We start from the raw sequence: 55,059 nt of genomic DNA on the forward strand, positions 1-55,059 counted from the left end.
TGCACGATACGGCGATCTTCCACACCCGGATGCGTGCTTTGGGGGAAACGCTTCTGGCCCGGCTGCGCCCCGACATCGTGCTTTCGCCGCTGCTGTGTGACGAACATGACATCATCGACGTGGCGCGGCGGCTCGACCGGCTCGGCTACCGGGGGGCGTTGCGGGCGCTGTCGCCGCCGTTGCCGCATGCCGACATGGTTCTGTGCGAGGTGCGGCAGCTCTGCGGGCGGCGGGACTTCGACATCATCGAAGTCCTGTCCTGATCTCAAAGGGCGCGCAGCCCGGCGGCGAACCGTGCGGCATTGGCGCGGTAATGCGCGGCGGAGCGCAACAGTTTCTCGCGCGCGGCATCGTCCAGTTGCCGCACCACCTTGCCCGGCGCCCCCATCACCAGCGATCCGTCCGGGATCTCCTTGCCCTCGGTGATCAGCGCCCCCGCACCGATCAGGCATCCCGCGCCGATCCGCGCCCCGTTCAGCACCACCGCCCCCATCCCGATCAGCGTACCCGCGCCGATGATGCAGCCATGCAGCATCGCCTTGTGGCCGATCGTGCAATCCGGGCCGATCACCAGCGGATAGCCCATGTCGGTATGGCACACGACGTTTTCCTGTACGTTGGAGCCGCGCCCGACCCGGATTTCTTCGTTGTCGCCGCGCAGGGTGCAGCCGAACCAGACCGAGGCGTCGTCCTCCAGCACCACCTTGCCGATCAGGTTCGCATCCGGCGCGACCCAGGCCCCCGCCCCGATGACCGGCGCGATTCCGTCGAGTTCATAGATCATCTGGCTTCAAACTCCTCGTTCAGCCCGCGCACGAAGTCCGTCAGGCCCGGCTGGCGGTCGGCGCGGGCGCGCTCGGCCGTCAGGATCGTGCGCAACTCCGCCTCGGCCTGATCCACGTCGTGGTTGACCACGACATAATCATATTCGGCCCAATGGCTGATCTCGTCACGCGATTTCGCCATCCGCTTCGCGATGACCTCCTCGCTGTCCTGCCCCCGGCCCCGCAACCGCCCCTCCAGTGCGGCAATGGACGGCGGCAGGATGAAGATCGACACCACATCCTTGCCAAGCGCGGAACGCCGGATCTGCTGCCCGCCCTGCCAATCCACGTCGAACAGCGTGTCGCGGCCCTCGGCCATCGCGGCCTCGACCGGGCGGCGCGGCGTGCCGTAGAAATTGCCGAAGACCTCGGCATGTTCGAGCATCTCGCCCTCCGCGACCATCGCGCGGAACGTCTCGGGCGCCGCGAAATAATAGTCCTGCCCATCGACCTCGCCCGGGCGCGGCGCCCGCGTGGTGGCCGAAACGGAGAACCGCAGCGTCGGATCCCAGCTCATCAACCGCTTCGACAGCGTGGACTTCCCCGCCCCCGAAGGCGACGACAGAATGATCAGCAATCCCCGGCGACGAATGGTCATGGCCTACTCCACATTCTGGACCTGCTCGCGCATCTGGTCGATGGCGTGCTTGAGGTCAAGCCCGATCGCGGTCAACGTCGGCGAAGCGGACTTCGCGCACAGGGTATTGGCTTCGCGCACGAATTCCTGCGTCAGGAAATCGAGCTTGCGCCCGACCGGCCCCGTACCGGCCAGCAGCGCCCGGGCCGTGGTCACATGGGCGCGCAGCCGGTCGATCTCCTCGGTCACGTCGGACTTCACCGCCAGCAGCGCCAGCTCCTGCGCCACCCGCTGCGGATCGGCCCCCGGCGCCGAGGACGCGACGCGCGCGAGCGCCGCAAGCAGCGCCGCCTCCGTTTCCGGGCGGCAAGCCTGCGCCGCGCGGGCCGCAGAATCAGTTAACCCGGCGATCCGATCGACCTGCGCCCGGATCACCTGACCGATTTCGGCACCCTCCCGTGAGCGCATTGTTGCGAAGTCGTGTAACAATTCCTCCAGGTCCGAAAACAGTCCGGCACGCAGGGAATCACTCTCCGCCGGCTCGGAAACGCGCGGAACGACCACGCCCTGAAGCGCCAGGACCTCCGCCGCGGTGGTCGGCGCGAGCGTCACACCGGCCCCTCGGGCGGCCCCTTCGATCTGTCCCAGAACCGCCAGCGCCGCCGCAAGACCCGGCTCCGAAACCTGCAATCCAGCCCCCGGATCATTCCGTGTAAGCCGCAGGGAAAGCGTGATATTTCCGCGAGACGCCACCCGGGCCACGGCGGCGCGCGCGGCGGCTTCCAGACCCTCGATCTCGGGCAGGCGCAGCCGCAGGTCGAAGCCCTTGCCGTTAACCGAACGGATCTCCCAGATCCATGCCTGCCCCGCGGCTTCACCCTGACGTGAAGAAAAACCTGTCATGGAAACAATTGTGATGTGGTAAGGTGTGGGGGCTTTAACCATTCGTGCAATTAATTCTCTGTTAGGGACGAGTTCGGGGTATTAAAACTCCACTAAGGATTATTCGCCCATCGGGTCAAGTTTGCCGGAACCCCGGCGAGTGATGGGCATTGGTAAAGAGTTGAGGCCGGACATCAGATCCGGACGCGGTGGACAGCATGGATCACGACGAAGAACGCAAGGACAAGATTGTCAGCATGGAGACCCGGGCGGGGCTGGGCCTGCGGGTGGCAGCCGAACTGAGAGCCTATTGGGACGGCGTGCGCGGAAACCGGCTGGTGCCGCCGCGCTCGGAAATCAATCCGCGCGGGATCGAACGCGCGCTCGAATTCTCCTTCGTGCTGGAACGCGTCGCGCCCGGCATGGGGCGCTTCCGGCTGGCGGGCATGCACCTGAACGATCTGATGGGGATGGAAGTGCGGGGCATGCCGCTGACGGCGTTCTTCACCACGACCGCCCGCAAGGCCGTTGCGGATGCAAGCGAGGCCGCATTCCGCGAACCGGCGATCGTCGAGGCGGAACTGGTGTCGGAGGCCGGAGCCGGTCGGCCGGTGCTGAGTGCGCGGCTGCTGCTGCTGCCGCTGCGCTCCGACCTCGGTGACGTGACCCGTGCGCTCGGCTGTCTGGTCGCCGAAGGCCCGGTGTGCCGCGTGCCGCGCCGGTTCGAGATCAAGGCCATCCGCATCCATCCGCTTACCCATGATACGGTGCATCTCGCGGATAGCGATCACGGCTTCGCCATGGCGCCCCGTCCGCAATATGCGGGCTTCGCCGAGGAAAAGGCCACGTTCGAGGGCGCGCACAGCCCCGAAGAACGGCGCGCGCTGTTCCGGGTCATCTCTGGCAAGTAAGCTGGTAGGCGCGGGCGGTTGCTCCACGACAATGCCCCGGCGCCCTCCGCAAGCGGGGGCACGGGCCTCAGCATTTCGGTGGCCGCCGCCATCCCTTCGCCCCCGACGGACAATGAGAGCCGGGCTGTTCGGGCAGTGCGCGGGGTGAGCCGCTCGCCATGCAATACCCCAGACTGCGGCAACGAATGGCCGGACACCGACGACTGACGGATCAGAACCCCCGAGGGTGCCGCCCCCCGGAGCGATGCGTCAGGACTTCGGCTCTTCGTAGACGCCCTGCTCCTTGAGCGCGTCGATCACTTCCTTGGGCATATAGTTCTCGTCATGCTTGGCGAGAATTTCGGTCGCGACGAAGGTGCCTTCCTCCATCCGGCCCGTGCCGACCATCCCCTGCCCTTCCTTGAACAGGTCGGGCAGCACCCCGGTGAAGCGCACCGGGATCGAGGCGTTGCCGTCGGTGACATTGAAGGTCACCGTCTCGCCCGCGCCGCGCACCAGCGTTCCGGCCTCGACGAGACCGCCGAGCCGGAACACCTCCCCCACCGCGGGCGGGGTGTCGACAAGCTGCGTCGGAGAGCGGAAGAGGTTGATGCCGTCGCGCATGGCATAGCCGATCATCGCCGTCGACACCGCCAAAGCCACCGCCGCCACGGCGATGATCTGGATCCGGCGCTTCTTCTTCAGGCTCTTCATCGCCTCTCCTTACGGGAAGACCGGGGCCAGCATCAGCCCCGCCGTCTCCGCGTTTCCAAGCATCAGGTTGGCGTTCTGAATCGCCTGCCCCGAAGATCCCTTGCACAGGTTGTCGAGCGCCACCATCACCACCGCCCGCCCGGGCAGCCGGTCGCCGATGACGCCCACATGGACATAATTGGAGCCGCCGATCGAGCGCGTCGAGGGGAGTGCGCCAAAAGGTAGCACTTCGAGGAAGACCTCCTCCGCATAGCGCCGGGCCAGCGCCGCGTGAATCGCCTCAGGCTCGCCGCGCACATAAACGGTGGCGAGGATGCCGCGGTTGAAGGGCATCAGATGGGGCGTGAACTGCACCCGCACCGGGCGCCCCGCGGCCTTCGAGAATTCCTGGTCGAATTCGCCCAGATGGCGATGCTTGCCCCCCGCCGAATAGGGCATCGTGCCGCCCGACAGCTCCGCATGCAGCAGATTTTCCTTCAGGCTGCGCCCGGCGCCCGACACCCCCGCCTTCAGGTCGATGACGATTTCGTCAAGGTCGATCACCCCCGCCTCGATCAGCGGACGGATTGCATATTGCCCGGCGGCGGCATTGCAGCCCGTGCCCGCGCAAAGCCGTGCGGCGCGGATTTCGTCGCGGTAGAATTCGGTCAGCCCGTAGACGGCTTCCTGTTGCAGATCGACCGCCGAATGCGGCTTGCCATACCATTTTTCATATTCCGCCGGATCGCGCAGACGGAAATCGGCGGAAAGGTCCACCACCTTCAGGTCACGCGGCAGCGCGGCGATCACCGCCTGCGACGTCGCATGCGGCAGCGCGCAGAAGGCCAGATCGACCTTCGAGAAATCAATCTCCTCGATCTTCACCAGATCGGGCAGGTTCAGGTGCCGCAGATGCGGGAAGACCTCGCCCATGCTCATCCCGGCCTTGCGGTCGCCCGACAGCGCGGTGATGCGCATCGTCGGATGGGTGGCGATGATCCGGGCAAGCTCCGCTCCGGTATAGCCCGAAGCCCCGAGGACGGCGATATTCTGGGTCATGGCCCCATCCCTGCTGCGAATGTGAAACGTCCGGGCACCAAGGCCCGGACGCTATTTCGCGCGGGATCGCGCAGGAAGCAAGCCCTTCGGCAGAAACCCGGGCTCAGGCAGCCTTGCGCCGACGCCACAGGGCCGCCGCGCCCGCCGCCGAAGCCAGCAGCAACCCGCCCGCCGGAAGCGGCACAGCAGGCACCTCCGCCGGCGTTCCGGCGAAGCCCGCGATGTTGTAGTTGGAAACGCCGATGCCGCCGGTTCCGATCAGCGAAAGGTAAAGCGTGCCGCCCAGAGAGGGATCGACTGCGATGCTGTAGGACTGATGCGTCGGCTCCCAGTTGCCCCCGGCCAGGGTTCCGGTGCCCACGACACCATTCGCGACCGACTTGTGCACATTGTAGCCGAGCGGGTTGCCCCACTGGTCCTTCTCGGCCGTGTTGCTCTGCCACGCGCTCACGAAGGGCGAATAGCTGTAGAGAATGCTGAAGGAGCTGTTGTTGCCGAAAGCGGTGTTTGCAATGGTGAAGTCGAAAGTCACCGTGCTCGCCGTGCTGCCCAGCGTGAGAGCGAGGAAATCGAGATCGCCCGACCGGAGGCTGCCCGATACCGTATCATATCCGGCGCCGACCGTCGTCGGGCTGGCCGCCGTGGCCGAATATTCCGATGTTTCCGCGAATGTAGCGGCCTGCGCCAGCGGAGCAAAACCGGCAATGCCGGCCAGGACGAGAGAGACGAATGATTTCATGATCACACCAAAAGAACCCGAACGCCGGAACGACATGCCGGAGCGCGAAGCGGATCTATTCCCACCGCGACTGCATTTCAAGCCGGGAAACGATCACAATATGAATGAGTTACCCAACGTTATGCGGCGTCGAACCTGACCGGGTGGCGGAGGAACTGCGTCGCATGGACCGAAACAGAACCCGGATCGCCGGTGGTGAGGAATTTCGACACCCGACCCGCGCCGATCATGTCCGGATGGCGGCGCAGGTAGTCGTCCAGACTGGAGGCCACCAGATTCGCTTGGCTGTAGACCTTGACCCCCGGGCCGAGCGCCTGCTGGAAGGCGTCCTGCATGAACGGGTAATGCGTGCAGCCGAGAATCGCCGCCTCGGGCTGCGGCATCCGGCGTTTCAGCGCCTCGACATGGGATTTCACCAGCGCCTCGGCCAGGATCTCGTCCCCCGCCTCGATCGCATCGACGACACCGCCGCAGGGCTGCGCCTCGACATCCACCCCGATCGCGCGGAAGGCCAGCTCGCGCTGAAACGCCCGGCTCGCCACCGTCGCGGGGGTGGCGAAGAGCGCGACATGCTTCACCTCGACCTCGCGCGGCGGCGAATTGTCGCCCCATTTGCGTTCGGTCAGCGCCTCGATCATCGGCACGAAGACGCCCAGCACGCGTTTGTCCTTCGGCAGCCAGGTTTCCTGCATCCGCTTCAGCGCGGCGGCGGAGGCGGTGTTGCAGGCGAGAATCACCAGATCGCAGCCCTCGGCCCAAAGCCGCTCCACCCCCGCGCAGGTCAGCGCGAAGATGTCGTCGGCGGTGCGCACGCCATAGGGCGCATGGGCATTGTCGCCGTAATAGACGAAGGCGACCTCCGGCAGGCGCCGGGATACGGCCTCAAGCACCGTCAGGCCGCCAAGCCCGCTGTCGAAGACACCCACCGCCATGATCAGAGCCCGAGTTTCGTCGCGAAAGCCGAGCGGTAGAGCGCGGAGAGGTCCGCGAGCGGCGCGGAGTCGGAACCGAACGCCACGCGGCTGCCGCCGAACCGGCCGACCCGGGTCACCGGAACATCGGTATCGAGCGCCGCCGCCTCAAGCGCCGCAGCCCCGGCTTCGTCGCAGACGACGAGGTAACGTGCCTGATCCTCGCCGAACAGCGCGCCGATCTCGGCCGTGTCCAGCGTCACGCCCACACCCGCGCCCTCGGCCAGCTCGAACGCCGCCAGCGCCAGCCCGCCATCGGCCAGATCCGCCGCCGCCTTCACCGCCTTGCGGTTCGCGCGCAGGAAGTCCCCGTTGCGGCGCTCGGCCTCCAGATCGACCGGGGGCGCATCGCCCTCTTCGATCCCGAACGCCTCATAGGCCAGCGCGGATTGCCCCAGATGGCCGAAGCTCTCGCCGATGACCAGCGCGATATCGCCCTCCGCCGCGACCCCGGCGATCAGATCGTCCAGCGAAGACAGCAGCCCCACCGCCCCGATCGTCGGCGTCGGCAGGATCCCCGAGCCATCGGTTTCGTTATACAGCGACACGTTCCCCGACACGATTGGGAAGTCGAGCGCGCGGCAGGCGGCGTCGATCCCTTTGATCGCGCCCACCAATTGCCCCATGATCTCGGGCTTTTCGGGATTGCCGAAGTTCAGGTTGTCGGTCGTGGCGAGCGGCAACGCCCCCACCGCGGTCAGGTTGCGATAGGCCTCAGCCACCGCCTGCTTGCCACCCTCATAGGGGTTCGCCCGCACATAGCGCGGCGTCACGTCCGAGGTGAAGGCGATGGCCTTGCCGGTGCCATGCACCCGCACCACGCCCGCGCCCAGACCGGGGCGGCGCACGGTGTCGCCCATCACCTGCGTGTCATATTGCTCGAACACCCAGTTCTTTGCCGCATAGTTCGGCGAACCGATCAGCGCGCGCAGCGCCGCCATCGGCGCGATGGCGGGCAGACCGGCCAGCGGCTGCGCCGCCGGGGTCTCCACCCAAGGCCGATCATATTCCGGCGCCGAAGACGACAGTTTCGACAGCGGCAGATCCGCCTTCACCTCGCCCCGATGCAGGATCAGGAACCGGTCCTCGGCAATCGTCTCGCCGACCACGGCGAAATCCAGATCCCATTTCTCAAAGATCGCCCGCGCCTCGTCCTGCTTTTCGGGATGCAGCACCATCAGCATCCGTTCCTGCGATTCCGACAGCATCATCTCATAGGCGGTCATCGCGGCTTCGCGCTGCGGCACCTGATCGAGGACCAGCTTGATCCCCAGCCCGCCCTTGTCGCCCATTTCCACGGCGGAACAGGTCAGGCCCGCCGCCCCCATGTCCTGGATCGAGATCACCGCATCGGTCTGCATCAGTTCGAGGCAGGCTTCCATCAGGCATTTCTCGGTGAAGGGGTCGCCGACCTGAACGGTGGGGCGCTTTTCCTCGATCGTATCGTCGAATTCGGCCGAGGCCATGGTGGCCCCGCCCACCCCGTCGCGCCCCGTCTTCGCGCCGACATAGACCACCGGCATCCCCACGCCCGAGGCGGCGCAGTAGAAGATCCGGTCGGTATCGGCCAGGCCCGCCGCGAAGGCATTGACCAGGCAGTTGCCGTTGTAGCTCGGATGGAAACGCACCTCGCCGCCCACATTCGGCACGCCGAAACAGTTGCCGTAATGGCCGATCCCCTCGACCACGCCCTGCACCAGCCGCGCGGTCTTCGGATGCGCGGGCACGCCGAAGCTCAGGCTGTCCATCGCCGCGATCGGACGCGCGCCCATGGTGAAGACGTCGCGCAGGATGCCGCCCACGCCCGTCGCCGCGCCCTGATGCGGTTCAATGTAAGACGGGTGGTTGTGGCTCTCCATCTTGAAAATCACCGCCTGCCCGTCGCCGATGTCGACGACGCCCGCATTCTCGCCCGGCCCGCAGATCACCTGCGGCCCGGTGGTATGCAGCGTGCGCAGCCATTTCTTCGACGATTTGTAGGAACAATGCTCGTTCCACATCGCCGAGAAGATGCCGAGTTCGGTGAAGGTCGGCTCACGACCGATGATCTCCAGGATCCGCTGGTATTCGTCGGGCTTCAGACCGTGGCTGGCGATGAGGTCGGGGGTGATCTGCGGCTCGGTCATCGGCTCCTCCGGAGGGCGGCTACGGCCTTTCCCATAAGCCATCGGATGCTGCGGGAAAAGGGGCTGCGGCGCAAAAGGCGCCCCGGCATCACTCCCCGGCGTCATTCCACGGGGACGATCCGTTCGCCGCGCGCCTGCCGAAGGGAAAGCTCCTCCGCCTCCGCGCGGTCGATGGCGCGAAACCGGATGCGGTCGCCCGGGCGGAACAGGAAGGGCTCCGGCGCATCGGGCACGAAGCTGTGCGCGGGCGTCCAGCCGATATAGCGCCACCCCGACGGCCCGGCGACGGAATTGACGCTGGCCTGCGCCCCGCCGATGCCAAGGGCACCCGCCGGGACCATCTGGCGCGGCGCGGCCAGGCGTGGCGTGTGCAGCCGTTCGGGCAGCCCGCCCAGATAGGCGAAGCCCGGCGCGAAACCGATCATGTAGACGCGGTATTCCGCCCCCTGATGCAGCGCGACGATCTCTTCGGGCGTCATGGATTTCATCCGCGCCAGATCCTCCAGATCCTGCCCCACCGCGCCACCATACAGCGCCGGCACCGTCAGCAGCCGCCCCTGCGCCCCGGCGGCGCCAAGCCGCGCATGGATCCGCCGGACCGTCTCGGCCAGGGCCACGCCCCGGATCTGCTCCGGATCATACAGGATCAGCAGCGAGCGATAGGCCGGCACCACCTCGCGCAGGCCCCGGACCGGATGTTCCGTCAAAACCTGCGCCAGCGCGGCGATCCGGGCGTTGACCTCGGGCAGGATCTCTTCCCCCAGCTGAAACACCAGGGCGCTGTCGCCTGCGGGCAGAATGGTGGGCGTGATCTGTTCCATCGGCGCGCAGGTTCGTGGCAGGGCCGCGCGATGTCAACCTGCGCCCCTTGCCGCCCGGACGGCAGGGGGATAATCTCGCCCCGGAAAAACCACGAGACATCCATGCTCATCGGCATCTTGCAAACCGGCCAATCCCCCGAAACGCTGCGGGAGACGAACGGTGACTACCCCGACATGTTCCAGCGCATTCTGGCAAACCGCGGCCTGACCTTCCGCACCTATGACGTCGCCGGGATGGATTTCCCGAAGGACATCCACGACTGCGACGGCTGGCTGATCACCGGCTCCCGCTTCGGTGCCTATGAGGACCACCCCTTCATCCCGCCGCTCGAAGAGTTCATCCGCCGCGCGATCGGGGCGAAGGTGCCGGTGGTGGGGATCTGCTTCGGCCATCAGATCATCGCGCAGGCGATGGGCGGCAAGGTCGAGAAATTCCCCGGCGGCTGGGCCATCGGCGCGCAGGATTATACGTTCGACGGGCAGAGGGTGACCCTGAACGCCTGGCATCAGGATCAGGTGACGCAGCGGCCCGAGGGCGCCGAGGCCATCGCCTGCAACGATTTCTGCGAGAATGCGGCGCTGATCTATGGCGACACGGCCTTCACCGTGCAGGCGCATCCGGAATTCGACGATACCTTCATCAAGGGCATGCTGGACCAGCGCGCGCCGGGCGTGGTGCCCGATGCGCTGATCGAACGGGCCGTGCAGCGGGTGGCGGATCCGAAATCCTCCGATCTGCTCGCCGACCGCATCGCCCGATTTTTCCTCAAACCCCGAGGCTGACATGTCCGACTGGAAAAACCTGATCCCGCAGGCGGCGCAGGATTACATCGCCGGGCGGCGGCTGGACGAGGTGGAGTGCATCGTCGCCGACATCGCGGGCGTCGCCCGGGGCAAGGCGATGCCCGCATCGAAATTCGCGCATCAGGACCGGTTCTTCCTGCCGAATTCGATCTTCATGCAGACGATCACCGGCGAGTGGATCGACAACCCGATGGGCGCCTTTACCGAGCCCGACATGATCCTGACGCCGGACTGGTCCACCACCGCCGCCGCGCCCTGGACGGCGGATGTGACGCTGATGGTGGTGCATGACGCGAAGGACCAGCAGGGCAACCCGATCCCGATCGCGCCGCGCAACGTGCTCAAGCGGATCCTCGCGCTGTATGAGGCGGAGGGCTGGCGCCCGATCGTCGCGCCGGAGATGGAATTCTTCCTCGTCGCGCGCAACCTGGACCCGAACCAGCCGATCATCCCGCCGATGGGGCGCTCGGGCCGCCGCGCGGCGGGCAATCAGGCCTATTCGATGTCCGCCGTGGACGAATACGGCAAGGTGATCGACGACATCTATGACTTCGCCGAGGCGCAGGGGTTCGAGATCGACGGCATCTTGCAGGAAGGCGGCGCCGGTCAGGTGGAAATCAACCTCGCCCATGGCGACCCGGTGCATCTGGCGGATCAGATCTTCTACTTCAAACGGCTGATCCGCGAAGCTGCGCTGCGCCACGACTGTTTCGCCACCTTCATGGCGAAACCGATCGAGGGGGAACCCGGTTCCGCCATGCACATCCACCAGTCGGTGGTCGATGTGCGCAGCGGCAAGAACATCTTCTCGGATGCCGATGGCGCGGAGACGCCCGCCTTCCTGCATGCCATCGCCGGGCTGCAAAAGCACCTTCCGGCGGTGACCGCGCTGCTCGCGCCCTATGTGAACAGCTATCGCCGCTACGTCCCGGATTTCGCCGCGCCGATCAACCTGGAATGGGGGCGCGACAACCGGACGACGGGCCTGCGGGTGCCGATCTCGGGCCCCGATGCGCGGCGGATCGAAAACCGGCTGGCGGGGATGGACTGCAACCCCTATCTGGGGCTCGCGGCCTCGCTCGCCTGCGTCTATCTGGGGCTGAAGGCGCAGGAGATGCCGCGCCCGGAATGCCTCGGCGACGCCTATATGGGCGACAGCGACCTGCCCTTCAATCTGGGCGATGCGCTCGATCTGTTCTCGGACTCGGCGCCGGTGCGCGACGTTCTGGGACCGGAGTTCTGCATCGTCTACGAGGCCGTAAAGCGCAACGAATACAAGGAGTTCCTTCAGGTCATCAGCCCGTGGGAGCGTGAACATCTGCTGCTGAACGTATGAACCTGCTGTTTGCCAACGACCGGCTGGGGGAATATCCGGACAGTCTTTATGCCGCGATCCGATCCCCCACGCCCGACCGCCCCGCGCTGAAGGGCGCGCATCGGGCCGATGTCTGCGTGATCGGCGCGGGCTATACGGGGCTCTCCGCCGCGCTGCATCTCGCACAGGCGGGGCGCAGCGTGATCGTGGTCGAGGCGCATCGCGTAGGGTTCGGCGCCTCTGGGCGCAATGGCGGGCAGATCGGTTCCGGCCAGCGGCTGGAGGTGACGGAGCTGGAGCATATGGCGGGCCGCGCCGCCGCGCGCCGCCTGTGGGACATGGCGGAGGAAGCAAAGGCGCTGACCTATGCGCTGGCCGAACAGGCGGGCGTGCCCACCCTTCGCGGCATCGCCCATTGCGCGCTGCGCCCGGCAGAGGTCGCCCATGCCCATGAAATGGCCGCACATCTGGCCGCGCATTACGGTTACGACCAGATCACTCCGCTCGACCGGGCCGGGTTGCAGGCGCTGATTCCCTCGCCGCTGTATCTCGGCGGGGATATCGACCGTGGCGCGGGCCATGTGAACCCGCTGGAACTGTGCCTCGGGCTGGGGCGGCTGGCCGAGGATGCGGGGGCGCGGATCTTTGAACGTTCCCCGGTGACGCATATCGAGCATGGCGCGGCGGGGGCGCATAGCTGGATCGCCACCGAAACCGGCCATGTCGAGGCGGAGCATGTGATCCTGGCCGCGAACGGCTATCTGGACCATCTGGAACCTTCGGTCGCCGCGCGGGTGCTGCCGCTGAACAATTACATCGCCGCGACCGAACCGCTGGGCAAGCGCATCCGCGAGGTTCTGGCCGAACCCATCGCCGCGCATGACACGAAATTCGTCGTCAACTACTGGCGCCCGCATGGCGACCGGCTGGTCTTTGGCGGCGGCGAGACGGTCAGCTACCGCTTCCCGCGCGACATTGCCGCGCTGGTGCGCAGGCCGCTGGAACAGGTCTATCCGCAGTTGAAGGGCGTGCGGCTGACCCACGCCTGGGGCGGCACGCTGGCGATCACGATGAACCGGATGCCCTGCTTCCGCCGCCCCGCGCCGAACTGCCTCTCGGCCTCGGGCTATTCCGGACACGGGGTGGCGATGGCGACGCTCGCGGGCAAGCTGATGGCGCAGGCCGTCACCGCGACGGGGGACGGATTCGACGTGATGGCCGCCCTGCCCTGCCATATCTTCCCGGGCGGCAGTCACCTGCGCTTTCCGCTGCTGGCGGTCGGCATGGCGTGGTATGGGCTGCGCGACCGGATCGGGCTTTAGGGCATCAACCGGCGGTATTCGATCTTCGGGCAATGGTCCATCACCACCCGCTTTCCGGCCGCGCGCGCGGTTTCCGCCGCAGCTTCGTTGATCACGCCAAGCTGCATCCAGATCACCCGCAGATCCGGCAGATGCGCCAGCGCCTCCGCCACGACCCCCGGCACCGCCTCCGGCGCACGGAAAATATCGACCATATCGACCCGGACATCCCCGGGGATCGCGGCAAGGTCGGGATAGACCACCTCCCCCAGAAGGCTCTGCCCGGCAAGGCCGGGGTTCACGGGAATGACCCGATACCCGCGTTCTTGCAGGAAATGCGCCACCTCATACGAGGGGCGGTCCGGCTTCGCGGAGATCCCCACCACGGCGATGATCTTGGTCTCTTGCAGAATCTGGCGAATTTCGGCATCAGTCACGGCACCCTCCCCGGTTACGGGAATTAGCGCAGAAAAATGCGCCCGAGCCAAGAGGCCGGGCGCACAGTGGCGGAACGAGGGACAGTGAACTGAAGCGCAACGGTTCCAAGGTTGCGCCTCTGTATTAGTATCTAGAACCGTAAAAGATGAATTAAAGGGCAGCGCAGGAAAAATCGCGCCTTTGTGAGTTTCAGCGATTGACAGCCGCGTAAAGCGACACCGCCGCCGCATTCGACACATTGAGCGAGCCGAACGCCCCCGCGAAGGGAATCCGCACCAGCATGTCGCAGGTCTCGCGGGTCTTCTCCCGCAGGCCCGGCCCTTCGGCGCCCAGCACGAGCCCCACCGGACGCGGCCCGACCTGCGCGAGCCCCTCGGCCAGGGTCATTTCGGCTTCGCCCGCCAGCCCCAGCAGCAGATAGCCCATCTCGCGCAGATCGCGCATCGCCTCGGCCAGATTCGTCACCCGCAGATAGGGTTGCCGTTCCAGCGCACCCGAAGCGGTCTTGGCCAGCGCGCCGGTTTCGGGCGCCGAATGCCGGGCGGGAGCGATCACCGCCCGCGCGCCGAACACCTCTGCCGAACGCAGCACCGCGCCGACGTTATGCGGATCCGTCACCCGGTCCAGCAGCACGACCAGCGGCGCCCCGGCCCCCGTCAGCGCCACATCATCAAGCCGCCCCCAGTCCAGCGGCTTCACCTCAAGCGCCGCGCCCTGATGCACGGAATCGGCCGAAAGCGGCACCAGCGTGTCGAACCTGCGCGGCTCGGCAATCTCGGGCTCCAGCCCCCCCGCCGCAATCGCCTCACCCAGCTTGTCCGCCGCGTTTTTCGTCAACACCAGCCGCAGCTTCTGCCGCGCGGGATTCATCAGCGCGTCCCGGACGGCATGCAGCCCGAACAGCCAGACGGTCTCCGCCGCGGCGGCCCGCTTCGCGCGTTCCTTGTCGATGACCCAGCTCGGCTTTTTCATGGTGTTCCCCTTCGCTTGCCCCTGACTGCCCTGTGCAACCGGCTTTGGCAAGAGGAGTCAAAATCCCGCTTGACGCCCCCCGCCCCCCCGGCTATTCAGCCCGCGTCGGGTGACGAGCTGCAAGGTGCGGCAGCGGACTGTAACTCCGCCGGGGAGACCCATGCCTGGTTCGATTCCAGGGTCACCCACCACGACAACGCGGGAAATCCATTTTCCGGACCGATTGGATGGCCTGCGCACCTCCGGATCGGATCTCTGTCGGACAGCGCGGATCACATCCATATTGCACTCCTGAGGCGGTTCCATATATCCAAGGCAGCCGTCGGTTGTATTTGGATGGGAAAGGCCGTCGCAGTTCCGGCGCCGATTTCACATATACTGGGCAGGAGAAGAACGATGCGATTGATCCCCGTGCTGACCGTGGCCGCCATGCTGGGCGGGTGCAGCGATCCCGGCTTTCGCGGCGTGCCGAGCGTACGGACGGCCGAAGCGTCCGAGGTCGGGGCCTGCCGCTATGTCACCGACATCCGGATGAGGCCCGGCGTTTACGGTCCGGTCCTGGGCGATCAGGGCGTGAAATATGCGCGCAACAAGGTGCTGGAAAGCGCACAGAAAAGCGGCGCCAACACCGTCGTCTTCGATCCGGTCGAACCCGGCGCGGCGGTTTACCTGCTGACGGCGAAGGCCTACTCCTGCTGAGCGCGCATGGCTGCCATGCAGATCACCCTATGGATAAGTCAACGGTTCTGACGCATCATCCGGGGATGGGAGGAAACAACGCCTGACTGCAACCCTCAGGAGGTTTCCATGACTTTCGCCACGACGACGACTGACAAGCGCCTGCCCTTCGTTGCCCAGGTCTCCGGCGCCCTGCTGCGCAAGATGGACAGCGAACCGCAACTGGCCGAAATCGACCGCCTCTCCGCCCTCAGCGACGACGAACTGGCCGGGATGGGCCTGCGCCGCGGCGGAATCGCCGGAAAGGTGCTGGGCAATCGCTTCTGTTACTGACCCCTTGCGCCCCGGCCGGTCCCGCCCGATATTCGACGGGCAATCGGCTGGGGGAACGGAATGACCGGGATCAATACGCCTGTGATGACGCAGCAACTGATGGAAGTGCGGGGCGATATCGTGCTGGCGGCGCTCTGTATCGGGCAGTTTCATGCCCCCTGCCAGATCGACGGCAATCGGCTTCTGGTTCTGGCGGAGGCGCCGCTGCGGCAGGTTCTCCAGACGCTCGGGCTTGAACTGAACGATACGGACGAACCCTTCACCCCGGTGCCCTGCTTTGCGCCGGAGGCAGGGGCGCACGGCGCCGCGCGGCGGGCGGTGCAGACCCATGCCTTGCTCGACACCGATGATTACGTTCCGACAGAGACGGATCGCCGTGGCTCGAACGCCTGAGGCCCGGGGATTGGGGCGGGCCCCGCGGCGCTTCGCCCTTCAGATGATCTTCACCTGCGTGCCAACCGGGCACAGATCGTAAAGCTCGGCGATCTTTTCGTTGAAGGTGCCGATGCAGCCCGAGGAACTCCTGCGCCCGATCTTGCGGGTGTCGTGGGTGCCGTGGATGATATAGGCGGGCCAGCTCAGATACATCGCATGGGTGCCGAGCGGATTGTCCGGGCCCGGCGGCATCGGGTGCAGGCTCGGATCCCGTTCGATCATCGACGGCGTTGGCGTCCAGCTCGGCCCGATCTTCTTGCGCACGATCTCGGTATAGCCGCGTCGGGTCAGTTCCTCGTTCATCGGCACGGAGGTCGGATAAATCCGGTAATCCGCCCCATCGACGGCCCAGTAATGCAGCGCCTTCGACTGCGTGTCCGCGATCAGCGTCACCCGGTCCAGCCTGTCGAAATGATCCTGCCACAGGATCTCCCGGAAGGAGGAGACGTTGCGCCGCCCCGCCTCGGCGACAAGCGCCTGCTGCTGCGCCATCGGAACGTCCTGCGTCGCGGCACGGGCGAGCGCCGGGGTGAGCAGGGCCGCGGCCCCGGTCGCAACGGCGGCACGGCGGGTCAGGCGGATCGTCATGGGCTGTTCCTTTTGCGTGGTCTTGAATGTGACTTTCCGGGAATGCCGCGCTTCGGGCAAGTCATGCGCCGTCACGATCGCGCGATCGGAATCGAAAGGCCCCCGCCGAGGCAGGGGCCGGAAATGCCACGGGCGATTGCCTCACCTCGGGCCGATCATCATCACCATCTGCCGACCTTCGAGTTTCGGCATGCTTCTCGACCTTGCCCGCCTCGCCGACATCGGACGCCACGCGGTTCAGAAGCTCGATGCCCAGTTGCTGGTGCGCCATCTCCCGGCCACGGAACCGCAAGGTGACCTTCACCTTGTCGCCCTCGCTCAGGAATTTCATCACCGACCGCATCTTGACGTCGTAGTCATGCGTATCGGTGCCCGGGCGGAACTTGATTTCCTTGATCTCGATGATCTTCTGCTTCTTGCGCGCCTCGGCCTCGCGCTTCTGCTGCTCGTATTTGAACTTGCCGTAGTCCATGATCTTGCACACTGGCGGCTCCGCCGTGGGCGAGATTTCTACCAGGTCCAGACCGGCTTCCTCGGCCATCGCAAGGGCGCGCGACGGCGAGATGACCCCGACATTTTCACCGTCCGCCCCGATCAGGCGGATTTCGGGCGCGCGGATCCGTTCGTTGATCCGGGGGCCGGTGTCGCGTTGCGGCGGGGCGTTGTGTGGTCTGCGGGCTATGGCTGTGATCCTTGAATGGCCAATACGAGTGGCGCGCAAAATAAGGTCGTGACCGCGCGGTTTCAACTGGATTCGCGGAACCGGGGCGGCAGTTTCTGTCGTTTTTTCGGAGAATCGGGTCTTCGCGGGGTGGTGACGCGGCAAATACAGCTGAGCGGATCGACGCACCACGATCGGGCGGCCTCATGTATCGAAGGCCGCGACGCCGTTCAGGATCCCCGCAAGCCGCTCGAAACTCGCCTTCACATCCTGCTCTTCATCCGCCCCGATGAAGGCATCCAGCGCGGGCCAGACCCGGATCGCGGCATCGACCACCTGATCCGACCCCGCCGCGTAAAGCCCGGCCTGGATCATCATCTCCGCCTTGTCATAGGCGCCAAGGAGCTTGCGCGCCCGGCCGATCAACTGGTTCTCTCCCGGCGTCGCCGCATCGGGAAGCGAGCGCGAAACCGAGCGCAGCAGGTCGATCGCGGGATACCGCCCCCGCTCGGCAATGGCGCGGTCGAGGATCACATGCCCGTCGAGCGTGCCGCGCAGGATATCCGCGACAGGCTCCTCCATATCCGACCCCGCCACCAGCACCGAGAAGATCGCCGTGATGTCGCCGCCACCCTCCACGCCCGGGCCGGAGCGTTCCGCGAGCGACATGATCTGATGCGACACCGAAGGGGGGAAACCGCGCAGGCTGGGCGCCTCGCCGGCGGCGAGCGCGATTTCCCGGTGCGCTTCGGCAAAGCGGGTCACGCTGTCCGCAAGGAACAGGACATGCAGGCCACGGTCGCGGAAATGCTCGGCCACCGACATTGCCGCCCAGGCGCAACGGCGGCGGATGAGCGGTGACTGATCCGATGTCGCCGCAACGATTACGGACCGTTCCATACCCTCCGGCCCCAGAACTTTCTCCACGAATTCACGCACTTCGCGCCCGCGTTCGCCGACCATCGCGATCACCACCACATCGGCGCTGACACCCTTCGCGAATTTCGACAGCAGGGAGGATTTGCCGACGCCCGACCCCGCGAACAGGCCGATCCGCTGCCCCCGGACCAGCGGCAACAGCGTGTTGAAGACGCACATGCCCGTTTCCAGCCGCCCGCCCAGCCGACGCCGCCGCGCCGCGGGGGGCGGCGTCTGCCGCAGCTGGCGTTCGGTCCCGCCGCGCAGGATCGGCCGCCCGTCGAGGGCCCGGCCAAAGGGATCGACGATCCGCCCGACCCAGGAATCATCCGGCGCAATCCCCGATTGGCCGAGCAGATCAACCCTGTCGCCGATCGCCAGCCCATCCGGTTCGCAATCGCACAGCAGGCGCACCTCCGCCCCGCCAAGCGCGATCACCTCGGCCCCGATGCACCGCCCCGACTGCGCCATAATGGAAACGCGATCGCCCAGCGTCGCCCGCCGGGCAAGCCCGCTGACGATGACGGCGCCGCCCGATACCTCCGCGACCCGGCCCACCGGATGCACCGCCTCGATCTGCTCGATCTCGGCCTGAAGCAGACCGAACCCTTCGACAGCCATTCTGGCCTCCTTCTGTTCTCGAAAGGTTTTCTAAATGATTCGCTCTTAATCCAAGGTTGATCGCTCGGAGGAGAAGCCCCGATGTTTGAAAAACTCGATATCTTGCGCACGGCCCAGGCAATGGCGGTCCATGCGACGCAGCGCCAGAACCTGATCGCCCAGAATGTCGCGAATGCCGACACCCCGGGCTATCGCAGCCGCGACCTGACCTCCTTTGAAGACGCCTATGCCGAAGCGTCGGGGGAAGGGATGCGCGCGACCCGCGCGGGGCATCTCGGCGCCGGATCCGCCTCCTTTGTGGAAGAGGTCGAGGATGACGGATCGGCGATGTCCCCGGATGGGAATTCTGTCTCGATCGAAGACGAAATGGTGAAATCCGTCGGGGTGCAGCGCCAGCACAATCTGGCGATGACAATCTACAAAACGTCGCTCGGCATCCTGCGCAGCAGCATCGGAGGAGCGTGACCATGAGTGATTTCGGCAATGCACTCGCCATTTCGGCCTCCGGCATGAAGGCGCAGGCACAGCGGTTGCGCCATGTGTCGGAGAATATCTCCAACGCCGACACGCCCGGCTATCGCCGCAAGCTGACCTCGTTCGAGGAGACCAGCGCGGACCTGGGGGCGGACCCGGTGCCGGGTGGCGTTCAGGTGGGCGACGTGAGCCTGGACGAAGGCGACCTGCCAAGGATTTTTGCCCCGGGCCATCCGATGGCGGATGGGGCGGGGTATTACGATGGCTCCAACGTCGACCTGATCGTCGAGCTTGCGGACGCCCGCGAGGCGCAGCGCAGCTACGAAGCCAATCTGAAGATGTTCGATCAGTCCCGCCAGATGTCATCCTCCGTGCTCGAACTTTTGAAACGTTAATCCTCCCAAGTCTTTAAGGGGTCCAGAATGGATATCAGATCGTCTCTTGCCTCCCTTGGCTACAGCCATGCCCGGAACGTCGCCGCACCGGATCCGGAGGCGTCTTCTTCGTCTTACCTGGCGTCCGCTGTCGAGAATTTTCAGGATACGGTGCGCGGCGGGGAAGAGGCCGCCAAGGGCGCCATGCTGGGCACCGTCGACCCGCATGCCCTGGTCGAGGCGCTGGCGAATACCGAACTCGCGGTCGAAACGGCCGTTGCCGTACGCAACAAGGTCGTCGAAGCCTATCAGCAGATCCTGCAAATGCCGGTCTGAAGTCATGAACGACCTGATCTTCTTCGACTCGATGCGCCAGGCGCTCTGGATCGCGGTGATGATCTCGGCCCCCATGCTCGGCGTTGCGCTGATCGCGGGGGTGACGATCGGCCTGTTCCAGGCGCTGACCTCGATCCAGGAGATGACGCTGACCTTCGTGCCGAAGGTGGTCGCGATGCTGGTCGTCTTCTGGGTGTCGATGTCCTTCATGTCGGAGACGCTGGTCGATTTCTTTCAGAGGCGGATCATTCCGCTGATCGCCGGAGGTTGAACCATGGATAACGCGATCTATGCCGGCCTGGCCCGGCAATCCGGGCTGATGCAGGAAATGCAGAGCATCGCCAACAACATGGCGAATGCCTCGACGACGGGTTTCCGGCGCGAAGGCGTGGTGTTTTCGGAATATGTCGACGGGCTGGAGGGCGAGGCGCCCTCGCTGTCGATGGCCTATGCGCATGGCCGCAGCATCGACCTGCAACAGGGCGGGCTGACCTCGACCGGGGGCAGCTTCGATTTCGCGATCGAAGGCAAGGGTTTCTTCATGATCCAGACGCCCGAGGGCAATCAACTGACCCGCGCGGGCAGTTTCATTCCCTCGGCGGAGGGTGAACTTTTGACGCCGGACGGATATCCGGTCCTCGACCAGGGCGGTTCGCCGGTGATGATCCCGCTGGGTCAGGGTCCGGTGTTCATGGCGCAGGACGGAACGCTGTCCGTGAACGGCGCACCGGTGGCCCAGCTCGGCGTGTTCCTTCCGGCGGAGGGCGATGACCTGACCCATGCCGCCGGAACACGCTTCAAGACGGAAAATCCACCGGAACCTGCGGAGGATTATGTGATGCTTCAAGGCAGGCTTGAGGAATCCAACGTGGATCCGGTCAAGGAAATCACCCGGATGATCGTGGTCCAGCGCGCCTATGAAATGGGCCAGACCTTCCTCGACCGTGAGGATCAACGCATCCGTGGTGTCATTTCCACGCTCAGCCGATAGGAGACAATCATGCGCGCACTTCAGATCGCCGCCACCGGGATGAGCGCCCAGCAAACCCGCGTCGAAGTCATTTCAAACAACCTCGCGAACATGTCGACGACCGGCTACAACGCCCGGCGCGCGGAATTCGCCGACCTGTTTTATCAGCAGCAAACCCGTCCCGGCACGCTGTCCTCAAGCGACGGCACGATGATCCCTGCCGGTGTGCAGCTTGGGCTCGGCGTCCGGCCGGCCGCGGTCAGCGTCCAGTTGTCACAGGGCACGCTCTCGCGCACCGGCGGCGATCTGGATCTGGCAATCGACGGATATGGCTATCTGGAAGTCACGATGCCCTCCGGGGTTTCGGGCTATACCCGTGACGGTGGGCTGAAGCGGTCCGCCGATGGCGAGATCGTCACCTCCGACGGCTATACGGTTGTGCCGGGCATCACCATTCCCACGGATGCAAGTTCGGTCGCCATCAACAATGATGGCGAAGTCTATGCCTATTTCACCAACCAAGTTCAGCCACAGCTTCTGGGTCAGCTCACCCTGGCCGGTTTCACCAACGAAAAGGGGCTTCAGGCCATCGGTTCGAACCTGTTCATCGAAACAGAAGCCTCCGGGCCGCCGCAGGTTTCGACACCCGGCGCGGACGGGCTTGGCACCGTGCGTCAGGGCTATCTGGAAGAAAGCTCCGTCGATGCCGTGCGCGAAATCACCGAACTGATCAAGGCCCAACGCGGCTATGAGATGAATGCCAAGGTCATCACCGCGGCCGATGAAATGCTTGGCGCGACGGTGCAGATCAGATGACGTTCCGCCCCGCCGTTTTCGCTCTGATGCTGCTGCTTCCGGGCTCCGTTTCGGCGGAAACGGTGGTGGCGGCGCGTGTGCTCCGCGCGCAGACCATCATCGCTGCCGAGGATCTGAAGCTCGAACCTTCCACCGTGTCCGGCGCGCTGGACAACCCGCAGGACGCCATCGGTTTTGAAACCCGTGTAGCGATCTATGCCGGCCAGCCAATCCGTCCCGACAACATCGGCCCTCCGGCCATCGTCGACCGCAACCAGAAGGTCACCCTGATCTTCCGCAAGGGCGGGTTGTCCATTTTCGCCGAAGGCCGGGCCCTCAGCCGCGGAGGGATCGGCGACACGATCCGCGTCATGAATTCCGCCTCGAAGACGACCGTTCTCGCAACGCTCGCTCCGGATGGGGCCGCCTATGTTCAATCCCAATGAGACCCGCCCCCATGCGCACCCCCATCACCCTGCTTCTGATCGCCGCCGCGCTCTGTGGCTGCCAAAGGCTGAGCCAGGTCGGCAAAACCCCCGCCTTTACCCCGATCGAAAACAGCAACGAATTCTTTGCCATGAATTCAACCCCGATGCCCGTGGAGGCTGAACGCCACGCTCCGGTGCATCAGGCCTCCCTGTGGTCCGGCACGCGCGGCTCGCTCCTCGGCGACAAGCGGGCGGCGAGCCGTGGGGATATCCTGACCGTGGTCATCGAGATCAACGACAAGGCGGAAATCTCGAATACGTCGGACCGCAGCCGGGCGGGATCGGACAGCATGGGCATCCCCCAGCTTTTTGGTCTTTCCCAGCGGGCCGACAAACGCCTGCCCGATGGCGCCTCCATGGCGGACGCCTACAAGACCAGCAGCAAGTCCTCCTATGAAGGTTCCGGTTCGGTCGCGCGCAAGGAAAAGCTGACCCTGCGTGTCGCCGCGACCGTGATCGACCGGCTGCCCAACGGTGCCATGCGCATCCAGGGCAGCCAGGAGGTCCGGGTGAATTATGAGGTTCGTGAACTTGTTGTGACGGGTTTCGTCCGGCCGGAGGATGTGAGCCGGCAAAACGAGGTGACCTATGACAAGATAGCCGGTGCCCGCATTTCCTATGGTGGACGCGGACAGATTACCGATGTCCAGCAACCTCGTTACGGCCAGCAAGCGGCCGATGTGCTTCTGCCCTTCTGAGGTCTGCCGATGCGTAAGATCCTGCCCATATTGCTCGCTCTCATCGGCATCGCTGCCGGAGGCGGCGCCGGATATTTCCTGCGCCCGCCGCCCACGCCGGCCGCCCCCGAACCTGCCTGCGCAGAAGAGCCCTGCGAGAATCGCGTGGAGGAATCGAAGGGCGAAGGCGGTCATGCCGCTTCTCCGGACACCGGCCCGACCGATCAGAAGACCGAATTCGCCAAGCTGAACAATCAGTTCATCGTTCCCGACATCAGGAACGGCGCAATTTCGTCCCTCGTCGTGCTTTCCCTCAGCTTGGAGGTTACCCAGGGAAGCACCGAAAAGGTATTCTCTCTGGAGCCAAAACTGCGCGACAGTATCCTGCGGGTTCTGTTCGATCACGCCAATGCCGGCGGCTTCCGCGGCGATTTCACCTCCTCAGCGAAGATGGAAGATCTGCGCAGAAGCCTCCTTGAAGCTGCCCGGAGTATTATGGGGGCCGACGTCAGAGGCATATTGATTTCAGATATCGTGCGTCAGGACATGTCATGAGCATATGGCCGGAACCAGACAACCTCCGCACTGTGATCTCTGCTGCCTTGCCCCTGCGGAACCCGTTCAGTTTAAGCGGCTGATCTGAATTCCTCCTCAGGCTTGCGCATTGCGAGCGCCTGGGAGGGCGGCGGTTGTGTAGGGGCTGATGCTGTCGAAGCAGTGGCGATCCCCGCATTGCGCTTTCAGTGTCCGGATCACGCCGTTTTGCTGTGGGGCGATGAACTCCTGCTTCAGGCCGTAGCTGCGGACCAGAACCGTGAACTTGCGACGGATAAAAACCGGGCCATTATCCGACCTCAGGAGGAACTCCGCTGGCGCCCGGAAACTGACCTCGGCAGACGTGATTGACGTGCTGACCGACCTGTTCATCCCGCGCGGCGTGCCAGCCTTCATCCATTCGGCAACGGCACGGAATTCATCGCGTTGGCGGTCCACGCAATCCACCGCGGTGATCATCCCTCCGCCCGCGCGGTCCCGAACACACCATGATCTAGGCTTTGCGAGAGCATATCCGCGTCACGCCGGGCAACCAGCGCGCTCTCCGGTTCCTGCCTGCCCGGACCGGGGATGGCCGCGGAGACATGGCTCCCGGCTGAACCCAACCGACACGGATCAGCGGCTCCCTCGCGAGCGTGGCTGTAACGATCACCTGCCGCCCGGCAGGCGGTTTCATCCCCAACCGCACCGCCAGCGCTTCCGCACACCCAGCATTACACCCCAAGGGGAAAGCGCCACGCAACACGGCCGTCTGTGGAGATGATCTGTTCGATCTGACTGCGCGAAAGTTGGAGCATGTGGCCGATTCCCGAAGCCCGGCCCCCTACGGACCGGGCTGGCCGAACTCTTGCTGAATGATACTTATTGTCCATATAAAACCATTACGTCCATTCGTGGTCTCGGCAGGCATTCCCGGCGGCTGCCCTTCGCCACGCGGGTCGCCGTATCATCGAGTGTCCGCAGAGCACCACCTTCTCCTCCGGGCGGACCGAGAGGCTGATGCCCTTCAGGATCGGCGTCGACCCGTAGGATTTGTGCAATCCGCCGACATGGATCATCTCATGCATCGCGTTTCTCCCCAGGCCGGGGTGGCGAGCCGCGCAACCGCTCCAGCACCGTTTCATGCAGCCGGATATCGCCGGTCGCCGCGCAAAGCGTATGGCCCGAGGCGAGCGTCAGCGGGCGCCCCTCCCAGTCGCTGATCGTCGCGCCCGCGCCGGTCAGCACCGGCACCAGCGCGCAATAGTCGAACGGATCCAGCCCGGCGTCGACGCAGACATCCAGACTGCCGTCCGCCACCCGGCCATAGGCCATGCAGCTTCCGCCGTAGACGCACCAGGCAACCTCGGCGCGCAGCCGCTGGAACCCGCGCATGGCCTCGGGGCCGAAACTGTCGGGGCCGCCGTTGCTGATCAGCGCCTGCGCCAGGCCGGGACAGGCGCGGCTGCGGATGGGGCGGCCGTTGAGCGTGGTGGGCTGGCCGCTGATGCCCAGCCAGCGGTCGCCGGTCAGCGGATTGTCGATCAGGCCCAGCACCGGCGCCCCGCCCCGCGTCAGCGCGATCAGCGTGCCGAAAACCGCAAGCCCGCCGACGAAGGCCTTGGTGCCGTCGATCGGGTCGATGACCCAGACATATTCCTGGTCGAGCCCGGTGGCGGCGAATTCCTCCCCAAGAATGCCGTGGCCGGGAAAGGCCGCCCCGATGCGTTCGCGCAGCGCGGTTTCGATCCGGCGGTCGGTTTCCGTCACCGGGCTCAGGTCCGCTTTCGTGTCGGGCCGCCGGTCCCTGGGGAAGGCCTCGGCGATGATCGCGCGGGCCGCATCCGCGAGGCTTTCGGCGAAGCCCGCCTGTCCGGCGAGCCGGTCTTCGTCACGGGTCAGTCTTTCCATGATAGGCCTTCCGTCATGTCTGGGCCGCAGGCGCGCTGCGCATATGTGCCGAGAGCCGCCATTCCACCAGCCGCAGCAGGCGCGTCAGGCTCCAGGCGATGGCGAGGTAGATCAGCGCCGCCGCGATAAAGATTTCGTAAGGCGCGAAGGTGCGCGAAACGATGGTGTTCGCCGTGCCGGTCAGCTCCATGATGGTGATGGTGCTGGTGATCGAGGTGCCCTTCATCATGCTGATGACCTCGTTGCCGTAGGCGGGCAGCGCGGTGCGCACCGCCTGCGGCAGGATCACCAGCCGGTACAGCTGCACGCGGGTCATGCCGCAGGCGCGCGCCGCCTCGATCTGGCCCGCGCCGACATTGGCGATCCCCCCGCGCAGGATGTTGGCGGTATAGGCGGCGGTATGCAGCGAGAGCGTCAGCAGCGCGCAGGGCCAGGCCTGCCGCAGGAGCGGCCAGAGGAAGCTGTCGCGCACGAACTGGAACTGCGCGAGGCCGTAATAGACGATGGCCACCTGCACCAGCAGCGGCGTGCCCCGGAAGAACGAGATGTAGAAGCCGATCGGCCAGCGCAGCCAGAGGCTTTGCGACCCGGCCGCGATCCCGATCGGCACCGCCAGCGCGCCCCCGATCAGCAAGGTGAGGAACAGCAGTTGCAATGTCGTCACCGCCGCGCCCAGAAGCGCGGGCAGGTTCTGGATCATGACGTCCCAGTTCATGCCGTCACCCGCCGTTCCCCGCGCCGCGCGCGCGCCTCCAGCCAGCCGACGAGGCGGCTGTTCGCCATGGTCAGCACGAAATAGACCAGCGCCGCGATCATGTAGAAGCGGAACGGCTCGCGCGTGACGGAGGTGGCCATGGCCGAATAGCCCATCAGATCATGCAGCCCTACGACCGAGATCAGCGAAGTGTCCTTGATCAGCGACACCCAGTGATTGCCCAGGCCCGGCAGGGCGTAGCGCAGCATCAGGGGCAGGCGGACATGCAAGAACACAAGCCACGGCCGCAGGCCGAGGGTGCGGGCGGCCTCGATCACGCCCACCGGCACCGCCTGCCACGCGCCCCGGATGATCTCCGCCGCATAGCCGCCGAACACGAGGCTCAGCGCGAAGACCCCGGCCTGAAGCGGCGGCACCTCGACGAAGCCCTTCGACTCGACGAACAGGCTCAGCGCCCGGGTCAGCGCCATGGTGCCGCCGAAATAGACGATCAGGATCACCAGCAGTTCGGGCGTGCCGCGCATGACCAGGCTGAACCCGCGCCCGAACGCCGCCAGAATGCGGTTCGGCGACAATTGTGCCAGCGCGCCCAGCATGCCCCACACCAGCCCGACCGCCAGCGACAGCACCGCCGTCAGCATGGTGATCCAGGCGCCCCGGGCGATCTCGTCGCCCCAGCCCAAGAAGGGATCCATCGCAGCCTCTCCGGATCAGGCGGTCATTCGGACCAGGCGCCGGGCAGGACCGGGAACGTCCAGTATTTCAGGTTGATGGTCTTGAAGGTGCCATCCGCGAACATGCCTTCCAGCGCCTTGTTGACCTCACCTTGCAATGCGGTGTCCTCCTTGCGCACGCCAATGCCGACGCCGGGGCCGAAATAGGCGGTGTCGTTGATTTCGGGGCCGACGAAGCCGTAGCCCGCGCCCTCGGGCTTGCTCAGGAAGTCGCTGTCCAGCTTGATCGGCCCGGCGAAGATCAGGTCCACCCGGCCCGATTGCAGGTCGAGGATCATGTTGTCCACCTTGTCGTATTCGGCGATGCGCGCGCCGGGGAACTTGTCGGTGAAATAGGGCAGGTAGGTCGAGGCGCGCTGGATCGCGATGGTCTTGCCCTCGATGCCCTTCGGGTTGGGCTGGCCGTCCGCCGTCACCGGCTCCAGCCCGCTGTCCTTCGGGCCGACGAAGCGGGCGGAGGAGGAACGGTAGGGGATCGAGAAGTTGATGCTCTTCATCCGCTCCTCGGTGATCGACATCGAGGCTGAGATCAGTTCGTACTTGCCCGCCAGCAGGCCGGGGATCATGCCGTCCCACGCCTGGCAGACGATTTCCGTTTCGCGACCGAGGCGCTTGCCGATCTCGTTGGCGATATCAACGTCGAAGCCCTTCAGGGTGCCGTCGCTGTCCTGATAGCCGAAGGGCGGATAGGTGCAGTCCGCCGCGATTTTCAGTGGCTCGGCCAGGGCGGGGGCGGCAAGGAGCGCCAGGGCAAGCGCCGCGATCGTGGATTTCATGGTCGTTTTCTCTCTGTTGGCGTTGTTATGTCGGGGAGGAAGCGGCGGCGCGCTTGCCGTGCAGGGCCGCAGTGACGAAGCTGCGGCAGCGCGCGGTATCCGGATCGCCGAAGACCTTCGCCGGCGGCCCCTCCTCCGCGATGCGGCCATCGGCGAGGAACAGCACCCGGTCCGAGACCTCGCGCGCGAAGCTCATCTCATGGGTGACGAGGATCATCGTGCGCCCCTCTGCGGCCAGGCTGCGCATGACGGCCAGCACCTCGCCCACCAGTTCCGGGTCCAGCGCCGAGGTCGGCTCGTCGAGCAGCAGCACCTCGGGCTCCATCGCCAGCGCGCGGGCGATGGCCACGCGCTGCTGCTGGCCGCCGGACAGGTGGTTCGGGTAATACCCTGCGCGCGACGACAGGCCAACGCGGTCCAGATAGTGCAGCGCGCGCGCCCGCGCATCCGCCGCGGACAGCTTCAGCACATGCCGCAGCGGCAGAGTGATGTTCTCGGTCACAGAGAGGTGGGACCAGAGGTTGAAGCTCTGGAAGATCATACCCATCCGCGCCCGCAAGCGGCAAAGCTGCGCCTCGCTGGGGCCATGGCCCGCACCCAGCCGGTATTCGTCGGCGCCGAGGCGGATGGTGCCCGAATCCGCATATTCCATGAAGTTCAGGCACCGCAGGAAGGTGCTTTTGCCCGATCCGCTGGCCCCGATCATGGTGACGATCTCGTGCTGCGCCGCCTCAAGCCCTACGCCATGCAGCACCTGATGCGACCCGAAGCTCTTGCGGATATCCGCCGCCGACAGATACGGCGTTGCTGCTTGGGGACCGGCTGTCATTGGCTCATCCCGTCGCACGCGGCATCCGCAACGGGACGGGCCGCGCATTCCGATTCTGCACAAGCTGCAACATGTCGTCACCCCCCTGGCAACCGGGAAGCGGAAGGGGCTTCACCCGGCGATGTTATGGACCATATTGTCCATACTATATTATACAGTCCACGCACGACCTTCGGGATGCAATGTTCTTTTGGCCGGGCGCGGGCCGGATGCCCCTTCCCCATCGCCTTGCGGAATATTGCAGCAGGAGGGATGCGATCTGCCCTCTGCATAGGCACGACCGGCGGCGCGCCCCCCGCGGCCGAACCCCGGGCGACGGACCGGCAGACAGAAACCGTCCGCCGAATCGGCATTGGGAAAAGGCAACGCCGGTCGACGCGGTTCCGGCGGCGCGGCCCGCATCGCCAACGACCGCTGCGGATCCAGGGATCACTGGCGCGCCAGAAAGGTCGCGACACGCGGCAGGCCCGCCTTCAGCACTTCGGGGTTGTTGGCGTAGCCGATCCGGACATAGCCCTCCATGCCGAGCGCGGAGCCGGGCGTGAACATCACCCCGGTTTCCTTCAGCAGCGCCACGCAGAACTCCCGCGACCCGATCGGCAGATCGACCCGCACCAGCGCCGTGGTGCCCGAGTGCGGCTTCACCCAGGACAGTTTCGGCTGCGTGTCGATCCAGTCCGACAGGATCCGCAGATTCCCCCGCGTGATCGCGCGGGACCGCGCAAGGATCCGGTCGCGGTTTTCCAGCGCCATCGCCGCGAAATGGTCGTCGATCCGGCCGACGCTGATGGTGTCGTAATCGCGCTGGATCATCGCGCCCTCGATCACCGCGCGCGGGGCGGCGATCCAGCCGAGGCGCAGCCCGGCCAGCGACCAGGCCTTGGACATGCCCGCGGTGCTGATGCCCTTTTCATAGATGTCGGCCATCGAGGCGGTCATGCCCGGGCCGTCCTGATCCGTGCCGCGATACACCTCGTCGCACAGTACCCAGGCCCCGGCGGCGCGGGCGATGGCGGCGATCTCCTCCAGCATGTCGCGCGGGATCAGCGCGCCGGTGGGGTTGTTCGGATTGGTCAGCGCGATCAGCTTCGTTCCCGGCACGGCCAGCGCGCGCAGACGGTCCAGATCCGGCAGCCAGCCGTCCTTTTCCTGCAATTGCAGCAGATGCACATCGGCGCCGATGCTGGCGGGGATGGAATGGTGCTGCTGATAGGTCGGCACGATGGACACCACCCGGTCGCCCCGCTCGACCAGCGCGCGATGGACCAGCATGTTCGCGCCAATGGTGCCATGCGTCACCAGAATGTCGCGCGGCGCCTGCCGGTCATACAGCGCGGCGATGGCCCGGCGCAGCCGGTCCGACCCCTCGATCTCGCCATAGGTCATCTTCATCGGCAGCAGCGCCGAGAGGTCATCGGAATTCGCGCCGCACAGGTCCAGCAGTTCGGCGATGGTCAGGCTTTCGACGCAGGTTTCCGCGAGGTTCAGCTCGCATGTCGTCTCCCACTCGTTCATCCAGATTTCGACGCCAAAGGGTTCGATCTTCATGGTGGGTACCTTTCAGGCCGACGCGGCGCGGTAGATCGCATGGGCCATGGCGATGTCCTCGATGCCAAGGCCGACGGAGCGGAAGAAGACAGGACGGCCAGGTTCGGGCCGCAGCGCCCGGCCCGTGGCCAGTTCGCCCAGATCACCCCGGATCGCGGCGGGCGGCCAGCCCGCGTCGGCGGCAAGCACCATCTCGCCCGCCGTCTGCGGCGTGGTCGCGCGATAGTCGCAATACACCTGCGCGTGGTTCAGGAACGCCGGGGGAATTTCATGCGCCCGCGCCACATTGGTGCTGATAGAAGTGACCAGCGCGCCGGGCGCAAGCGCCGCCGGGTCCAGCACCGGAACCCCCGAGGAGGTGCACAGCATCACCACATCCGCGCCCGAGGCCGCCTCTTCCGCGCTGTCCATGCGCGCGATATCGGCGCAAAGGCCGCGCCACTGCGCCAGCCGCGCGGGATCGCCCGCCAGCCGGGGCGAAAACAGCCGCACTTCGGACCAGGCCCGCAGCGGCAGGACATGGCGCAGATGCGCCTGAGCCACCGCGCCGGAACCTATGATCGCCAGCCGGGCCGCATTCTTCCCCGCCAGCAGGTCAACGGCCAGCGCCGTGGTCGCCGCCGTGCGCTCGGTCGTCAACCGCCCGGAATCACACAGCATCAGGGGCTCGCCCGTCTCCATGGACATCAGGCAGGTCCAGGCGGTGATGATCGGCCGCCCACCAGTGGGCAGATAGGGCGACAGCTTCGCTCCGAACACCCCCGGCAACGCCCCGAGATAGGTGATGAAATCGCCACGATCCCCGGGGAGCAGGGTCAGCGTCTGTGGCGGCTGCACCGCCTCGCCCGCACCGAGCGCGCGGAACAGGGACCGCATTTCGGCCACCGGGTCGATCCGGGGCAGCAGGCGTTCAACCGCCGCAGCGTCAAGGGTCAGGGTCATCTGCGATCTCCATCTGCGATGCCCCGTCATGGACCGGACCGCATGGGCCCGCCATCCTCCCAAAGAAGGATGCGGGCGGCGGGCCGACCTGTTATGGTCCGGGCATGAGCGATTTTCCGCAGTTGAGCGAAGCCAATGCCGCGCTGGCTGCGGTTTTGTCCGGGCATGCGGGGGCCGAAACCCTGCTGGCCGCCGCCCATGCGCTGGTGCCCGCGACGGCGGGGTTCATCGTCGCCAACCCGCCCGATGCCGCGCCGGTCTGGCTGGCCGACAGCTACGCGGGCGCCGAGGCCAAGGCCGCCGTACAGCGCTATATCGGCGGAACCTATCTGGTGAACCCGATCTGGAACGCCATCCGCGACGGGCTGCAACCGGGGATCTACCGCATGGCCGATCTGGCGCCCGACAACTGGGACATCTGGCACGCCAATGCCAGCGTCCTGCTCGCCGATGACGAGGAGATCGGCTTCCGCACGCCCGGCTGGCCCGAGGGACTGGCCGAAATCTCGCTGCTGACCGGCCTGCCCGGGGGCGCAACCGGGGAGATCAGCCTCGCCCGTCCGGTGGCGGAGGGCGGCTTTCCGGACGGCATGGAGACGGTGCTGCGGGCCTTTCTGCCGCTGTTCGACCTGGCCCTGGCCGCTCTCTGGGCGCGGCAGGGCAACCCCGGCCGGACAGGCCACCTACGGCGCCTGGAGGATTTCGGCCGGGACCGGCTGTCACCGCGCGAGGCCGAAATCCTGCGGATGGTGCTGAAGGGCCACTCCAACCTGTCGATCAGCCTGACGCTCGGCATCACGATCCCGACGGTGAAAACGCATCGCCAGAAGGGTTACGCCAAGCTCGGCATCGCAACCCAGCAGGAGCTGTTTCACAGCTTCCTGCTCTGGGCCGAGGCCGCGGACTGAATCCTCCCACGGATGGGGCGAGACCATTTCGCGCATGCCCCGGTGAAAGAGCACGGCTCCAGCCGGCGCGGCCCGACCCGCGACAAAAACGCCGGCAGCCAGACGCACAAAGGCGTCCGCGCGCCGGCGACAGGTCCAGCCGTACCGATGGCGGAACCGCCTCATGCGTCAGTTGGGGTTGTCCATCCGCACCTTCACATGGACCCGCCCCTTGGCGGCCTCGGGCCAGTTCAACTGTATGTTGGTCCGGGATGTGCCCATCTCGACGTTCACAAAGGGCATCGTGCTGACCCGCTTCGACGAAGCGTTGGTGATCTGCCCCTCGGCCACGATGCTTTCGACGTTGCGCGCCCAGCCCCCGAACGGCAGCCAGTCGCCCGGGGCAATGGTCCAGACCGTCTGCGCCGTCGCCTGATCGACCTGAAGGGATACCGGGTTCACCGTCAACTGATTGACGCCGTTGAAGGTATTCGCCTCGAAGACGACGTTGCGCATGCGCCCGTTGTCGAGCGTCGCATAGGTGGTGTCGACCTTCTCGATCCGCGTGATGGTGCAGTCGATCGTGCGGAACACATTGCCGATCACGCTCAGCCCGTGCAGGAAATGACCCTTGCCGTAGGGCTTGACCGAAAACCAGGTGAACCAGGACGCGGCCCGGATGCACACAAAGGTGTTCCCCGTCACCGTCAGCGCGCCAAAGGAATATTCCGAACCGAAATTCGGATCCACCGAATATTCGTTCGTCCATTCAATCGTCGCGTTGTCGATATAGTTCCCCGTCACCGCCGACTGGACATTGGGCTGGCAGAAAATCAACCCAGGCAGACGCGGCCCAAGCGCACTGTCATCACCCTGAAACCAATGCGACCCGACGATCAGATGCCCCGTCCCGGCCAGCACCATCGTGTGGCGGAAGCGCACGAACCGCGATTCACGGATCTTCGCGTCATTGGCATTGACGTTCAGCGCGATCGACACCCGGTCGGTGGAGGCAAGCGACCCCTCGTTCGACAGGAACTGGCAGCGGTCCACCAGAAGATCCTGACAGCCGCGCCCGATCGACGTGATGCCCCGGTTCTTCGGCCGGTTGACGTAGCTGTCGCGGATATGGAACATCTCGCCCGTCACCGGCAGCATCAGGCAACTCGCATTGCCGTTGCACAGGATCTCAACGTCGTCGATATTGAACCTGTCGAGCTTCGCGAGGCCCGAGAAATCCAGCACATATTTGAACCGCGTGAAGGTCAGAACCTGCGTCCCCGACCCGCCGAAGAACGGCTGCGACAGCGTTAGCGACCGCGAGGCGACATCCACCGCCCGGACATAGATCTCGCGCCCGACCCCGGTCCCGGTGACCAGCGATCCGACCGCGATATTCGCGATATTCGCCACCCCCGTCAGCGTATAGGGCGCGTTCGTCCTGTAGGTCGCCTGCGATGTCACCACCGTCGTGGCCCAGGCATCACCGTCCACCACATTGAGCGCCCCGTTGCGCAGCACCCGGCGGTTCGAGAACGAACTGATATCCGGCGCCAACGCCTTGATATCAAGCGGCTCCGTCACCTCGATCCGGCGGCCCTTCAGGTCCAGGCTGACGTGATCCGTATAGCCGAACAGCGCCTGGATCGCCTTTTTCAGCCCCGTCATCTCATCCCCGAACGCCGCGGCATAGATCGGGAAATCATACTGCGCCATCAGGATCAGCCGCGCCGCATCCGGCATCTTCAGCGTGCCGACAAAGCGGATCGGCGAACGGATCGTCAGCGCGCTGCCGATGTAATAGCTGCCTGCGGGAACCAGGATGGACCGCCCGTTCGCCGCTGCATCCGCCGCCTCGAAGGCCGCCTTGTCATTGGTGCGGCCATCGCCCTTCGCGCCATAGTCGCGCACATCGACCCAATCCATCATGTCGCGCAGATAGGCATCCGTTACATCGTCGATCTCGATATCGTCGATCCGCACCACACCGCCGTTAGCGCCGATCAGATCCAGCCCGAAGAACCCGTAGACCGGGGCGGTGCCCCAGGCCATGTCGACCCCGCCCTTCGCTCCGGTGCCGACGATCGCCTGCACCGTCACGACCGAACCATAGGAGGTCAGGGCCGTCGTCGGCCCGACCTCGGTCAGCCCCTCGACATGCCTGTTGCCGCCGCTCATCGCATAGCCCGCGATCCGCACCGACGGCAGGCTGCCACTCACCGCCTTCACCCGGGCGGTAATCCGCAGATACATGCCCGGTTGCAGCGGCGTCTGCCCCATATACCGCAGTTTCTGCGTGCTGGCGGTCTTCAGCAATTCGAGACAGGATCCGAAATCGGCATCCGCCGCAACCAGGGCCGCATTTGCAGCGCCCAGATAGGTTGCCGAGCCGGTAGTCCCGTTTTCGCTCGACCAGACCCCGAGCCCGCGCTCGAATTTGGGCGGAGTCAGCATCAGCCCGTCGGTAATCGCCTTGTTCATCCCGGTTTCCCCTTTGCGGCAGGCACATGCGGAAAGAGCCGGGCGCCGCCCGTCAGTCCCTCTCCTCATGTCGGATTCGCTCCGGGCACTCCCGCCCGGGTCTCGCAAAAACTAGGTCGAAAGGGTTTCCAACCGGTCAGGGCACCGTGCGCTACCCCGAAACGCAAACGCCCGGCCTGAGGGCCGGGCGCGAAACCGGGGGAATGTGTATCCTGTCAGGCGCTCGTCAGCCCGCCCGCCAGCGCCTTTTCGATCAGCGCGATGCTCTCCGCCACACCGTAAAGCGCGATGAAGCCGCCGAACCGCGGCCCCTGGCTCTGCCCAAGCAGCACCTCATAAAGCGCCGTGAACCAGTCGCGCAGCGGCTCGAACCCGTGCTCCTTGCCCACCGCGAAAACGATGGTTTGCAGACCCTCCGCCGGATCGTCCGCGAAGATCTCGTGCAGCGGCTTTTCGGGCAGCGCCTTCAGCCGCGCGACCAGATCCTCCATCGCCGCCCGTTCCTTGTCGCTCGGCGCGCGGAAGGTCCGCGTCGGCGCAATGAAGTCCTGGAAGTAGCGCACCGCGAAACCGGCCGCCTGATCCAGATCCGGGTTGCCCTCGGGCGTCGCCTCCGGCGCATAGCGGCGCATGAAGCCCCACAGCGCCTCCTTGTCCCGCGCCCCCGAAACCGAGGCGAGGTTCAGCAGCATGGCGAAGGGCACCACCATCGTCGATTTCGGCGGATGGCCGCCATGGATATGCCAGACCGGATTGTCGATCTGCTTTTCGATTGGCTGCTGCTCAAAGGCGCGCAGCTGCTGATGGTATTCGTCCACCGCCTTCGGGATCACATCCCACCACAGCCGCTTTGCCGTCTTCGGCTTCAGATACATGAAATAGCTCAGCGATTCCGTCGCCGCATAGGTCAGCCATTCGTCGATCGTCAGCCCGTTGCCCTTCGACTTGGAGATCTTCTCCCCATTCGCATCCAGGAACAACTCATAGGTGAAATGCTCGGGCCGGCGCCCGCCCAGCACCTCGCAAATCCCGTCATAGATCGGCGTATTGGTGGCGTGATCCTTGCCATACATCTCGAAATCGACACCGAGCGCCGCCCACCGCATGCCGAAATCCGGCTTCCATTGCAGCTTCACATGCCCGCCCGTCACCGGCAGCGTCCATTCCCGGCCATCGGCATCGTCAAAGGTCACCGTGCCCGCCTTCGCATCGACATGCTTCATCGGCACATAGAGCACCTGCCCGGTTTCCGGGTGGATCGGCAGGAAGCAGGAATAGGTCTGCTGCCGTTCTTCGCGCAGCGATTTCAGCATGATCGCCATGATCGCGTCATAGTTCTGCGCGCAGCGGATCAGCATGTCGTCGAACTTGCCCGACTTGTAATAATCCGTCGCGCTGGCAAATTCATACTCGAACCCGAAGGTATCCAGGAAACGCCGCAGCATCGCATTGTTGTGGTTGCCGAAACTGTCGTATTCGCCGAACGGATCGGGCACGGTGGTCAGCGGCTTCTGGATGTTGGCGTGCAGCATCTCTTGCTGCGGCACGTTCTCCGGCACCTTGCGCATGCCGTCCATGTCATCCGAAAAACACAGCAGCTTCGTGGGGATATCGGAAATGACCTCGAACGCCCGACGGATCATCGTCGTCCGCGCAACCTCGCCGAAGGTGCCGATATGCGGCAGGCCCGAAGGGCCATAGCCCGTCTCGAACAGCACATAGCCCTTTTCCGGCGGCGCCTTTTCATACCGTTTCAGCACCCGGCGCGCTTCCTCGAAAGGCCAGGCTTTGGAGTTCATCGCGGCGTCGCGCAGGGTCGTCATGGTCACCTCATCCGGGCGCCCCATGCGCCCATTCCGGCTTCCCTATTGAACACCCGCTGCATCGTCAATAATTCTTGCCCCAGAACGCCTGAAAGGATCCGCCGTGCCCCAGACCCTCCCCTCGCTCTCGCCGCAGGATGCACTTGTCGCCGTGATGGTGGCGGTTTCCGCCTCGGACGAGACCATCCGCACTTCGGAACTGGTGGCAATCGAACGGACCGTCAACCACATGCCGGTTTTCGCCGATTACGACATCGACCGGATCGCCGCCGTGGCGCAGACGGTCTATGCCCTCTTCGAGGAAGAAGAGGGGCTGGAGGCGCTCTTCGGCCTCGTCCGCGATGCCCTGCCGCAGAAGCTGTTTGAAACCGCCTATGCCCTCGCCTGCGACGTGGCGGCGGCGGATGGCGCGCTGTATCAGCCCGAACTGCGCATGCTCGAAGAAATCCGCGGCGAGTTGAGCATCGACCGCCTGCACGGCGCCGCCATCGAATGGAGCGCCCGCGTCCGCCACATGAAGCTCTGACCGAAATGGCCGCCCCCGGAGGGACGGCCATCGCAAGCGGGCCGGGGAGGGATCAGAAGAAGCCCAGCTTGTTCGGGTTGTAGCTGACCAGCATGTTCTTGGTCTGCTGATAGTGGTCGAGCATCATCTTGTGCGTCTCGCGCCCGATGCCCGACTGCTTGTAGCCACCGAAGGCCGCATGGGCAGGATAGGCGTGGTAGTTGTTGACCCAGACGCGGCCCGCCTGAATCTTGCGCCCGAAGCGGTAGCAGGTATTCGCATCGCGCGACCACACCCCGGCGCCGAGGCCATAAAGCGTATCATTCGCGATATGCAGCGCGTCGTCGGCATCCTTGAAGGTGGTCACCGAAACGACCGGCCCGAAGATTTCTTCCTGGAACACCCGCATCTTGTTGTGCCCCTTCAGGATCGTCGGCTGGATATAGTAACCGTTCGCCAGTTCCCCCGGCAGCGTGGCCGCCGCCCCGCCGGTCAGCACCTCGGCCCCTTCCTTGCGGCCGATTTCGAGGTAGCCGAGGATCTTCTCCTTCTGCTCCAGTGATGCCTGCGCGCCGATCATCGTCGCCGCGTCGCGCGGATCGCCCTGGATGATCGCCTTGGTCCGGGCGATGGCGCGTTCCATGAACTGCTCGTAGATATCCTCCTGGATCAGCGCGCGGCTCGGGCAGGTGCAGACCTCGCCCTGATTCAGCGCGAACAGCACGAACCCTTCGATCGCCTTGTCGAAGAAGGAGTCATCCTCCCGCGCCACATCGCCAAAGAAGATGTTCGGCGATTTACCGCCCAGTTCCAGCGTCACCGGGATCAGGTTCTGCGACGCATATTGCATGATCAGCCGCCCGGTCGAAGTCTCCCCCGTGAACGCGATCTTCGAAATCCGGTTCGACGACGCCAGCGGCTTGCCCGCCTCCAGCCCGAAGCCGTTGACGATGTTCAGCACGCCCGGCGGCAGAATATCGGCGATCAGTTCGGCAAAGACCAGGATCGTCGCCGGGGTCTGCTCGGCCGGTTTCAGCACGACGCAATTCCCCGCCGCCAGCGCCGGCGCCATTTTCCACGCCGCCATCAGCAGCGGAAAGTTCCACGGGATGATCTGCCCCACGACGCCCAGCGGCTCGTGGAAGTGATAGGCCACGGTGTCCTCGTCGATTTCCGACATCGTGCCTTCCTGGCTGCGCAGGACACCGGCGAAATAGCGGAAATGGTCGATCGCCAGCGGCACATCGGCGGCGCGGGTCTCGCGGATCGGCTTGCCATTGTCCCAGGTTTCGCAGGTGGCCAGCAGTTCGGCGTTCTGCTCCATCGCATCGGCGATCTTCAGCAGCACCTGCGCGCGCTGCGCTGGCGAGGTCTTGTGCCCCCAGCCTTCCTTCGCGGCATGGGCGGCGTCGAGCGCATCCTCGATATCCGACGCATCCGACCGCGCCACTTCACAGATTTTAGCCCCGGTCAGCGGGGTGATGTTGTCGAAATACTTGCCCGCGTTCGGCTCTTTGAAGCCGCCGTTGATGAAATTGCCGTAGCGCGCCTTGAACGGCGACACCATCACGCCCTGAAAGCTGGCCGACATATCGGTTGCCATGATCTTCTCCTCCCATTTCGGGCCCCTCCACGAGCCCGTCCTGAGCAAAGACTGCGCCCTTCGACACCGTTTGCATAGCCGTTTTGCGCGCCGGACATGCCGACTTGTCTCAGCCCTGAGACAGGTGCATCCGCAGAATGCGCCGTTTCTGCGGCGCGGCACCGACATATTCCGTCTTTTATATGATTCAAAAACTCCGTAACCTGCCGCAGCGTGGCCCACAGGCCGTTTCCCGTGCTGGAGAAGAAAATGAAGACGGTGGATTTTGTGACGACCCTGTTCGACGGGGCCGCGAACCCGGCGAAGGTCACGGTGGCCTTCAACATGGCGCGGAATGCCCAGAAAAAGGGGCTGGCGACGATGATCGTACTGATGGTGCAGGGCGTCGAACTCGGCCTGCCCGGCGCCACCGAGGGCATCGACGTGGGCCAGCCCTTCGAACCGGTCAAGGATATGCTCGCGGCCTTTCTCGCCGATGGCGGCCGGATCGGTATCTGCAAGTCCTGCATGATCTACGCCGGGTTCACCGAGGACCAGATCGACCCCGCCTGTGAGGTGATCACCGCCCCCGACATCATCGACCTGCTGACCACGGCGAAGGGCTCGCTGCAAATCACCTGAGCCCCGGGGCGAGGATCGCGACCGCACAGGCCGCGGTCCCCGAAATGAACAGCCAGCCGAACGCACCCTGCAACAGCGGCCGCAGCCCCTTGCGCCGCAGCGCGCCCAGATGCGTTTCGAGCCCCATCGCCGCAAGTGCCATCGCCAGCAGGAACCCCGACAGGTCAAGCACCCCCGCCACCACGCCTTGCGGCAGCGGCAGCACCGTGTTCACCACCACTGCCCCCAGAAACCCCAGCACGAACAGCGGCACCGGCAGCCCGCGCGGGCCTTCGTGCGGGCGCCCCACCCCGAGGATCAGGATCAGCGGCGCCAGCAACACCACCCGGCCCAGCTTGGCGATCGTCGCGGTCTCGCCGGCGGTCTCGCCCGCCGCCATCCCGGCGCCCACCGCCTGCGCCACCTCGTGCAGCGACGCCCCGACCCATAGCCCGTAGGCATGGGCGTCAAACCCCAGTACCGGCATCAGCATCGGATCGACCAGCATCGCCAGCGACCCGAAAATCGTCACGCAGGCAATGGCATAGGCGACATCCTCGTCCTGCGCCCGCGTCACCGTATTGACGCCCAGCACCGCCGAAGCGCCACAGATCGAGGTGCCCGCCGCGATCAGTTCGCTCAACCCCGGCGCCACGCCAAGCCAGCGCCCGACCCGCCGCGTCAGCCAGAACGTCGCCGCGACCAGCGCCACGATCAACACGATCCCCACCATACCAAGCGCCGCAAGATCGCCCAGCGTCAGCCGGAACCCCAGAAGCACGATCCCCGTGCGCAACACCGGCCGCAGCGACACCGCGTTCCCCGGCGTCAGCCCCGATCCCGCAATACCCGCATTGCGCAGCGCGATCCCCGCCCCCATCGCGAGAATCATCGGGCTCGCGAATACCGGCTTGCCCAGCAGATGCCACATCGCCGTCGCCCCCGCCGCCAACCCGAAACCAACGGCCAGGCCGGGCCACATTCGCTCGCATGTCTGCGCCATGATGGGGTTCCTTTCGCTCTGCCGAGCGCAAGCATAAACCGGTGCAGACCGTGAACTCCAACAGAACGTTTTCATAGAATCGTTCGGTTATGCTAATGAATCCGCATGACACTCGAACAGATCCGCATCTTTCTCTGCGTGGCCGAACTGTGCCACGTCACCCGGGCCGCCGAACGGCTGAACCTGACGCAATCCGCCGTCTCCGCCGCGATCCGGGCGCTGGAACGGCACTATGACGTGCAGCTTTTCGACCGGATCGGTCGCGGCATCGCCCTGACCGAAGCCGGGCATCTGTTCACCGCGCAGGCGCAGCGGCTGATGCGCGAAGCCGAGAGCACCCGCGCCCTGCTGGGCAATCTCGCGCGTGAACCGGGCGGCAGCCTGCGGATCTGGGCCAGTCAGACGATCGCGAATTACTGGCTCGCGCCAAGGCTGATCGCCCTGCACCAACGCTGGCCGGGCATCACGGTCACGCTACATCCGGGCAACACCCATGAGGTCGCGCAGGCGGTCATGGAGGGCCACGCCGACATCGGCCTGATCGAAGGCGATCTCCCCCCGAGCGACCTTCTGGCACGCAACGTTGGGCATGACGAACTGGTTCTGGTTCTGCCGCGCCGCCACCCGCTGGCGCGCAAGCCCCGGCTTGACGCCGGTGACTATCGCGCGATGGACTGGCTGATGCGCGAACCGGGATCGGGAACCCGTGCCGTCGCCGAACATCACCTGCGCGACATGGGGCTTGCCCCCTCCGATCTGCGGATCGTGCTGGACCTGCCGACGAACGAAGCGATCCTCGGCGCGATCCGATCGGGCCGGTTCGCCGCGCTGTTGTCATGGCGCGCGATCCGTCCCGGCGAAGGCCGCGTCTTCGCCCTGCGCCGCATCCAGTGGAGCCCCCGCCCGATCCGCGCCTTCTCCGCCCTGACCGATCCCCGGAGGTTCCGCACCCGCGCGATGACCGCCTTCCTCGACATCCTCGACACCCGACGCTCCCCCCGCCCCTAGGTCCAGTCGCCGAGTATCGCAAGATCACCGTGGAAATCCCGCGCCGCATACCGGGTGAGAGACATCACCCGCGATCGGCCGCGAAAGCGGTTAGAGCGTTCCTGCGCACCTATCTGCAAGAACCCGCGCAAGGTTCTACTGCGCAAACGGGGGGATCTGCCAATGACGGAGTGCCGCTTGATGGGGCCGCGCATGCGGGCTTTCTGGAACAGACAGCGCATGACCAGCGACAATGCGAGCGACGGAACTGGTTCGCCATAGTGAACCCGCCTCGCAAGGCGAATTCAATCGTTCGACGCAAGAAGACCCCATTGGAGGAGGTGCAGATGGCTAAAGGGGAAGTCGAGGCGATCAATGCGGCGCGAGTTGTGCCTTCCCCAAAAGTCTCCCATTCTGCGACGCGAGAATATATACCGGTTCCGGCGGGGAATTCTGATGAAAACGCCGTAGTCGAAGCGAGTGTTTCCAGCCCCGTTGGTATCCCGTGGCTTCGGAGTTTTTGGAAAATGCCACTCGTACATCTATTCCCTTTCGCACACAGGTTGTACTATTGAAAATTTCCTTTCACCGATTTTGAAGAAATCTTTGGAATGCGCGCAGCATAGCCCGGAAGCTGGGGCTCTCATTCGGCACGATCTTCCGCGAAATCAGACGCAATTCCGAGATCCGTGCAGGGATGTGATTATCGCGCCATCACCTGGCAGTGACACGCGGATCATGACGTTCAATTCCCCAATGCCAGCAGGCTTTCTCACTATAATTATGTGCGGGATCGACTGCACGGCCTCATTACCACGCGCGATCGCATCGCCTTTGATACGACCGTCGTGGTATGGAAAGGGCGATAAGCTGTTCATCACCGGAACCGACGCAAATCCTCTGCCTGAAACTCGAAACAGATCGCACAACGTCTGAAGGGGGACTTCCCCAAGGATCCAACAACGCCCATCAGCCACCATCTACCGAGCGCTCCATATCCATGGTTAGGGCGCACTGAAGCCAGAGATCTCCGCCTATCTTAGGAAATTTTGACCAATGTCGAAGCCATAGCCTGCTGCAAGCGACGTCGATGAAGCCGAGGAAACTGCCTGAGGTTTTGTCGTGGTGGGCTGTCAGGCGGCGACTGTTCTTGAGTTTGTTGAAGCACCGTTCGACCATGTTGCGCAGCGTATAGATCATCAGGTCGATCACCTTGCGGTTCTTTCGCATCGGGATCATGGGCAGCGCATTACGGCTCTCGATGTCTTCTCGAATTTCAGCAGCGGCATAGCCCCTGCCGGCGACCAACACGGCAGGTTTCCGGCCATCACCAGGTCATGGCCCGTGTAGTCGGAATCCTGTCCCGGCGTGTTCTCGGTCCTCATCGAGAGGTCCGCACCATTGACGCGATGAACGGTAAGCGGTGTGCTCACCCCCCCTTCCTGCTGTTCGGTAAGCTGGGATGCGGCTCCAGGTGGAGATTTGCACGGGAGGTGTCATTGGGCGTCCATCGTGAGCGCCCTATGGAGGCGGTTGGGTTTGTGGAGCTTTTGGCGGCTCCGGCAGCCAAGCGGCGGTGGTCTGACGAGGCGAAGGGGCGGATCGTGGCCGAGACGCTGGTGGCTGGAGTGTCGGTGAACGAGGTGGCACGACGCCATTCGTTGCAGGCGAACCATTTGTCCGCGTGGCGCACACTGGCCCGGCAGGGCAAGCTGGTCGTGCCCGAGAGTGCAGGAGCGGAGTCTGGCGCGCCTGTGGCTTTGCCAGAGCCGTCCGGAACGCCGGTCACGACGCCGATCGATCTGATCATTGGCGCTGTCATGCTGCGTCTGGATGCGGCAACGCCCGCAGCCCGGGTTGCGGAACTGGTTTTGGCGCTGCAGGCCCGCACGTGATTTTCCCGTCGAACCGGGTTCGGATCATGGCGGCGACGAAGCCCATCGACTTTCGCAAGGGCCATGACAGCCTGGCCGCGATGGTAAAGAGCGCGTTGCGCAAGGATCCGTTCACCGGCACCGTCTTTGTGGTCCGCGCGAAGAAAGCCGATCGGCTGAAGCTGCTCTACTGGGACGGCACCGGGCTGGTGATGGCTTGCAAGCGGCTCTAAGAGCACAGCTTCCTCTGGCCTGCGGTGAAGGACGGGCGGCTGACCATGAACCACGCACAGTTCGGGGCGCTGTTCGCCGGGCTGGACTGGCGGCGGGTTCGAGCCATCGAAGCGAGGGCGCCAGAGGCGGTGGAATAGCCCTGTTTTTATGGGGCTCCGCAGCACTTTTTGCGGGTGTTGGCCATGGTGGGCGATAGACTGCGGCGATGCCGGAGACCGCTGAACTACTTGAGGAAATTGCCACGCTGAAGGCGATGCTGATCGCCTCGGAGGCGCATAACCTGCGCAAGGACGCGCGTATCGAGCGGCTGGAAAAGCTGGTCGCGGCCTTCAGACACGCAGCCTTCGGGCGGCGATCCGAGAAGAGCGATCCGGCCCAGTTCGAACTGGCACTTGAAGATCTGGAGACGGCCATCGCCGCGATCCATGCTGAGGAAGATGCGGAGGATCGCGCTGCCAGACGCCGCGACAAGTCGCGCGCTGCCAAGCGCGGATCGCTGCCCAAACATCTGCCGCGCATCGAAGAGGTGATCGAGCCCGAGAAGCCTGATCGCATGCGGCGGATGTCTGCATTGCATCGGAGAGGACCGGGCAGAGCAGCTCTCCATCATCCCGGCCCAGTTCCGCGTCATCGTCACCCGTCGTCCCCAATATGCCTGCCGGTCCTGCACCGACGGCGTGACGCAGGCTCCGGCCCCAGCACGGCTGATCCCCGGCGGCCTGCCGACCGGGGCGACGGTCGCGCATGTGTTGGTCAGCAAGTGAGGGGCGGATGCGCCACCGGTTCGAGCGCCACCCCGAACGCGGACCACCTTCCGTTGTGTCGCCAAAGCCAGATCCTGGCGCAGGCGGGCCTTGAGCTGCACCGCGCCGTGCTGGCCGACTGGGTCGGCGAGGGCGCGTTCCATCTGAGGCCCGTCGTCGACCGGCTGGCCGGGCAGCTGACACGTTCCGGCAAGCTGTTTATGGAGTTCGCAGGGGACCGTGGCGCCAGTGGCGCCGCCTAAGCCCCGAAAAACACCATCGCCCCGGTGCTGGACCCGGGGGCTCGCAAGACCAAGACCGGATACTTCTGGGCGCTCGCCCGCGATGACCGCCCTTGGAGTGGCGCGGCACCACCGGGCGTGGCCTTCACTTATGCGCCCGGTCGGGGCCGAACGGATATTGCAGGGCTTCGGTGGCATTCTGCAGGTCAATGGCCATGCAGGATACAACCGGCTGATTGCGCCAGACCGGATCGGCCCTGGCATCCAGCTTGCCCATTGCTGGGCCCATGCCCGCCGCAAGCTGATCGAGATCACCCGCAACGGTTCCGCGCCAATTGCAGAGGAAGGTGTGGCACTTATCCGCGATCTCTATGCCATCGAGGCCGACATCCGCGGCAACGACCCCGCTACGCGCCTCGCCGTACGGCTGGAACGCTCCGCCCCGATCCTTGCCCGTATTGGTGCCTGGCTATGTCACTACCGCGCCCGCACGTCCGCCAAATCCCCCTTGGGTGAGGCGCTGGCCTGCATCGCCAAATACCGCGACGGTCTCTCCTGACCGATGGCCGCGTCGAGCTCGACAGCAATACCGTCGAGCACACGATCCGCCCCATCGCCCTGAACCGTCTTTGCAGGCCATGACGCAGGTGCCGAAAACTGGGCCGTCGTTACCTCGCTCAGCGAGACCTGCAAGATCAACGCTGTCGATCCGCACGCCTGGCTGACAACCACGCTCACCGCCATCGGCAAAGGCAACAGACAGAGCAAGATCCAAGACCTGCTCCCGTGAAATTACGCACTCACCGTGCGATCAGCATACCGATTACGGAGATGGATCCTGGTCGAGAACCCACCTCTTGAACGGCCAAGAACCTCTTTCGGAGTCCCCGTTATCGGGTCGAAACGCCCACCGGGCGTTTCTTGGTCTCAAACTGCGCCGGCCGCATGAGGGTGGGCCCTGATCACGGTGCTGTCGATCATCTGGAGCTTGTCGGGCGCAACACCGGCGTGGTTCAAAGTATCCAGGATGTCCTCCCACAGCCCGGCAAGCGTCCTGCGCCGGAATTGCCGGGAGACGGACCACTTGCCAAACTCCTCTGGCAGGTCCCGCCAGGGCGCCCTCTGCTTGTGGTCCGCCGACTTGAGGGAAACCGTGGCCCCAGTGGGGCCGCGTAAGTTCCCGAAAGGCTTTACAACCGTTGGAAGCGCGGGAGCCGGATGGACGTGTTCGCCGCCATCATGACCGAACTGGCCGCGCAGGCACAGGAAACCGACATGGTGATGATCGACGCGACACATCTGAAAGCGCACCGGACGGCGCGAGCATGGCGCTCCAAAAGGGGGCGCGGACGGCTGATCGGGCGCACGAAAGGCGGGCTCAACTCGAAGCTGCACATCCTGGCCGATGCGAAGGGCCGCCCGATCCGGATGTTCCTGTCGGCGGGCCGGACCTCGGATTACATCGGGGCGCGGGCGCTCTTGGCCTCCATCCCTCCGGCCGGGGTGCTGCTCGGGGATCGGGGCCGCGATGCCGGCTGGTTTCGTAACGTACTGATCGGAATGGGATTTCACCCTGCATCCCGTTCCGGAAGGGTCGAAGGGGTCCTGTCCCTCATGACACCGGCCTTTACCGGCTGCGCCGCAGGATCGAGAACATGTTCGCTCGCCTGAAGGACTGGTGCCGGATCGCGACCCGCTACGATCGCGGTCCCATCCTGCTTCTCTCAGCCTGCGCCTTGGCGGCTACCGTCACCTATTGGTTGGGAGTCCTGGCCGTAGAGGAAGCAAAACCCGCACAGAGATCCCTATTTCTGAATGGCACCAGATTGGATCTTCAGACATCAAACCTGCGCAAGGAATGGCAGCTGGGCCAAGACCTGCCCGTCTTGAAAATCTCCTGAATAGAAAACGACGGCTTCACTTCTATCTGATCAGAAACAGATGTGCCGATTTTTGACGGCATCTGCGATAACGAAGACGCCACATCCAGGAACTTCATTACCTCCCTTGATCGGAATATGTATATGCCAGAACAATCTCGTAAAAATCTGCAACTGTCGCAACGATTTTTCTTGCAAACCCGACGTATATGAATAGATATTATAAAATAGTGATCGTCATACCAGCGCGAATTCATCGAACAGCCCAAACCGTTTCCTATCTGCACCCATCCCTCAGCGTTTCTACTCCCAGCTTAATGTCGATCTTATGAATCGCGTCATGCCGACCGACGGCAATTGCTGCCTTTTCCTTTTGCCGCAACACCTCCTCCTCCTTCTTCTGAATGGCGTTATCGACCTCTGTTTGGCGGCTTTGCACCCAGCCGGAAAACCCTTCCGCCAGACGCGCCCCTTCGAGGGAGGTCGCGGCTCGGCGGGCGGCTTGTTCCGCCGTAATAATTTCCGTGCGTCTGGCGTGCAGGGCATCGCGATCGCGAGCTAGCCGAACGAGATCGGACAGTTCCATTTCTTGCTTCATCCGGGCGATCTGCACCAATTTGGAGATCTTTTTTCGTTGCATCAATACCCTCGCCTTTCGCGCGCAAGACGGCGCATCCTTTCCGAAAACCGTATCGCAGCGGCAACCGTGCGATAATGCTCCGGATGAATCTCCTCGCCGATATCCAGCGCCGCATGCAACGCTCGCGCTGTCGGCGGATCGGGATGAATGGGAACTCCGGATTCCATAGCCAAAGCCCTGATCTTCGCGGCAATTTCATCCACACCCTTCGCCACGCAAACCGGCGGCCGCTTTGCCGCCCGGTCCCATTTCAGCGCAACCGCGTAATGCGTTGGGTTAACGATCACGACATCCGCCTTCGGCACATCGGCCATCATCTGGCGGCTGGCTATTTCCATTGCCCTTTGACGGCGCTGCTGCTTCATATGCGGATCGCCATCGGAATGCTTCATTTCATCCGTCAGTTCCTTGCGGCTCATCTTGTTGCGCCGCAGGAATTCCATCCGCTGCCAAAAATAATCTATCGCGCCCATCGCCGCCGCGACAACAGCCATGATCACGGCGAAACCCAGAAGCAGATCGAACATCTCGATCAGGGCAGGCTCCGGAGCCATATTCTGAGTACGCACGATGCGTTCGACCCGCGTGGTCAAGAACCAGCCGAGAATCGTCGCGATCAGCATCAATTTGACGAAACTCTTGAAAAACTCGAACATGCCGGAGCGACCGAATTTCTGGCCCGCATTGGCGATCGGGTTGATCCGGCTGAGCTTGGGCATGATCTTGTCCGGCGCAACGACGATGGCCCGCTGTGCCACCAGAACCAGTATCACCAGAACCGCGGGCCCGATGAACCACGGCAGGACCGTGATTCCAATCGTACCGAGCAACGCACCTGGCGCCGCAGCGCCGCCGCCGAGCATCTGCTGCGACAGCCGATCCGCCTGATCGAGCAGCACCATCTCGCGTTCGCCGAACCGCATCAGGCTCCGCCCACCGAGAGCGAAGGCAACGACCAGAAAGCCGATATAGCTCGCGGCAACCGCGAGTTCCTGGGACCGGACCAGATCGCCCTTCTTGCGCGCCTCGGCAAGTTTGTGCGGGGTCGGCTCGAATTCCTTCTCGGCCGCTTCCTGCTCACTCATGGGCGCACCTGGAAGGGGGATGCCAGGAAAGCCTCGAACTGACCAATCCAGAGCATGACCCCGGTCGGCAGCGCGATCGCCAGCAGTACGAGGCCGCCGAATGTCAGCGCCGGGGCGCCGACGAACGACACCATCAGTTGCGGCATGGCGCGGTTGATGGCGCCGAGGGCGACGTTGTAGATCAGACCGGCCAGCACGAAGGGCATGGCGATGGAAAACCCGAGCGAGAAGGTGCTGCGCACACCGGACAACCCCCAGGCCCGGACCAGATCCGCATCGGGAAGTCGTCCTGGCGGCATCGCCGCGTAGGATTCGATCATCAGGGACGCGAGTTTGACATGCAGCCCCAAATGAACCGCCGCCGCCAACCCGGCGAGCAGCAGCATATTCCCAACCGCGGGCTGCGGTTGCCCGTCGGTTCCCCCGAACATCTGCGACAGGGAGATCGACTGCGCGATGATCGCCCCCGCCGTCTGCAAGGCCAGCACGAAAAGCCGCAGCATCAGGCCGATCATCAGGCCGATGACCGCCTCCCCGAGCAGACCGAACGACAGCGGACCCAGCCCGGCGGTGACGGCGGGCTCAAGCCCCGCCGATACGATCAGCGTGAAAGCGAAGGTAAGCACCAGCCGCACCCGCGCGGGGATCAGCCTCTCGCCGAAGGCCGGCATCAGCGCCATCACCCCACCGACGCGCAGAAACACGAAGAAGGCCCCCGCGAGAAAACCCCGCGCTTCCGTCAACAATGCGGCGAGCGCCTCGTTCATGCCGGGACCACGCCCACCATCGCCGGCCGTGCATCCAGACCGATCTCATCGAAGCTGAGAACGGGGGTCATGATCCCCTTTGCCTCCAGAACCGTGTGCAGGAAGCGGCGCCTGCGCGTGGAGGTGACGAGCGCCGGGAAGGTGCCGTGCTCACCTGCGCGCGCAACCTTGTCCGCGACATTGGCGGCGAGGCGGTTGAACTTGTCGGGCGGAAGCGCGACATCGGCCTGACCACGCTCGCCGGAAATCTGATAGGTCGCGAAGGTTTCTTCCCACTCCGGCGCAAGCTGGATCAGCGGCAGCGAGCCGTCGTCGCGCCGCAGTTCGGCCACCAGTTGGAACCCGAGCCTTTGCCGCACATGTTCGCAGATCGCCTCCGGCGCGCCGAGCGAACGCACCTCGGAAATCGCCTCGACGATCAGCAGCAGATTCCGGATCGACACACGTTCCGCCAGCAACAGCCGCAGGACGGCCAGCAGCAGATCCACCGGAACCTTCTCCGGGATCAATTCGTCCAGGATGCGCCGGTTCGACTCGCCCCGCGCGGTATCCGACAGGTTGGATGCCTCTTCCAGCAGGCGGCGCAACGCGCGCAGGGTCATCAGGCGCGGGAAATTGCGCTTGAGCACTTCGAGCAGATGGGTCGCAAGCACCTCCGTCGCGCTCACCACCGTCGAACCGGAAAGCGCCGCCTCCTCCCGCTGCGCCGTCGGCACCCACCGCGCGGGCGCGCCATAAACCGGTTCACGCACATCATCCCCCGCGGGCAGAAGCGCCGAATTATCCGCGATCAGCGCCAGCACCTTGTCCGGCCGCAGCCTGTCCTTCGCCTGCTCCACCCCCTGGATCCGGATCCGATAGTAACCGGGTGGCAGCGTCGCGTCATCGGTCATGCGGATTTCGGGCAGGATCAGGCCGAAACTCGACGCGACATGATTGCGCATATTGGCGATCCGCGCATCGAGCCCCGTTGCCGGATCGAGCGCCATCGCGACCAGATCCGGAGCGAATTCGACATGGATATCATCGACATCCAGCACGTCACCGATCTTCTTCTGGCGGCTGGTCTCGACCGGAGCGGGCATCTTCATCGCCTCGCGGCGGCGCCGGCGTTCCTCGGCCCGGCGCACCCACCAGGCCGCCCCGCACAGCAACACCGCAGCCGCCATGAACGGGATGAACGGCAGCCCCGGCACCAGCGCGAACAACACCATCAGCGCGCCGACAGTCACCAGCGCCGAGGGATATTTCCCAAGCTGGCCGAACAGGTCCATATCGACCGAGCCGCGCATCCCCCCGCGCGACAGCAGGATCGCGGAGGCGATCGAGATGATGACCGCCGGGATCTGTGTGGTCAGCCCGTCCCCCACCGTCAGGATAGAATAGGTCTCCAGCGCGCGCCCGACCGGCATGCCGTGGACCAGAACGCCGACGATCATCCCGACGACAAGGTTCAGCAGCGTGATCAGGATCCCCGCAACCGCATCGCCCTTCACGAATTTCGACGCCCCGTCGAGGGAGCCGAAGAAGGTCGTCTCCGCCTGCTCCCGCTCCCGCCGGATCCGCGCCTCGTTGTGGTCGATGGCGCCCGCGCTCATGTCGCTGTCGATTGCAAGCTGCTTGCCCGGCATCGCGTCGAGCGCGAAGCGCGCCGAAACTTCCGCCATCCGGCCCGCGCCCTTGGTGATCACGATGAAGTTGACGATCATGATCACGCCGAACACCACCAGCCCGATCATCACCGACCCGCCCATGATGAAATCGGCAAACCCCTCGATCACATGGCCCGCGGCGGCGGTTCCGGTATGGCCCTGCCCGATGATCAGCTTGGTCGAGGAGACGTTCAGCGACAGCCGCAGCATCAGCGAGGCCAGCAGGATCGTCGGGAAAGCCGAGAAATCCAGCGGGCGTTCGATGAACAGCGTCACGGTAAAGATCAGGATCGCGATCGCGAAGGAGGCGGCCAGCCCGACGTCCATCACCCAGGGCGGCACCGGCAGGATCATCATCACGATGATCGCCATCAGTGCGAGCGCGAGCAGGATCGTCGGCTGGAAAATAGTGGCGGCGCTCAGACGCGGCATCATTGATCTCCTGCGGCTGGTTCGGCCGGTTCCGTTTCTGCGCCGATGACCGGGCGGATGCGTCCGGCGGTCAGGAAACCGTTGCCCAGCAACGACCCCGCCGTAGCGCCGTCCTCGGGCCCGAGTTGCGCGATACGCGCGATGCCGACGCCGCCCGATGGCATCGCATCGCTCAGGGGCATGTCGTCCACAGGCTCCGGCTCGGCCTCCCCGGGCAGGGTCGAGAACAGACTCGCACCGGGCGCGACCCCGGACGGCGGACGCACGTCCCCCCGGCGCTGTAGCAAGGGGTAGGTGTTCACTCGCGGTTTCGCGGGCTTCTCGGGCCCATACATTGCCGTGACGATATCCGGGATTTCGGGAATGCCATCATAGCCCCCGCCCCCATAAAGCGACCGGTCGTCAACCATCGCGGTCAGCGGCGCGCCGACACCGAGCGCCTGATCCTCGGACAGGAATTTCTGCCGCACGCTCGCGAAGCGTGCCGAATAACGGTCGGCATGGACCTTGGTGCGCGAGTGATAGGCCCCGGCCGCCGCGTTCCACGAGCCCGTCTCGGCATGAAGCTCGGCCAGAAACCGCGCGGCATACATCGCATTGGCCAGCGGTTCGAACATCTGGTCGATCAACTCGAAAGCTTCGCCATGCCATCTGTAGTTGATCTGGAAACAACCGACATCGAAACTGCGCGCACCCCGGGCATATTCCTTGGCGACATAGGCGCGGGCATCGGCGAACGTATCGAAGAAATGTCCCGCCCCTTCCATGTTCACGGTCCAGGGCCACGGGCCGAAGCCGCCTTCGACCTTGCGCCCGCTTTCGTTGTAGGAAATCGCCTTGAGCACCGAAATCGGCACGCCGCTGCGCTGGGATGCCTCTTCGGCGGCACGGGTGCAGGACGCCGACAGCGCCGCCGGTGAAGTTGCCGCGAAAACGCTGCCCAGCATCGCCACGACAAGCAGCAACACCGAAAGAAGCAATGCGTCGCAAGAACGCCTGATGAATTGCATGGGATTCTCCCGCACGGCGTTAGCCTATATGCGCGAGACTAGTTTCCGAATCTTACCAAGGCGTAAGCGTCAGACCGGGAAAGGTCGCAAAGCCCGAATGTATTCGCCATGCAACGGCTCCGCCGCGACCACGAGGCCATTTGCCTGCGCCTCGGCGGTGTTGAACCGCAGCGCATCGCCCTGCCGATCCGTCGCCACCGCCCCCGCGCGCTCGGCAATCAGGCTCGCCGCCGCGATATCCCATTCCCAAGCCGCGCGCAGCGAGATCGTCGCATCGAACCGTCCCTCCGCAACGAGGCACAGCCGATAGGCCAGCGAAGGCCGGATGCTGCGCTTGTATTCCGGCACGGCTTCGCGCCATTGTCTCCTGTCGTCGGACAATCTGGAGGTCAGAACCGTGCTGCCTGCGATCTGCGTCACCACATTCGGCTGAATCACGCGCCCGTTCATCAGCGCGGGCCCTTCCGCCACGGCGGTATAGGTCAGGTTCATCACCGGCAGATGCACCACCCCGGCCACGACCCGCCCGCGCTCGACCACAGCCAGCGCATGGGCGAAGCTGCCCTCTTCGTTCAGGAAGGCCCGCGTGCCATCTATCGGATCCACAACGAAAACCCGATCCCTGGTCAGCCGGTCCAGATCGTCGGCACTCTCCTCGGACAGCCAGCCGTAGTCAGGGCGCGCCCCGCGCAGGCGCGCTTCCAGCAGATCGTTCACCGCCAGATCGGCCTCGGACACCGGGCCGAGGCCGCCATCCTTTTCCCAGGCCACCGGCGCCTGCCTCCAGTAATTCAGCGCGAGCTCGCCCGCCGCCTGTGCCGCATCCATCAGCAGCGCCAGATCGGCCTCGTGATCACTCCCCGGCAATCGTGAGCCCCTCGACCAGCAGCGACGGCACCACATGGCTCAGATGCGCGCGGGCATCATTGGCGGGTGTGATCCGCAACAGCATCTGCCGCAGGTTCCCCGCGACGGTGCATTCATTGACCGGATACAGAACCTCGCCGTTCTCGACCCAGAACCCCGAGGCCCCGCGCGAATAATCCCCGGTGGTCGGGTTGATCGTCGCACCGATGAACGACGTAATCAGCAGCCCCGTTCCCATCTCGGCCAGCAGATCATCCCGGCTCCGCGCGCCCTGCGTCAGCGCGACATTCCCCACCCCGGGGGACGGCGGCGCCGAAGTCCCGCGCGAGGCATTGCCCGTGCTCTCCATCCCCAGCTTGCGCGCCGTCGCGAGGTCCAGCGTCCAGCCGGTCAGCACGCCATCCTCGATGATCGCGCGCCGCCGCGCGGCCAGCCCCTCGGCATCGAACGGACGCGAGCCGGACACCCGAAGCCGCAACGGATCCTCGACCAGCGACATGCCCTTCGGCAGAACCTGCGCGCCAAGCGCTTCGCGCAGCCAGGACGCCCCCCGCGCGATCGCCTGCCCGTTCACCGCGCCCAGCAGATGCGACACCAGACTGCCGGCGATCCGCTCGTCGAACAGCACCGGAAAGGCCCCGGTCTTTGGCCGGCGCGGATTGGCATGCGCGACGGCGCGCTCTCCGGCCAGCCGGCCAACCTCCGCCGCCGAGGGCAGATCCGCCTGAAAAATCCGGCTTTCGGCGGCCCAATCGCGCTCCATCGCCAGACCTTCGCCTGAAATCGCCACTGCGGAGACCGAGCGCGAAGTCCGCGCGTAGCCGCCCGCAAATCCGTTCGTCGCCGCCAGATGCAGACGCCGCGCGGAATAGGCGGCCGAGGCCGATTGCACCTGCGCCACGCCGCGCACGGCCAGCGCCGCCGCCTCCGCCGCGACCGCATCGGCTTCCAGCGCCGCCGCGGCGGGTTCCTCGGACGGATCGCACAGTTCCAGCGCCGCGACATCCCAACCCTGCGCCAGCTGCGCGGGATCGGCCAACCCGATGAACGGATCCTCCGGTGCCAGCCGCGCCATCGCCACTGCGCGTTCAGCCATCTCCGCCAGCGTGCGCGGCGACACATCCGAAGCGGAAACACAGGCCTGCCGCTTACCCATCAGCACGCGCAGGCCGATCTCCACCCCTTCGGACCGCTCCGCCTGTTCCAGCCTCCCGCCACGCACGTCGATCGACACCGAACGGCCATCGACGGCGATCGCATCGGCCGCTTCGGCCCCGGCGGTTTTCGCGGCATGCAGCAGCGCCGCGGTCAGGTCGGACAGACGGGTATCGGACATGGGTTCTCCTCGCTCAGGGCGCCGTCTTAGCGGATCCGCTGCCCGTTGGCGAGGATCTCTCCCCCGGATTTGAACTCGATCTTCGAGGTATAGAGGTCATCCCCCGCCGCGACCGCATAGAGCCCGAGCATCATCCGCACGAACATCATCTGGTCCTGCGGCACCAGCTGCATCGCCGTCAGATTGTCCATCAGCCCGTTGCCCCCCGCAAGCCGCAGGTCCATCGCGCCTTCCGGCACCGTCTCCCCTTCGGGACCGCGGCCAAAGGTCAGCGCGCCATGCCCGGTCAGATCCGCCCCGAGGGCCGTCAACTGAAGCCCGCTGATGTTCAGGCTGTCGAATTCCACCGGCATCTGCTCCTGCGCCGCCGCCTCGGGCGAGAACAGATCCGTCAGCGGGCGCGCCGTCCCGTCCAGGTCCAGCGTCAATGTCGCGGGCGTATGCGGCAGGTTGTTCCGGGGGTCCACAATCGCCCAGACCTCATCCGAGAGCGTCAGGTTCTTCAGCCCGATCTTGCCGGAATAGGGCTGCGGCGCGTCCGATTTGCGCATCGGGAAGCTGACATCGAACTGCGCGGTTTCCAGTGCCCCGGAAAACGGCAGCGGCATGCCCGGAAGCTCGACCTTCACCTTCGACGCTTGCGTGGTCATGGCATAACGGACCCCTTCGGGCGCCACCGCCACGGTGAAATCCCCCGAATCCGCCGTGCCCGACACCGTGGTCAGGCCATCTTCGCCGGTCGTCTCGACGGTCCAGGTCGAGGCACCATAGGTCGCCGAACCGTTGCTCCGCACAAGGCCCTGCGCCATCGCCGCGTTCATATCCTCAAAGGTCGCGTCCAGAGGCGTGACCGTGGTGCTCTCCGACTTCACATCGGCGATGTCGCCGCGCAACTTCACCTCGCGCGCGCCAGCCTCCGTGGTGTCGTGAGTCGTCATCGCAAATTGCACGGATTGCACCGTGCCCGACGCAACAACCCTCTGTTCGGAGCCCTTTTCGTAGCGCTGCTCCCCCTCGCTCCCCGAAGCGGTGATCTGCATCGCTATGGCAGGCTGTGCCTTCGTCAGATCCACCGCGCCGCTTTCGGTGGTTCCCGGCACGGCAGGCTGCGTCATGTCGATCACCACGACCGGCGCGGTGTATTCGTAGCGGCGGTTTGCGTCCGTCCCCGAAACGAGGATGCGGGTATCGGTTTGCGTCACATGCAGGTCGAGTTCAAGCGGCTCGCCCGTGGACGTAGAGCCCCCGACCTTCCCCGTCATCTCGCGCGACAGCGTTACCTCGACCGTATCATTGCCGGTTTCGCGCATCCGCAATTCGGGGATGGTCAGGTCCACCTTCTTGTCGTCGCTCGCATTCGACAGATGGACATCGCTCAGCACCAGCGTATCGCCCTGCCGGACCTGACTGCCGGTCGTGCCCTTGAAGCCGTAGGCGGCATATTGCTGCTGCCACTCGGCCCAGACCTCATCCGCCGTCACCGCATGCAACGCCGTCGTCGACAGCAGCGTGGCGGCCAGAGCCGCCGCACCAAACTTCCGCATCATCCTGCTCTCCTCCCGGCGCAACGCGGGTGGGAGCATCCCGTGTGCGGAAGGAATGGTCAAGACCCCCGCGGCTTGCTACGAAAATGTGTCCTTAACGCAGCAGGAACCCCAG

55 protein-coding genes, 1 tRNA gene and 6 pseudogenes (1 of these 62 only partly in view) are annotated in these 55,059 nt (G+C 65.0%); 27 read left to right on the forward strand and 35 right to left on the reverse strand.

The genetic code is table 11. From position 1 onward, the window contains the following. A protein-coding gene (locus tag QM789_RS00880) for a hypothetical protein (protein ID WP_420350105.1) crosses the window boundary here: on the forward strand, positions 1 to 263 show its 3' portion. The gene continues 157 nt to the left of window position 1, outside the view; the window shows 263 of its 420 coding nt (coding positions 158-420); its start codon lies beyond the left edge, outside the window; the stop codon is at positions 261 to 263. 2 nt (positions 264 to 265) lie between these two features. Here QM789_RS00880 and QM789_RS00885 read toward each other — a convergent pair whose 3' ends face one another. The 3 genes from QM789_RS00885 to QM789_RS00895 are packed head-to-tail and all read right to left on the reverse strand — an operon-like array spanning position 266 to position 2,304. After that, a complete protein-coding gene (locus QM789_RS00885; RefSeq protein ID WP_420350106.1) occupies positions 266 to 784 on the reverse strand; it encodes a gamma carbonic anhydrase family protein in 519 nt (172 codons plus the stop codon). Beyond that, entirely contained in the window at positions 781 to 1,416 is a 636-nt protein-coding gene (gene gmk / locus QM789_RS00890; RefSeq protein WP_420350738.1) for a guanylate kinase, read from the reverse strand. The genes QM789_RS00885 and gmk overlap by 4 nt, the downstream gene beginning before the upstream one ends. 9 nt (positions 1,417 to 1,425) lie before the next feature. Further along, positions 1,426 to 2,304, reverse strand: coding sequence for a YicC/YloC family endoribonuclease (locus QM789_RS00895; RefSeq protein WP_420350107.1), 879 nt, complete (start codon positions 2,302 to 2,304; stop codon positions 1,426 to 1,428). 197 nt (positions 2,305 to 2,501) lie between these two features. Between QM789_RS00895 and QM789_RS00900 the strand changes: the two genes are divergently transcribed. Continuing rightward, positions 2,502 to 3,194: a PAS domain-containing protein gene (locus QM789_RS00900; protein ID WP_420350108.1), complete on the forward strand. Its 693-nt coding sequence runs from the start codon at positions 2,502 to 2,504 to the stop codon at positions 3,192 to 3,194. Positions 3,195 to 3,443: 249 nt separating this feature from the next. On the opposite strand, the gene ccmE is transcribed toward QM789_RS00900, so the two are convergent. From ccmE to pxpB, 6 genes are all read right to left on the reverse strand, one after another. Beyond that, positions 3,444 to 3,887, reverse strand: a complete 444-nt coding sequence (gene ccmE / locus QM789_RS00905; RefSeq protein WP_420350109.1) for a cytochrome c maturation protein CcmE — start codon at positions 3,885 to 3,887, stop codon at positions 3,444 to 3,446. A 9-nt stretch (positions 3,888 to 3,896) separates the two neighbouring features. Next, entirely contained in the window at positions 3,897 to 4,925 is a 1,029-nt protein-coding gene (gene argC, locus QM789_RS00910; RefSeq protein ID WP_420350110.1) for an N-acetyl-gamma-glutamyl-phosphate reductase, read from the reverse strand. 103 nt (positions 4,926 to 5,028) lie between these two features. Continuing rightward, complete coding sequence (locus QM789_RS00915; RefSeq protein ID WP_420350111.1) at positions 5,029 to 5,664, reverse strand: hypothetical protein; 636 nt, start codon at positions 5,662 to 5,664, stop codon at positions 5,029 to 5,031. Between the two features lie 119 nt (positions 5,665 to 5,783). Then, positions 5,784 to 6,596 (reverse strand): glutamate racemase, encoded by an 813-nt coding sequence (locus QM789_RS00920; protein ID WP_420350112.1) that lies wholly within the window; start codon positions 6,594 to 6,596, stop codon positions 5,784 to 5,786. Between the two features lie 2 nt (positions 6,597 to 6,598). Beyond that, the gene (gene purL / locus QM789_RS00925; RefSeq protein WP_420350113.1) at positions 6,599 to 8,761 is read right to left on the reverse strand and encodes a phosphoribosylformylglycinamidine synthase subunit PurL; all 2,163 of its coding nucleotides are present in this window, start codon (positions 8,759 to 8,761) and stop codon (positions 6,599 to 6,601) included. Positions 8,762 to 8,862: 101 nt separating this feature from the next. Continuing rightward, positions 8,863 to 9,582 carry a 5-oxoprolinase subunit PxpB gene (gene pxpB / locus QM789_RS00930; RefSeq protein WP_420350114.1) on the reverse strand — a complete coding sequence of 240 codons (720 nt, stop codon included), beginning with the start codon at positions 9,580 to 9,582 and terminating at the stop codon, positions 8,863 to 8,865. 102 nt (positions 9,583 to 9,684) lie between these two features. Here pxpB and QM789_RS00935 point away from each other — a divergent pair, with 102 nt between their 5' ends. From QM789_RS00935 to QM789_RS00945, 3 genes are read left to right on the forward strand one after another with little or no spacing between them, the layout of a single operon-like run. Then, entirely contained in the window at positions 9,685 to 10,365 is a 681-nt protein-coding gene (locus QM789_RS00935; protein WP_420350115.1) for a type 1 glutamine amidotransferase, read from the forward strand. A gap of 1 nt (position 10,366) precedes the next feature. Next, on the forward strand, positions 10,367 to 11,722 hold the full coding sequence (locus tag QM789_RS00940; RefSeq protein WP_420350116.1) for a glutamine synthetase family protein: 1,356 nt from the start codon (positions 10,367 to 10,369) through the stop codon (positions 11,720 to 11,722). Beyond that, the gene (locus QM789_RS00945; RefSeq protein ID WP_420350117.1) at positions 11,719 to 13,023 is read left to right on the forward strand and encodes an NAD(P)/FAD-dependent oxidoreductase; all 1,305 of its coding nucleotides are present in this window, start codon (positions 11,719 to 11,721) and stop codon (positions 13,021 to 13,023) included. The genes QM789_RS00940 and QM789_RS00945 overlap by 4 nt, the downstream gene beginning before the upstream one ends. Here the strand turns inward: QM789_RS00945 and QM789_RS00950 are convergent. Then, positions 13,020 to 13,439 (reverse strand): CoA-binding protein, encoded by a 420-nt coding sequence (locus QM789_RS00950; RefSeq protein WP_420350118.1) that lies wholly within the window; start codon positions 13,437 to 13,439, stop codon positions 13,020 to 13,022. The two genes, QM789_RS00945 and QM789_RS00950, sit on opposite strands and share 4 nt — an antisense overlap. A gap of 190 nt (positions 13,440 to 13,629) precedes the next feature. Beyond that, positions 13,630 to 14,463, reverse strand: a complete 834-nt coding sequence (gene rlmB, locus QM789_RS00955; protein ID WP_420350119.1) for a 23S rRNA (guanosine(2251)-2'-O)-methyltransferase RlmB — start codon at positions 14,461 to 14,463, stop codon at positions 13,630 to 13,632. 56 nt (positions 14,464 to 14,519) lie between these two features. On the opposite strand from rlmB, the gene QM789_RS00960 reads away from it, so the two are divergent. From QM789_RS00960 to QM789_RS00975, 4 genes are all read left to right on the forward strand, one after another. Further along, a tRNA-Tyr gene (locus tag QM789_RS00960) sits at positions 14,520 to 14,603 on the forward strand. Between the two features lie 205 nt (positions 14,604 to 14,808). After that, positions 14,809 to 15,111 carry a hypothetical protein gene (locus QM789_RS00965; protein WP_420350120.1) on the forward strand — a complete coding sequence of 101 codons (303 nt, stop codon included), beginning with the start codon at positions 14,809 to 14,811 and terminating at the stop codon, positions 15,109 to 15,111. Between the two features lie 108 nt (positions 15,112 to 15,219). Next, the gene (locus QM789_RS00970; protein ID WP_420350121.1) at positions 15,220 to 15,423 is read left to right on the forward strand and encodes a hypothetical protein; all 204 of its coding nucleotides are present in this window, start codon (positions 15,220 to 15,222) and stop codon (positions 15,421 to 15,423) included. A gap of 60 nt (positions 15,424 to 15,483) precedes the next feature. Continuing rightward, the gene (locus QM789_RS00975; RefSeq protein WP_420350122.1) at positions 15,484 to 15,816 is read left to right on the forward strand and encodes a hypothetical protein; all 333 of its coding nucleotides are present in this window, start codon (positions 15,484 to 15,486) and stop codon (positions 15,814 to 15,816) included. Positions 15,817 to 15,855: 39 nt separating this feature from the next. On the opposite strand, the gene QM789_RS00980 is transcribed toward QM789_RS00975, so the two are convergent. From QM789_RS00980 to QM789_RS00990, 3 genes and pseudogenes are all read right to left on the reverse strand, one after another. Then, entirely contained in the window at positions 15,856 to 16,446 is a 591-nt protein-coding gene (locus tag QM789_RS00980) for a L,D-transpeptidase (protein WP_420350123.1), read from the reverse strand. A gap of 141 nt (positions 16,447 to 16,587) precedes the next feature. Beyond that, positions 16,588 to 17,128: pseudogene (gene infC, locus QM789_RS00985) on the reverse strand (translation initiation factor IF-3). Positions 17,129 to 17,311: 183 nt separating this feature from the next. After that, positions 17,312 to 18,646: a FliI/YscN family ATPase gene (locus tag QM789_RS00990; protein WP_420350124.1), complete on the reverse strand. Its 1,335-nt coding sequence runs from the start codon at positions 18,644 to 18,646 to the stop codon at positions 17,312 to 17,314. Positions 18,647 to 18,727: 81 nt separating this feature from the next. Here QM789_RS00990 and QM789_RS00995 point away from each other — a divergent pair, with 81 nt between their 5' ends. From QM789_RS00995 to QM789_RS01040, 10 genes and pseudogenes are all read left to right on the forward strand, one after another. Beyond that, entirely contained in the window at positions 18,728 to 19,111 is a 384-nt protein-coding gene (locus QM789_RS00995) for a FlgB family protein (protein WP_420350125.1), read from the forward strand. 2 nt (positions 19,112 to 19,113) lie between these two features. Beyond that, positions 19,114 to 19,515 (forward strand): flagellar basal body rod protein FlgC, encoded by a 402-nt coding sequence (gene flgC, locus QM789_RS01000; RefSeq protein WP_420350126.1) that lies wholly within the window; start codon positions 19,114 to 19,116, stop codon positions 19,513 to 19,515. 27 nt (positions 19,516 to 19,542) lie between these two features. Then, positions 19,543 to 19,830, forward strand: a complete 288-nt coding sequence (gene fliE / locus QM789_RS01005; RefSeq protein ID WP_420350127.1) for a flagellar hook-basal body complex protein FliE — start codon at positions 19,543 to 19,545, stop codon at positions 19,828 to 19,830. A gap of 4 nt (positions 19,831 to 19,834) precedes the next feature. After that, complete coding sequence (locus QM789_RS01010; RefSeq protein WP_420350128.1) at positions 19,835 to 20,101, forward strand: flagellar biosynthetic protein FliQ; 267 nt, start codon at positions 19,835 to 19,837, stop codon at positions 20,099 to 20,101. Positions 20,102 to 20,104: 3 nt separating this feature from the next. Then, positions 20,105 to 20,821 (forward strand): flagellar hook-basal body complex protein, encoded by a 717-nt coding sequence (locus QM789_RS01015; protein WP_420350129.1) that lies wholly within the window; start codon positions 20,105 to 20,107, stop codon positions 20,819 to 20,821. A gap of 9 nt (positions 20,822 to 20,830) precedes the next feature. Continuing rightward, on the forward strand, positions 20,831 to 21,616 hold the full coding sequence (flgG, locus tag QM789_RS01020; RefSeq protein WP_420350130.1) for a flagellar basal-body rod protein FlgG: 786 nt from the start codon (positions 20,831 to 20,833) through the stop codon (positions 21,614 to 21,616). Positions 21,617 to 21,642: 26 nt separating this feature from the next. Further along, positions 21,643 to 22,041 (forward strand): flagellar basal body P-ring formation chaperone FlgA, encoded by a 399-nt coding sequence (flgA, locus tag QM789_RS01025; protein ID WP_420350739.1) that lies wholly within the window; start codon positions 21,643 to 21,645, stop codon positions 22,039 to 22,041. Positions 22,042 to 22,052: 11 nt separating this feature from the next. Next, on the forward strand, positions 22,053 to 22,781 hold the full coding sequence (gene flgH, locus QM789_RS01030; protein ID WP_420350131.1) for a flagellar basal body L-ring protein FlgH: 729 nt from the start codon (positions 22,053 to 22,055) through the stop codon (positions 22,779 to 22,781). 9 nt (positions 22,782 to 22,790) lie between these two features. Continuing rightward, the gene (locus QM789_RS01035; RefSeq protein ID WP_420350132.1) at positions 22,791 to 23,315 is read left to right on the forward strand and encodes a flagellar basal body-associated FliL family protein; all 525 of its coding nucleotides are present in this window, start codon (positions 22,791 to 22,793) and stop codon (positions 23,313 to 23,315) included. Positions 23,316 to 23,637: 322 nt separating this feature from the next. Further along, a pseudogene (locus QM789_RS01040) lies at positions 23,638 to 23,750 on the forward strand (IS3 family transposase); the annotation flags it as partial. Positions 23,751 to 24,374: 624 nt separating this feature from the next. Here the strand turns inward: QM789_RS01040 and QM789_RS01045 are convergent. The 7 genes from QM789_RS01045 to QM789_RS01075 form a co-directional block, all read right to left on the reverse strand. Beyond that, on the reverse strand, positions 24,375 to 25,205 hold the full coding sequence (locus QM789_RS01045; RefSeq protein WP_420350133.1) for an inositol monophosphatase family protein: 831 nt from the start codon (positions 25,203 to 25,205) through the stop codon (positions 24,375 to 24,377). 13 nt (positions 25,206 to 25,218) lie between these two features. Further along, positions 25,219 to 25,920 carry an ABC transporter permease gene (locus QM789_RS01050; RefSeq protein ID WP_420350134.1) on the reverse strand — a complete coding sequence of 234 codons (702 nt, stop codon included), beginning with the start codon at positions 25,918 to 25,920 and terminating at the stop codon, positions 25,219 to 25,221. Then, positions 25,917 to 26,615 (reverse strand): ABC transporter permease, encoded by a 699-nt coding sequence (locus tag QM789_RS01055; protein ID WP_420350135.1) that lies wholly within the window; start codon positions 26,613 to 26,615, stop codon positions 25,917 to 25,919. The genes QM789_RS01050 and QM789_RS01055 overlap by 4 nt, the downstream gene beginning before the upstream one ends. A 23-nt stretch (positions 26,616 to 26,638) precedes the next feature. Then, positions 26,639 to 27,430, reverse strand: a complete 792-nt coding sequence (locus tag QM789_RS01060; protein ID WP_420350136.1) for a transporter substrate-binding domain-containing protein — start codon at positions 27,428 to 27,430, stop codon at positions 26,639 to 26,641. A gap of 25 nt (positions 27,431 to 27,455) precedes the next feature. Next, positions 27,456 to 28,259 carry an amino acid ABC transporter ATP-binding protein gene (locus QM789_RS01065; protein WP_420350137.1) on the reverse strand — a complete coding sequence of 268 codons (804 nt, stop codon included), beginning with the start codon at positions 28,257 to 28,259 and terminating at the stop codon, positions 27,456 to 27,458. A 429-nt stretch (positions 28,260 to 28,688) separates the two neighbouring features. Beyond that, complete coding sequence (locus QM789_RS01070; RefSeq protein WP_420350138.1) at positions 28,689 to 29,807, reverse strand: aminotransferase; 1,119 nt, start codon at positions 29,805 to 29,807, stop codon at positions 28,689 to 28,691. Positions 29,808 to 29,819: 12 nt separating this feature from the next. Continuing rightward, a complete protein-coding gene (locus QM789_RS01075) occupies positions 29,820 to 30,749 on the reverse strand; it encodes an ornithine cyclodeaminase family protein (RefSeq protein WP_420350139.1) in 930 nt (309 codons plus the stop codon). Between the two features lie 104 nt (positions 30,750 to 30,853). Between QM789_RS01075 and QM789_RS01080 the strand changes: the two genes are divergently transcribed. Then, positions 30,854 to 31,657, forward strand: a complete 804-nt coding sequence (locus QM789_RS01080; protein WP_420350140.1) for a response regulator transcription factor — start codon at positions 30,854 to 30,856, stop codon at positions 31,655 to 31,657. 168 nt (positions 31,658 to 31,825) lie between these two features. Here QM789_RS01080 and QM789_RS01085 read toward each other — a convergent pair whose 3' ends face one another. Then, on the reverse strand, positions 31,826 to 34,117 hold the full coding sequence (locus QM789_RS01085; protein ID WP_420350141.1) for a glycosyl hydrolase family 28-related protein: 2,292 nt from the start codon (positions 34,115 to 34,117) through the stop codon (positions 31,826 to 31,828). Between the two features lie 215 nt (positions 34,118 to 34,332). Beyond that, entirely contained in the window at positions 34,333 to 35,940 is a 1,608-nt protein-coding gene (locus QM789_RS01090) for a lysine--tRNA ligase (RefSeq protein WP_420350142.1), read from the reverse strand. Between the two features lie 103 nt (positions 35,941 to 36,043). On the opposite strand from QM789_RS01090, the gene QM789_RS01095 reads away from it, so the two are divergent. Then, positions 36,044 to 36,466 carry a tellurite resistance TerB family protein gene (locus QM789_RS01095; RefSeq protein ID WP_420350143.1) on the forward strand — a complete coding sequence of 141 codons (423 nt, stop codon included), beginning with the start codon at positions 36,044 to 36,046 and terminating at the stop codon, positions 36,464 to 36,466. Between the two features lie 52 nt (positions 36,467 to 36,518). Here the strand turns inward: QM789_RS01095 and adh are convergent, their stop codons facing one another. Beyond that, positions 36,519 to 38,048, reverse strand: coding sequence for an aldehyde dehydrogenase (adh, locus tag QM789_RS01100; RefSeq protein ID WP_420350144.1), 1,530 nt, complete (start codon positions 38,046 to 38,048; stop codon positions 36,519 to 36,521). A gap of 249 nt (positions 38,049 to 38,297) precedes the next feature. Here adh and QM789_RS01105 point away from each other — a divergent pair, with 249 nt between their 5' ends. Then, entirely contained in the window at positions 38,298 to 38,669 is a 372-nt protein-coding gene (locus QM789_RS01105; protein ID WP_420350145.1) for a DsrE family protein, read from the forward strand. On the opposite strand, the gene QM789_RS01110 is transcribed toward QM789_RS01105, so the two are convergent. Continuing rightward, positions 38,662 to 39,651 carry a YeiH family protein gene (locus tag QM789_RS01110; protein WP_420350146.1) on the reverse strand — a complete coding sequence of 330 codons (990 nt, stop codon included), beginning with the start codon at positions 39,649 to 39,651 and terminating at the stop codon, positions 38,662 to 38,664. The two genes, QM789_RS01105 and QM789_RS01110, sit on opposite strands and share 8 nt — an antisense overlap. Positions 39,652 to 39,756: 105 nt before the next feature. Between QM789_RS01110 and QM789_RS01115 the strand changes: the two genes are divergently transcribed. Then, positions 39,757 to 40,659 (forward strand): LysR substrate-binding domain-containing protein, encoded by a 903-nt coding sequence (locus tag QM789_RS01115; RefSeq protein WP_420350147.1) that lies wholly within the window; start codon positions 39,757 to 39,759, stop codon positions 40,657 to 40,659. Between the two features lie 1,029 nt (positions 40,660 to 41,688). Here QM789_RS01115 and QM789_RS01120 read toward each other — a convergent pair. Then, positions 41,689 to 42,110: pseudogene (locus tag QM789_RS01120) on the reverse strand (transposase); the annotation flags it as partial. A 132-nt stretch (positions 42,111 to 42,242) separates the two neighbouring features. Here QM789_RS01120 and QM789_RS01125 point away from each other — a divergent pair. The 3 genes and pseudogenes from QM789_RS01125 to tnpC all read left to right on the forward strand — a co-directional run bounded on the left by QM789_RS01125 (position 42,243) and on the right by tnpC (position 44,521). Beyond that, on the forward strand, positions 42,243 to 42,533 hold the full coding sequence (locus QM789_RS01125; RefSeq protein WP_420350148.1) for a transposase: 291 nt from the start codon (positions 42,243 to 42,245) through the stop codon (positions 42,531 to 42,533). Between the two features lie 26 nt (positions 42,534 to 42,559). Beyond that, entirely contained in the window at positions 42,560 to 42,745 is a 186-nt protein-coding gene (gene tnpB / locus QM789_RS01130; protein ID WP_420350149.1) for an IS66 family insertion sequence element accessory protein TnpB, read from the forward strand. Between the two features lie 206 nt (positions 42,746 to 42,951). After that, a pseudogene (tnpC, locus tag QM789_RS01135) lies at positions 42,952 to 44,521 on the forward strand (IS66 family transposase). A gap of 35 nt (positions 44,522 to 44,556) precedes the next feature. Here the strand turns inward: tnpC and QM789_RS01140 are convergent. Beyond that, positions 44,557 to 44,850: pseudogene (locus QM789_RS01140) on the reverse strand (IS5/IS1182 family transposase); the annotation flags it as partial. A gap of 69 nt (positions 44,851 to 44,919) precedes the next feature. On the opposite strand from QM789_RS01140, the pseudogene QM789_RS01145 reads away from it, so the two are divergent. After that, a pseudogene (locus QM789_RS01145) lies at positions 44,920 to 45,494 on the forward strand (IS5 family transposase); the annotation flags it as partial. Positions 45,495 to 45,888: 394 nt separating this feature from the next. On the opposite strand, the gene QM789_RS01150 reads toward QM789_RS01145, so the two are convergent. From QM789_RS01150 to QM789_RS01185, 8 genes are all read right to left on the reverse strand, one after another. After that, positions 45,889 to 46,251 (reverse strand): hypothetical protein, encoded by a 363-nt coding sequence (locus tag QM789_RS01150; RefSeq protein WP_420350150.1) that lies wholly within the window; start codon positions 46,249 to 46,251, stop codon positions 45,889 to 45,891. After that, complete coding sequence (locus QM789_RS01155) at positions 46,251 to 47,336, reverse strand: EscU/YscU/HrcU family type III secretion system export apparatus switch protein (protein WP_420350151.1); 1,086 nt, start codon at positions 47,334 to 47,336, stop codon at positions 46,251 to 46,253. Before QM789_RS01155 ends, QM789_RS01150 begins: the two co-directional genes overlap by 1 nt. After that, positions 47,333 to 48,103, reverse strand: coding sequence for a flagellar biosynthetic protein FliR (locus QM789_RS01160; RefSeq protein ID WP_420350152.1), 771 nt, complete (start codon positions 48,101 to 48,103; stop codon positions 47,333 to 47,335). The genes QM789_RS01155 and QM789_RS01160 overlap by 4 nt, the downstream gene beginning before the upstream one ends. Then, complete coding sequence (flhA, locus tag QM789_RS01165) at positions 48,100 to 50,187, reverse strand: flagellar biosynthesis protein FlhA (protein ID WP_420350153.1); 2,088 nt, start codon at positions 50,185 to 50,187, stop codon at positions 48,100 to 48,102. The genes QM789_RS01160 and flhA overlap by 4 nt, the downstream gene beginning before the upstream one ends. Next, the gene (locus QM789_RS01170) at positions 50,187 to 51,197 is read right to left on the reverse strand and encodes a hypothetical protein (RefSeq protein ID WP_420350154.1); all 1,011 of its coding nucleotides are present in this window, start codon (positions 51,195 to 51,197) and stop codon (positions 50,187 to 50,189) included. Before QM789_RS01170 ends, flhA begins: the two co-directional genes overlap by 1 nt. A 69-nt stretch (positions 51,198 to 51,266) precedes the next feature. After that, positions 51,267 to 52,025: a 3'(2'),5'-bisphosphate nucleotidase CysQ gene (locus tag QM789_RS01175; RefSeq protein WP_420350740.1), complete on the reverse strand. Its 759-nt coding sequence runs from the start codon at positions 52,023 to 52,025 to the stop codon at positions 51,267 to 51,269. 25 nt (positions 52,026 to 52,050) lie between these two features. Continuing rightward, on the reverse strand, positions 52,051 to 53,400 hold the full coding sequence (locus QM789_RS01180; protein ID WP_420350155.1) for a TldD/PmbA family protein: 1,350 nt from the start codon (positions 53,398 to 53,400) through the stop codon (positions 52,051 to 52,053). Between the two features lie 26 nt (positions 53,401 to 53,426). Beyond that, a complete protein-coding gene (locus QM789_RS01185) occupies positions 53,427 to 54,947 on the reverse strand; it encodes a hypothetical protein (protein WP_420350156.1) in 1,521 nt (506 codons plus the stop codon). Positions 54,948 to 55,059: the final 112 nt, after the last annotated feature.

The organism is Paenirhodobacter sp. (assembly GCF_047600745.1).
Taxonomy (GTDB): domain Bacteria; phylum Pseudomonadota; class Alphaproteobacteria; order Rhodobacterales; family Rhodobacteraceae; genus Rhodobacter.

What these genes read in the sequence shown, in the direction of transcription:
- QM789_RS00885 (WP_420350106.1), bottom strand. Translation starts at nt 784, where the DNA reads ATGATCTATGAACTCGACGGAATCGCGCCGGTCATCGGGGCGGGGGCC.
- QM789_RS00895 (WP_420350107.1), bottom strand. Translation starts at nt 2,304, where the DNA reads ATGACAGGTTTTTCTTCACGTCAGGGTGAAGCCGCGGGGCAGGCATGG.
- QM789_RS00900 (WP_420350108.1), top strand. Translation starts at nt 2,502, where the DNA reads ATGGATCACGACGAAGAACGCAAGGACAAGATTGTCAGCATGGAGACC.
- ccmE (WP_420350109.1), bottom strand. Translation starts at nt 3,887, where the DNA reads ATGAAGAGCCTGAAGAAGAAGCGCCGGATCCAGATCATCGCCGTGGCG.
- argC (WP_420350110.1), bottom strand. Translation starts at nt 4,925, where the DNA reads ATGACCCAGAATATCGCCGTCCTCGGGGCTTCGGGCTATACCGGAGCG.
- QM789_RS00915 (WP_420350111.1), bottom strand. Translation starts at nt 5,664, where the DNA reads ATGAAATCATTCGTCTCTCTCGTCCTGGCCGGCATTGCCGGTTTTGCT.
- QM789_RS00920 (WP_420350112.1), bottom strand. Translation starts at nt 6,596, where the DNA reads ATGGCGGTGGGTGTCTTCGACAGCGGGCTTGGCGGCCTGACGGTGCTT.
- purL (WP_420350113.1), bottom strand. Translation starts at nt 8,761, where the DNA reads ATGACCGAGCCGCAGATCACCCCCGACCTCATCGCCAGCCACGGTCTG.
- pxpB (WP_420350114.1), bottom strand. Translation starts at nt 9,582, where the DNA reads ATGGAACAGATCACGCCCACCATTCTGCCCGCAGGCGACAGCGCCCTG.
- QM789_RS00935 (WP_420350115.1), top strand. Translation starts at nt 9,685, where the DNA reads ATGCTCATCGGCATCTTGCAAACCGGCCAATCCCCCGAAACGCTGCGG.
- QM789_RS00940 (WP_420350116.1), top strand. Translation starts at nt 10,367, where the DNA reads ATGTCCGACTGGAAAAACCTGATCCCGCAGGCGGCGCAGGATTACATC.
- QM789_RS00945 (WP_420350117.1), top strand. Translation starts at nt 11,719, where the DNA reads ATGAACCTGCTGTTTGCCAACGACCGGCTGGGGGAATATCCGGACAGT.
- QM789_RS00965 (WP_420350120.1), top strand. Translation starts at nt 14,809, where the DNA reads ATGCGATTGATCCCCGTGCTGACCGTGGCCGCCATGCTGGGCGGGTGC.
- QM789_RS00970 (WP_420350121.1), top strand. Translation starts at nt 15,220, where the DNA reads ATGACTTTCGCCACGACGACGACTGACAAGCGCCTGCCCTTCGTTGCC.
- QM789_RS00975 (WP_420350122.1), top strand. Translation starts at nt 15,484, where the DNA reads ATGACCGGGATCAATACGCCTGTGATGACGCAGCAACTGATGGAAGTG.
- QM789_RS00980 (WP_420350123.1), bottom strand. Translation starts at nt 16,446, where the DNA reads ATGACGATCCGCCTGACCCGCCGTGCCGCCGTTGCGACCGGGGCCGCG.
- QM789_RS00990 (WP_420350124.1), bottom strand. Translation starts at nt 18,646, where the DNA reads ATGGCTGTCGAAGGGTTCGGTCTGCTTCAGGCCGAGATCGAGCAGATC.
- QM789_RS00995 (WP_420350125.1), top strand. Translation starts at nt 18,728, where the DNA reads ATGTTTGAAAAACTCGATATCTTGCGCACGGCCCAGGCAATGGCGGTC.
- flgC (WP_420350126.1), top strand. Translation starts at nt 19,114, where the DNA reads ATGAGTGATTTCGGCAATGCACTCGCCATTTCGGCCTCCGGCATGAAG.
- fliE (WP_420350127.1), top strand. Translation starts at nt 19,543, where the DNA reads ATGGATATCAGATCGTCTCTTGCCTCCCTTGGCTACAGCCATGCCCGG.
- QM789_RS01010 (WP_420350128.1), top strand. Translation starts at nt 19,835, where the DNA reads ATGAACGACCTGATCTTCTTCGACTCGATGCGCCAGGCGCTCTGGATC.
- QM789_RS01015 (WP_420350129.1), top strand. Translation starts at nt 20,105, where the DNA reads ATGGATAACGCGATCTATGCCGGCCTGGCCCGGCAATCCGGGCTGATG.
- flgG (WP_420350130.1), top strand. Translation starts at nt 20,831, where the DNA reads ATGCGCGCACTTCAGATCGCCGCCACCGGGATGAGCGCCCAGCAAACC.
- flgA (WP_420350739.1), top strand. Translation starts at nt 21,643, where the DNA reads ATGCTGCTGCTTCCGGGCTCCGTTTCGGCGGAAACGGTGGTGGCGGCG.
- flgH (WP_420350131.1), top strand. Translation starts at nt 22,053, where the DNA reads ATGCGCACCCCCATCACCCTGCTTCTGATCGCCGCCGCGCTCTGTGGC.
- QM789_RS01035 (WP_420350132.1), top strand. Translation starts at nt 22,791, where the DNA reads ATGCGTAAGATCCTGCCCATATTGCTCGCTCTCATCGGCATCGCTGCC.
- QM789_RS01045 (WP_420350133.1), bottom strand. Translation starts at nt 25,205, where the DNA reads ATGGAAAGACTGACCCGTGACGAAGACCGGCTCGCCGGACAGGCGGGC.
- QM789_RS01050 (WP_420350134.1), bottom strand. Translation starts at nt 25,920, where the DNA reads ATGAACTGGGACGTCATGATCCAGAACCTGCCCGCGCTTCTGGGCGCG.
- QM789_RS01055 (WP_420350135.1), bottom strand. Translation starts at nt 26,615, where the DNA reads ATGGATCCCTTCTTGGGCTGGGGCGACGAGATCGCCCGGGGCGCCTGG.
- QM789_RS01060 (WP_420350136.1), bottom strand. Translation starts at nt 27,430, where the DNA reads ATGAAATCCACGATCGCGGCGCTTGCCCTGGCGCTCCTTGCCGCCCCC.
- QM789_RS01065 (WP_420350137.1), bottom strand. Translation starts at nt 28,259, where the DNA reads ATGACAGCCGGTCCCCAAGCAGCAACGCCGTATCTGTCGGCGGCGGAT.
- QM789_RS01070 (WP_420350138.1), bottom strand. Translation starts at nt 29,807, where the DNA reads ATGAAGATCGAACCCTTTGGCGTCGAAATCTGGATGAACGAGTGGGAG.
- QM789_RS01075 (WP_420350139.1), bottom strand. Translation starts at nt 30,749, where the DNA reads ATGACCCTGACCCTTGACGCTGCGGCGGTTGAACGCCTGCTGCCCCGG.
- QM789_RS01080 (WP_420350140.1), top strand. Translation starts at nt 30,854, where the DNA reads ATGAGCGATTTTCCGCAGTTGAGCGAAGCCAATGCCGCGCTGGCTGCG.
- QM789_RS01085 (WP_420350141.1), bottom strand. Translation starts at nt 34,117, where the DNA reads ATGAACAAGGCGATTACCGACGGGCTGATGCTGACTCCGCCCAAATTC.
- QM789_RS01090 (WP_420350142.1), bottom strand. Translation starts at nt 35,940, where the DNA reads ATGACGACCCTGCGCGACGCCGCGATGAACTCCAAAGCCTGGCCTTTC.
- adh (WP_420350144.1), bottom strand. Translation starts at nt 38,048, where the DNA reads ATGGCAACCGATATGTCGGCCAGCTTTCAGGGCGTGATGGTGTCGCCG.
- QM789_RS01105 (WP_420350145.1), top strand. Translation starts at nt 38,298, where the DNA reads ATGAAGACGGTGGATTTTGTGACGACCCTGTTCGACGGGGCCGCGAAC.
- QM789_RS01110 (WP_420350146.1), bottom strand. Translation starts at nt 39,651, where the DNA reads ATGGCGCAGACATGCGAGCGAATGTGGCCCGGCCTGGCCGTTGGTTTC.
- QM789_RS01115 (WP_420350147.1), top strand. Translation starts at nt 39,757, where the DNA reads ATGACACTCGAACAGATCCGCATCTTTCTCTGCGTGGCCGAACTGTGC.
- tnpB (WP_420350149.1), top strand. Translation starts at nt 42,560, where the DNA reads ATGGCGGCGACGAAGCCCATCGACTTTCGCAAGGGCCATGACAGCCTG.
- QM789_RS01150 (WP_420350150.1), bottom strand. Translation starts at nt 46,251, where the DNA reads ATGCAACGAAAAAAGATCTCCAAATTGGTGCAGATCGCCCGGATGAAG.
- QM789_RS01155 (WP_420350151.1), bottom strand. Translation starts at nt 47,336, where the DNA reads ATGAGTGAGCAGGAAGCGGCCGAGAAGGAATTCGAGCCGACCCCGCAC.
- QM789_RS01160 (WP_420350152.1), bottom strand. Translation starts at nt 48,103, where the DNA reads ATGAACGAGGCGCTCGCCGCATTGTTGACGGAAGCGCGGGGTTTTCTC.
- flhA (WP_420350153.1), bottom strand. Translation starts at nt 50,187, where the DNA reads ATGCCGCGTCTGAGCGCCGCCACTATTTTCCAGCCGACGATCCTGCTC.
- QM789_RS01170 (WP_420350154.1), bottom strand. Translation starts at nt 51,197, where the DNA reads ATGCAATTCATCAGGCGTTCTTGCGACGCATTGCTTCTTTCGGTGTTG.
- QM789_RS01175 (WP_420350740.1), bottom strand. Translation starts at nt 52,025, where the DNA reads ATGGATGCGGCACAGGCGGCGGGCGAGCTCGCGCTGAATTACTGGAGG.
- QM789_RS01180 (WP_420350155.1), bottom strand. Translation starts at nt 53,400, where the DNA reads ATGTCCGATACCCGTCTGTCCGACCTGACCGCGGCGCTGCTGCATGCC.
- QM789_RS01185 (WP_420350156.1), bottom strand. Translation starts at nt 54,947, where the DNA reads ATGATGCGGAAGTTTGGTGCGGCGGCTCTGGCCGCCACGCTGCTGTCG.